50 protein-coding genes and 5 tRNA genes are annotated in these 57,466 nt (G+C 62.2%); 18 read left to right on the top strand and 37 right to left on the bottom strand.

Annotation, left to right across the window (positions count from 1 at the left end; genetic code table 11):
* Window positions 1-87 precede the first annotated feature (87 nt).
* The gene (locus H7B90_RS16705) at window positions 88-387 is read left to right on the top strand and encodes a hypothetical protein (protein WP_185137028.1); all 300 of its coding nucleotides are present in this window, start codon (window positions 88-90) and stop codon (window positions 385-387) included.
* Window positions 388-389: 2 nt separating this feature from the next.
* Here the strand turns inward: H7B90_RS16705 and gnd are convergent, their stop codons facing one another.
* Window positions 390-1,805: an NADP-dependent phosphogluconate dehydrogenase gene (gene gnd / locus H7B90_RS16700; RefSeq protein ID WP_185137027.1), complete on the bottom strand. Its 1,416-nt coding sequence runs from the start codon at window positions 1,803-1,805 to the stop codon at window positions 390-392.
* A 242-nt stretch (window positions 1,806-2,047) separates the two neighbouring features.
* Here gnd and H7B90_RS16695 point away from each other — a divergent pair, with 242 nt between their 5' ends.
* Entirely contained in the window at window positions 2,048-2,611 is a 564-nt protein-coding gene (locus tag H7B90_RS16695; RefSeq protein ID WP_185137026.1) for an LOG family protein, read from the top strand.
* 78 nt (window positions 2,612-2,689) lie between these two features.
* On the opposite strand, the gene H7B90_RS16690 is transcribed toward H7B90_RS16695, so the two are convergent.
* The gene (locus H7B90_RS16690) at window positions 2,690-3,337 is read right to left on the bottom strand and encodes an SGNH/GDSL hydrolase family protein (protein WP_185137025.1); all 648 of its coding nucleotides are present in this window, start codon (window positions 3,335-3,337) and stop codon (window positions 2,690-2,692) included.
* A gap of 126 nt (window positions 3,338-3,463) precedes the next feature.
* On the opposite strand from H7B90_RS16690, the gene H7B90_RS16685 reads away from it, so the two are divergent.
* From H7B90_RS16685 to H7B90_RS16670, 4 genes are all read left to right on the top strand, one after another.
* Complete coding sequence (locus H7B90_RS16685) at window positions 3,464-5,137, top strand: helix-turn-helix domain-containing protein (RefSeq protein WP_185137024.1); 1,674 nt, start codon at window positions 3,464-3,466, stop codon at window positions 5,135-5,137.
* Between the two features lie 157 nt (window positions 5,138-5,294).
* Window positions 5,295-6,326: an ABC transporter substrate-binding protein gene (locus tag H7B90_RS16680; RefSeq protein WP_185137023.1), complete on the top strand. Its 1,032-nt coding sequence runs from the start codon at window positions 5,295-5,297 to the stop codon at window positions 6,324-6,326.
* Window positions 6,323-7,330, top strand: coding sequence for a FecCD family ABC transporter permease (locus H7B90_RS16675; protein WP_311772742.1), 1,008 nt, complete (start codon window positions 6,323-6,325; stop codon window positions 7,328-7,330). The genes H7B90_RS16680 and H7B90_RS16675 overlap by 4 nt, the downstream gene beginning before the upstream one ends.
* Entirely contained in the window at window positions 7,327-8,331 is a 1,005-nt protein-coding gene (locus H7B90_RS16670) for a FecCD family ABC transporter permease (protein ID WP_185137022.1), read from the top strand. Before H7B90_RS16675 ends, H7B90_RS16670 begins: the two co-directional genes overlap by 4 nt.
* A gap of 77 nt (window positions 8,332-8,408) precedes the next feature.
* Here the strand turns inward: H7B90_RS16670 and H7B90_RS16665 are convergent, their stop codons facing one another.
* Window positions 8,409-9,005 (bottom strand): YkzI domain-containing protein, encoded by a 597-nt coding sequence (locus tag H7B90_RS16665; RefSeq protein ID WP_185137021.1) that lies wholly within the window; start codon window positions 9,003-9,005, stop codon window positions 8,409-8,411.
* A gap of 238 nt (window positions 9,006-9,243) precedes the next feature.
* Between H7B90_RS16665 and H7B90_RS16660 the strand changes: the two genes are divergently transcribed.
* A complete protein-coding gene (locus tag H7B90_RS16660) occupies window positions 9,244-9,897 on the top strand; it encodes a YktB family protein (RefSeq protein ID WP_185137020.1) in 654 nt (217 codons plus the stop codon).
* A 656-nt stretch (window positions 9,898-10,553) separates the two neighbouring features.
* Here H7B90_RS16660 and H7B90_RS16655 read toward each other — a convergent pair.
* Window positions 10,554-13,562 (bottom strand): efflux RND transporter permease subunit, encoded by a 3,009-nt coding sequence (locus tag H7B90_RS16655; RefSeq protein WP_185137019.1) that lies wholly within the window; start codon window positions 13,560-13,562, stop codon window positions 10,554-10,556.
* A gap of 282 nt (window positions 13,563-13,844) precedes the next feature.
* Window positions 13,845-15,023 (bottom strand): MFS transporter, encoded by a 1,179-nt coding sequence (locus tag H7B90_RS16650; RefSeq protein ID WP_185137018.1) that lies wholly within the window; start codon window positions 15,021-15,023, stop codon window positions 13,845-13,847.
* A gap of 254 nt (window positions 15,024-15,277) precedes the next feature.
* Here H7B90_RS16650 and H7B90_RS16645 point away from each other — a divergent pair, with 254 nt between their 5' ends.
* Both H7B90_RS16645 and H7B90_RS16640 read left to right on the top strand, forming a co-directional pair.
* On the top strand, window positions 15,278-16,747 hold the full coding sequence (locus H7B90_RS16645; RefSeq protein WP_185137017.1) for an aminotransferase class I/II-fold pyridoxal phosphate-dependent enzyme: 1,470 nt from the start codon (window positions 15,278-15,280) through the stop codon (window positions 16,745-16,747).
* Window positions 16,748-17,143: 396 nt separating this feature from the next.
* On the top strand, window positions 17,144-17,563 hold the full coding sequence (locus H7B90_RS16640) for a DUF1885 family protein (protein ID WP_185137016.1): 420 nt from the start codon (window positions 17,144-17,146) through the stop codon (window positions 17,561-17,563).
* A gap of 106 nt (window positions 17,564-17,669) precedes the next feature.
* Here H7B90_RS16640 and H7B90_RS16635 read toward each other — a convergent pair whose 3' ends face one another.
* The 3 genes from H7B90_RS16635 to H7B90_RS16625 form a co-directional block, all read right to left on the bottom strand.
* A complete protein-coding gene (locus tag H7B90_RS16635) occupies window positions 17,670-17,963 on the bottom strand; it encodes a DUF1292 domain-containing protein (protein WP_185137015.1) in 294 nt (97 codons plus the stop codon).
* 129 nt (window positions 17,964-18,092) lie between these two features.
* Window positions 18,093-18,671, bottom strand: a complete 579-nt coding sequence (locus H7B90_RS16630; RefSeq protein ID WP_185137014.1) for a stalk domain-containing protein — start codon at window positions 18,669-18,671, stop codon at window positions 18,093-18,095.
* A gap of 89 nt (window positions 18,672-18,760) precedes the next feature.
* Window positions 18,761-18,991 carry a hypothetical protein gene (locus H7B90_RS16625; protein ID WP_185137013.1) on the bottom strand — a complete coding sequence of 77 codons (231 nt, stop codon included), beginning with the start codon at window positions 18,989-18,991 and terminating at the stop codon, window positions 18,761-18,763.
* A 191-nt stretch (window positions 18,992-19,182) separates the two neighbouring features.
* On the opposite strand from H7B90_RS16625, the gene H7B90_RS16620 reads away from it, so the two are divergent.
* Entirely contained in the window at window positions 19,183-19,911 is a 729-nt protein-coding gene (locus H7B90_RS16620; protein WP_185137100.1) for an MBL fold metallo-hydrolase, read from the top strand.
* Between the two features lie 235 nt (window positions 19,912-20,146).
* Here the strand turns inward: H7B90_RS16620 and H7B90_RS16615 are convergent, their stop codons facing one another.
* Together H7B90_RS16615 and H7B90_RS16610 are read right to left on the bottom strand one after the other, a co-directional pair.
* Complete coding sequence (locus H7B90_RS16615; protein WP_185137012.1) at window positions 20,147-20,389, bottom strand: hypothetical protein; 243 nt, start codon at window positions 20,387-20,389, stop codon at window positions 20,147-20,149.
* Between the two features lie 87 nt (window positions 20,390-20,476).
* Window positions 20,477-20,656, bottom strand: a complete 180-nt coding sequence (locus H7B90_RS16610) for a hypothetical protein (RefSeq protein ID WP_185137011.1) — start codon at window positions 20,654-20,656, stop codon at window positions 20,477-20,479.
* A 178-nt stretch (window positions 20,657-20,834) separates the two neighbouring features.
* Between H7B90_RS16610 and H7B90_RS16605 the strand changes: the two genes are divergently transcribed.
* The 5 genes from H7B90_RS16605 (at window position 20,835) to H7B90_RS16585 (ending at window position 23,694) form a co-directional block, all read left to right on the top strand.
* Window positions 20,835-20,910, top strand: a tRNA-Val gene (locus tag H7B90_RS16605).
* Between the two features lie 131 nt (window positions 20,911-21,041).
* Window positions 21,042-21,554 (top strand): WGxxGxxG family protein, encoded by a 513-nt coding sequence (locus tag H7B90_RS16600; protein WP_311772741.1) that lies wholly within the window; start codon window positions 21,042-21,044, stop codon window positions 21,552-21,554.
* Between the two features lie 120 nt (window positions 21,555-21,674).
* Window positions 21,675-22,373, top strand: a complete 699-nt coding sequence (locus tag H7B90_RS16595) for a hypothetical protein (RefSeq protein WP_185137010.1) — start codon at window positions 21,675-21,677, stop codon at window positions 22,371-22,373.
* An 88-nt stretch (window positions 22,374-22,461) separates the two neighbouring features.
* Window positions 22,462-22,537, top strand: a tRNA-Val gene (locus H7B90_RS16590).
* 134 nt (window positions 22,538-22,671) lie between these two features.
* Window positions 22,672-23,694, top strand: coding sequence for an S-layer homology domain-containing protein (locus tag H7B90_RS16585; protein WP_185137009.1), 1,023 nt, complete (start codon window positions 22,672-22,674; stop codon window positions 23,692-23,694).
* Window positions 23,695-23,757: 63 nt separating this feature from the next.
* On the opposite strand, the gene H7B90_RS16580 is transcribed toward H7B90_RS16585, so the two are convergent.
* Window positions 23,758-24,480 carry a uracil-DNA glycosylase gene (locus tag H7B90_RS16580; RefSeq protein WP_185137008.1) on the bottom strand — a complete coding sequence of 241 codons (723 nt, stop codon included), beginning with the start codon at window positions 24,478-24,480 and terminating at the stop codon, window positions 23,758-23,760.
* A gap of 110 nt (window positions 24,481-24,590) precedes the next feature.
* Between H7B90_RS16580 and dat the strand changes: the two genes are divergently transcribed.
* Window positions 24,591-25,430, top strand: a complete 840-nt coding sequence (dat, locus tag H7B90_RS16575) for a D-amino-acid transaminase (protein ID WP_185137007.1) — start codon at window positions 24,591-24,593, stop codon at window positions 25,428-25,430.
* A gap of 137 nt (window positions 25,431-25,567) precedes the next feature.
* Here dat and H7B90_RS16570 read toward each other — a convergent pair whose 3' ends face one another.
* The 13 genes from H7B90_RS16570 to H7B90_RS16510 all read right to left on the bottom strand — a co-directional run bounded on the left by H7B90_RS16570 (window position 25,568) and on the right by H7B90_RS16510 (window position 36,574).
* A complete protein-coding gene (locus H7B90_RS16570; protein ID WP_185137006.1) occupies window positions 25,568-25,741 on the bottom strand; it encodes a hypothetical protein in 174 nt (57 codons plus the stop codon).
* A gap of 294 nt (window positions 25,742-26,035) precedes the next feature.
* Window positions 26,036-26,545 (bottom strand): metallophosphoesterase, encoded by a 510-nt coding sequence (locus tag H7B90_RS16565; protein ID WP_185137005.1) that lies wholly within the window; start codon window positions 26,543-26,545, stop codon window positions 26,036-26,038.
* 142 nt (window positions 26,546-26,687) lie between these two features.
* Window positions 26,688-26,776: transfer RNA gene (locus H7B90_RS16560), tRNA-Leu, on the bottom strand.
* A 30-nt stretch (window positions 26,777-26,806) separates the two neighbouring features.
* Window positions 26,807-26,883: transfer RNA gene (locus H7B90_RS16555), tRNA-Ile, on the bottom strand.
* A 25-nt stretch (window positions 26,884-26,908) separates the two neighbouring features.
* Window positions 26,909-26,985, bottom strand: a tRNA-Met gene (locus H7B90_RS16550).
* A gap of 138 nt (window positions 26,986-27,123) precedes the next feature.
* Window positions 27,124-27,303: a YycC family protein gene (locus tag H7B90_RS16545; protein ID WP_185137004.1), complete on the bottom strand. Its 180-nt coding sequence runs from the start codon at window positions 27,301-27,303 to the stop codon at window positions 27,124-27,126.
* Between the two features lie 97 nt (window positions 27,304-27,400).
* Entirely contained in the window at window positions 27,401-27,565 is a 165-nt protein-coding gene (locus tag H7B90_RS16540; protein WP_185137003.1) for a hypothetical protein, read from the bottom strand.
* Between the two features lie 152 nt (window positions 27,566-27,717).
* Complete coding sequence (locus tag H7B90_RS16535) at window positions 27,718-29,271, bottom strand: ABC transporter substrate-binding protein (RefSeq protein WP_246578831.1); 1,554 nt, start codon at window positions 29,269-29,271, stop codon at window positions 27,718-27,720.
* Window positions 29,272-29,394: 123 nt separating this feature from the next.
* A complete protein-coding gene (locus H7B90_RS16530; RefSeq protein WP_185137001.1) occupies window positions 29,395-30,927 on the bottom strand; it encodes an ABC transporter substrate-binding protein in 1,533 nt (510 codons plus the stop codon).
* On the bottom strand, window positions 30,924-31,811 hold the full coding sequence (locus H7B90_RS16525; protein WP_185137000.1) for an ABC transporter ATP-binding protein: 888 nt from the start codon (window positions 31,809-31,811) through the stop codon (window positions 30,924-30,926). Before H7B90_RS16525 ends, H7B90_RS16530 begins: the two co-directional genes overlap by 4 nt.
* A gap of 4 nt (window positions 31,812-31,815) precedes the next feature.
* Complete coding sequence (locus tag H7B90_RS16520) at window positions 31,816-34,704, bottom strand: ABC transporter permease (protein ID WP_185136999.1); 2,889 nt, start codon at window positions 34,702-34,704, stop codon at window positions 31,816-31,818.
* Window positions 34,705-34,707: 3 nt separating this feature from the next.
* Complete coding sequence (locus H7B90_RS16515) at window positions 34,708-35,838, bottom strand: efflux RND transporter periplasmic adaptor subunit (protein WP_185136998.1); 1,131 nt, start codon at window positions 35,836-35,838, stop codon at window positions 34,708-34,710.
* Window positions 35,804-36,574, bottom strand: a complete 771-nt coding sequence (locus H7B90_RS16510) for an ABC transporter ATP-binding protein (protein WP_185136997.1) — start codon at window positions 36,572-36,574, stop codon at window positions 35,804-35,806. The genes H7B90_RS16515 and H7B90_RS16510 overlap by 35 nt, the downstream gene beginning before the upstream one ends.
* 237 nt (window positions 36,575-36,811) lie before the next feature.
* Between H7B90_RS16510 and H7B90_RS16505 the strand changes: the two genes are divergently transcribed.
* Both H7B90_RS16505 and nagZ read left to right on the top strand, forming a co-directional pair.
* Complete coding sequence (locus H7B90_RS16505; RefSeq protein ID WP_185136996.1) at window positions 36,812-38,476, top strand: glutamine--tRNA ligase/YqeY domain fusion protein; 1,665 nt, start codon at window positions 36,812-36,814, stop codon at window positions 38,474-38,476.
* Between the two features lie 102 nt (window positions 38,477-38,578).
* Window positions 38,579-39,892: a beta-N-acetylhexosaminidase gene (gene nagZ / locus H7B90_RS16500; protein WP_221482066.1), complete on the top strand. Its 1,314-nt coding sequence runs from the start codon at window positions 38,579-38,581 to the stop codon at window positions 39,890-39,892.
* A gap of 490 nt (window positions 39,893-40,382) precedes the next feature.
* On the opposite strand, the gene H7B90_RS16495 is transcribed toward nagZ, so the two are convergent.
* The 13 genes from H7B90_RS16495 to H7B90_RS16435 form a co-directional block, all read right to left on the bottom strand.
* Window positions 40,383-42,158, bottom strand: a complete 1,776-nt coding sequence (locus tag H7B90_RS16495; RefSeq protein ID WP_246578919.1) for an S-layer homology domain-containing protein — start codon at window positions 42,156-42,158, stop codon at window positions 40,383-40,385.
* 76 nt (window positions 42,159-42,234) lie between these two features.
* Window positions 42,235-43,221, bottom strand: coding sequence for a nucleoside hydrolase (locus H7B90_RS16490; RefSeq protein ID WP_185136995.1), 987 nt, complete (start codon window positions 43,219-43,221; stop codon window positions 42,235-42,237).
* A 58-nt stretch (window positions 43,222-43,279) separates the two neighbouring features.
* Window positions 43,280-44,140, bottom strand: coding sequence for an ABC transporter permease (locus H7B90_RS16485; protein ID WP_185136994.1), 861 nt, complete (start codon window positions 44,138-44,140; stop codon window positions 43,280-43,282).
* Window positions 44,124-44,951, bottom strand: coding sequence for an ABC transporter permease (locus H7B90_RS16480; RefSeq protein ID WP_185136993.1), 828 nt, complete (start codon window positions 44,949-44,951; stop codon window positions 44,124-44,126). Before H7B90_RS16480 ends, H7B90_RS16485 begins: the two co-directional genes overlap by 17 nt.
* Entirely contained in the window at window positions 44,948-45,955 is a 1,008-nt protein-coding gene (locus tag H7B90_RS16475) for an ABC transporter ATP-binding protein (protein WP_185136992.1), read from the bottom strand. The genes H7B90_RS16480 and H7B90_RS16475 overlap by 4 nt, the downstream gene beginning before the upstream one ends.
* Window positions 45,956-46,691: 736 nt before the next feature.
* On the bottom strand, window positions 46,692-46,934 hold the full coding sequence (locus H7B90_RS16470; RefSeq protein WP_185136991.1) for a hypothetical protein: 243 nt from the start codon (window positions 46,932-46,934) through the stop codon (window positions 46,692-46,694).
* Window positions 46,935-47,115: 181 nt separating this feature from the next.
* The gene (pyrE, locus tag H7B90_RS16465) at window positions 47,116-47,775 is read right to left on the bottom strand and encodes an orotate phosphoribosyltransferase (protein WP_185136990.1); all 660 of its coding nucleotides are present in this window, start codon (window positions 47,773-47,775) and stop codon (window positions 47,116-47,118) included.
* A gap of 1 nt (window position 47,776) precedes the next feature.
* Entirely contained in the window at window positions 47,777-48,517 is a 741-nt protein-coding gene (gene pyrF / locus H7B90_RS16460; protein ID WP_185136989.1) for an orotidine-5'-phosphate decarboxylase, read from the bottom strand.
* A gap of 95 nt (window positions 48,518-48,612) precedes the next feature.
* Window positions 48,613-51,840, bottom strand: a complete 3,228-nt coding sequence (gene carB, locus H7B90_RS16455) for a carbamoyl-phosphate synthase large subunit (protein ID WP_185136988.1) — start codon at window positions 51,838-51,840, stop codon at window positions 48,613-48,615.
* A complete protein-coding gene (locus tag H7B90_RS16450; RefSeq protein ID WP_185136987.1) occupies window positions 51,827-52,972 on the bottom strand; it encodes a carbamoyl phosphate synthase small subunit in 1,146 nt (381 codons plus the stop codon). Before H7B90_RS16450 ends, carB begins: the two co-directional genes overlap by 14 nt.
* Window positions 52,973-53,035: 63 nt before the next feature.
* Window positions 53,036-54,337 (bottom strand): dihydroorotase, encoded by a 1,302-nt coding sequence (pyrC, locus tag H7B90_RS16445; protein WP_281421388.1) that lies wholly within the window; start codon window positions 54,335-54,337, stop codon window positions 53,036-53,038.
* 168 nt (window positions 54,338-54,505) lie between these two features.
* Window positions 54,506-55,054 (bottom strand): bifunctional pyr operon transcriptional regulator/uracil phosphoribosyltransferase PyrR, encoded by a 549-nt coding sequence (gene pyrR, locus H7B90_RS16440; protein ID WP_185136986.1) that lies wholly within the window; start codon window positions 55,052-55,054, stop codon window positions 54,506-54,508.
* 276 nt (window positions 55,055-55,330) lie between these two features.
* Window positions 55,331-56,584: an LL-diaminopimelate aminotransferase gene (locus H7B90_RS16435; protein WP_185136985.1), complete on the bottom strand. Its 1,254-nt coding sequence runs from the start codon at window positions 56,582-56,584 to the stop codon at window positions 55,331-55,333.
* Between the last annotated feature and the right edge of the window lie 882 nt (window positions 56,585-57,466).

The following is a 57,466-nucleotide window of genomic DNA, read 5'->3' as shown; positions in this document are numbered from 1 at the left end:
ACCAGGTATAAATCCGGGTCTTCTGCCGTAAGGATGGTAGTGAGTTCGGACATCCCGTCCACGAATAAAGCAAAGGTGATGCCTAGCATGGACTACGAGCCGACCCGGCGGACGGCTTCCGCCCAGGCCCAGCCCGATACGCTGCGCCGACTGCTCGACCCGGACCATCCTCTCCGCAGGGAGGACGTTATCTGGGCGCTTGACTATATCAAAAGCAAAATGGCCGAAGGAGCGCCCGAATGGACGGGGCTCGATCGGCCGCGGCTGCTTGCTCTCTTCGCCAATTACGCGGGGCTGGCGATGCACCTGCTCAAGCGTCCGGGCCTATGCGGCGAGGACGCCGAGCAGCTGCGCGCCATGCTGGTGAACGCGCTCCCCCGGGATTAGGATCAGGATTCCATCCAGTTGTGGTGGAACGTGCCTTCCTTGTCGAGGCGCTTGAACGTGTGGGCGCCGAAGTAGTCGCGTTGCGCTTGCAGCAGGTTGGCCGGCAGGCGCTCGGAGCGGTAGCTGTCGTAATACGCGAGCGCGCTCGCGAACGAAGGCACCGGAACGCCGTAGCGGACCGCCGTGGCGACGACTTCGCGCCATGCGTCTTGGTAGCTCTCGACGACGTTCTTGAAATACTCGTCGAGCAGCAGGTTGCGCAGGCCCGGATCGCGGTCGTACGCGTCCTTGATGTTCTGCAGGAAGCGGGCGCGGATGATGCAGCCGCCGCGGAAGATCATCGCGATGTTGCCGTACTGCAGGTCCCAGTTGTACTCCTCGGAAGCCGCGCGCATCTGCGCGAAGCCTTGCGCGTAGGAGCAGATCTTGCTCGCGAACAGCGCCTTGCGCACGCTCTCGATGAACGCCGCCTTGTCGCCTTGGAACGGAGCGGTCTTCGGGCCCTTCAGCACCTTGCTGGCGGCGACGCGCTCTTCCTTCATGGCGGACAGGAAGCGGGAGAAGACGGATTCGGTGATGATGGACAGCGGGACGCCCAGGTCGAGCGCGCTCTGGCTCGTCCACTTGCCGGTGCCCTTCTGGCCGGCGGCGTCGAGGATGACGTCGACCATCGGCTTGCCGGTCTCCGGATCCTTCTTGGAGAAGATATCCGTCGTGATCTCGATCAGGTAGCTGTCGAGCTCGCCCTTATTCCATTCGCCGAAAATCTCGTGCAGCTCGTCCGTGGAGACGCCGAGCACGTCCTTCAGCAGCTGGTAGGCTTCGCAGATCAGCTGCATGTCGCCGTACTCGATGCCGTTGTGAACCATCTTGACGTAGTGGCCGGCGCCGTCCGGACCGATGTACGTGCAGCAAGGGTCGCCGTTCACCTTCGCGGAGATGCCCGTCAGGATCGGCTCGACCAGCTTGTACGCTTCGAGCGGGCCGCCCGGCATGATGGAAGGGCCCTTGAGCGCGCCTTCTTCGCCGCCGGATACGCCCGTGCCGATGAAGTGGAAGCCCTGCTCCGTCAGCTCCTTGCTGCGGCGCTGCGTGTCCGGGAAGTAAGCGTTGCCGCCGTCGATGATGATGTCGCCCTTGTCCAGGTGCGGGGTCAGCGACTGGATCGTGGCGTCCGTGCCGGAGCCGGCTTGGACCATGATCAGGATCTTGCGGGGCTTCTCGAGCGAAGCGACGAACTCTTCGACGGAGTAGGTCGGAACGAGGTTCTTGCCCTTGCCGTCCGTGTTCATCAGATCGTCCGTCTTCTCGCGGGAACGGTTGTAGACGGCTACCGTGAATCCGCGGCTCTCAATGTTCAAGGCGAGGTTGCGTCCCATGACGGCCATGCCGACGACGCCGATGTTTGCTTTAGACATGATTCGCTCCATCCTTTTGGTACAAAATTTTCACAATATGCCTATTGTACTCTTTTTGCCCCCGGATGAAAACCTTCTTCATCGAAACTTCATGATTCGGTCCCGCCCTTCCTCGCGCCTGTCTTCGCCCCTCATCCCCGGTCCCGCGTTCGTCCCTAGCCTTCCGGCTCTCCCTTCCCCCCGGCGCCGGCGTCCGTTATAATCGTTATCGCAACGACACGAGAGAGGAACGTGATCCGACAGTGAGATCCATCGCCGTATTCTGCGGCTCGAGCGAAGGCGCTTCGAGCGTTTACAAGGAGAGCGCCCAGGCGCTCGGACGGGAGCTGGCGAGCCGCGGCATCGCCCTCGTGTACGGGGGAGCGTGCGTCGGCATTATGGGAGCGGTCGCGGACGCCGTGCTGGAAGCGGGCGGACAAGCGATCGGGGTGCTTCCGGGCTTCCTGCGCAGCCGGGAGATCTCCCACAAGGGGCTGACGGAGCTGATCATCGTCGAGACGATGCACGAGCGCAAGGCGAAGATGGCGGAGCTCGCCGACGGGTTCGTCGCGCTGCCGGGCGGGCCGGGCACGCTGGAGGAGTTTTTCGAGATTTTCACCTGGTCGCAGTTGGGACTCCACCGGAAGCCGTGCGGGCTGCTCAACGCGAACCGCTATTACGACTCGCTCGTCGAGATGTTCCGCCATATGGCCAAGGAACGGTTCATGAGCGAGGCATATCTCGAGTCCCTGCTCGTGAGGGATGAGCCCGCCGCCTTGCTGGACCGGTTCGCGACGTACGAAGCGCCGGGGATCAAGACTTATTGACGCGGTGAAAAAAAAGAGGCGGTCCCCTGAAGGATAAAAACCTTCGAGGAACCGCCTCTCGCGTCTTCCGGCCCTACTCTACCACCGGAAGCCGACGCTCTGCAGGAAAGCGCGGGCGAGCGTCACGTGTCCCGCCATGTTCGGGTGGACGCGATCCCACGCCAGCGCAGCCGGATACAGATGCTCCAGCACCTTATCGAACGCGGCCTGCGTATCGACGAACAGCGTGCCGTGGCGCTCCGCGATCTGGCGGACGATGTCGCCGTACCGGTCCATCGTCGCCCGCATCTTGTCCTGGCGGTTCGGCTCCAGGTAGAAGGGCGTCATCAGGACGATGCCCTTCACGTGCATCTTCGTCTTCGCCACAAGCTCGTCGAGCGTGGCTTCGTACTCTTCCGGATACACGTGGGATTCCTTGATGGTCGGCTGATCGAATTGGCGCCAGACGTCGTTCGTTCCGATCATGACCGACAGCCAGTCGGGCTTCAGGTCGAGCACGTCGGTCTGCCAGCGCGCGGCCAAATCCCGCACCGTGTTGCCGCTGATCCCCATATTGGCGATCCGGATCGCCAGTTCCGGATAACACGTCGTCAGCAAGCCGTCGACGATGGAGACGTACCCTCTGCCGTACGGATCGAACAGTCCTTCGCCGACCGGCCGCTTGCGGTCGCAATCCGTGATCGAGTCCCCGATCATGACGAGCTTGTCGTTTTTCTCCAGCTTCATCCGTTCATTCTCCCCTTCCCCTGCGTCGCTTCATAGGGCAACAATTCCATTATAGCGATTAAGTAAGCGCGTTCAACCTTTACGAATGCGGGCTTCCCCCTTACAATCAATTGAGAATAATTCTCGATGGCATCCGCCGAAAAGGAAGTGGACCCGATGGCGACCGAACCGACGGACGTCCAAGCGCTGAGCGCCTGCATCTATCGATTAAGCGCCCTGCATGCATGGTCGCGGTTCCCGGAAGAGATCCGGCACCGCGATACGCTTCATACGATCCTTATCGTGCTCGCGGGCCGAGGCATCGCGAACATCGACGGCTACCGCTGCGAGCTGGGGGCCGGAAAGGCGTATCTCATTCCCCCGTCCGCGTTCTACCAATTCCACCCGGACCCGGAGGAGCCCGTCGATTGCCGGCTGCTCGAATTCGCCGTCTGGCGGGAGCAGGAAGGACGAATCGCCCGCCCCGCCGTCTTGGGCCCGGCTGCCGGATTGACGATCGCCCACCTGCCTCCGATTCTGTCTCTGCTCGAAGAGATGGAGACGAAGCTGGCGGGCGAAGGCTTCGACCGGATGAGGGCCGACATCGCGTTCCAGGAGCTGCTCGTCTCCTTGTTCGAGCAATGGACGATCGACTCGAAGCCGGCCCCCGAGAGGACGATTCGAACGATCGTCGAGTACATGGAACGCAACTACAGCCGTCCGCTGACCCGCGACCTTCTCGCCCGAATGGCCGGCATGAGCGCGGATTATTTCAATCGCGCGTTCAAGAAGACGACGGGACGGACGCCGATGGACTATCTGACCGACATTCGGATCCGGCACGCGGAGAAGGCGCTCGCGCTGTCGGACGACGGCTATCGTTCCATCGCCCAGAGCGTCGGGTTTAACGACGAGTTCTACTTCAGCCGCAAGTTCAAGAAGGCGACCGGCCTGTCCCCTTCCGCCTACGCCGGGACCCGGAAGGGCAGCCGAAAAATCGCGGCGCTGCAGCATCATCTGACCGGGCATCTGCTCGCTCTCGGCATCGCTCCGCACGGCGCCCTGATCAACGGCTATTATCCGCTGGGGGAGCCGCTCAAGGAGACGCGGGCCGTCGGGAGTTATTATCCCGAGCTGGACAAGCTGGTCGGCGCGCGCCCGGACTTGATTCTGACCTACGACTATTGGGACGAGGAGACGGAGCCCAAGGCGAAGCTGTTCGACAAGATCGCGCCGACGGTGACGATTCCGTTCTACGACGATTGGCGGGAGCAGCTCGGCCGGATCGCCAAGGCGACGGGCAAGGAGCGGGAAGCCTCGCTCTGGCTCGAGCGGTACGAGCGCAAAGCTCTTCGGGTCCGGTCGCGAATCCGGGACCGGGTCGGAGACGATTCGCTGCTCGTCGTCGGCCTCGGCAACGGGCGAATGTGCGTCTTCGGCCGCCGGACCGTCGGCGCCGTCGCCTACGGAGACTTGGGCATCCGCGCGCCGGAGGGGATCGGGGACATCGAGGAGTACGCCGAGATCGAGCCCGAAGACTTGTTCGCTTACGATGCGGACCGTCTTCTGTTCGTCAGCTTCCGCAACGACGGCTCCGCCGAGACGAAGGCCGCGATCGCGGGGCTATTGCGGCGGCTGCGCGAAGATCCCAGGTGGCCGCGGCTGAGAGCGGCGCGGAGCGGCCGCGTTTATTCGCTGCTGGACGACCAGCATCTTTATACGCTCTATACCTCCTATTCCCACGAGCTGCTGCTGGACAAGCTGCCGGAGCTTTTCGAAGGGGTAAGAAAGCCGCCGGGCGGGAATCGCGAATGGAGATAACCGGCATTCCGAGGGGAGATCGCGACGGAACGACTTCGGAGGAAAGGTCGGAATTGTCCAAAGAACGGTCGCTTACGGCCATGGGCAAAGCGGCGCGTTCCCCTATAATCAGTTATTGAGAATGAATCTCAATTACAAGAACGAAGGGAATTGAACCATGCGCCGACTTGCCTTACGCCAACGAATGATCCGTCCTCTGCCGATCGCTCTCCTTGCGCTTCTCCTCGTCCTAGCCGGCTGCGGCCGCGACGAAGCCTCGACTTCCGGCGGCTCGCCCGCCGCGGCATCCGATGCCCGACCCGAAGCCGAAGTCTCCTCTTCCTCTTCCTCCTCCGGTTCCGTCTCCGACCCGGAAGTCCGCATCGTCAAACACGCCATGGGCGAGACGAAGCTCGCGGGGACGCCGAAGCGGATCGTCTCCCTGTACCAAGGCGCGAACGACGTCTCCGTCGCCCTCGGGATCAAGCCCGTCGGCATCGTCGAATCGTGGATCCAGAAGCCCGTGTACGACTACTTGAAGAAGGATCTGGGCGACGTGCCGCAGCTCGGGACGGAGGATCAGCCGAATCTCGAAGCCGTCTACGAGCTCAAGCCGGACGTGATCTTCGCGACGAAGCTTCGCCATGAGAAGATTTACGACCAGCTCTCCAAGATCGCGCCGACGGTTATGATCGATCAGGTGTACGACTGGAAGGACACGGTCCGTCTCTTCGGCGAGACGCTGAACGCGACGGACAAGACGGACGCTCTCATGGCGGAATGGAACAAGCGGGTCGCGGACTTCAAGGCGAAGATGCGAGACCGCCTTCCGATCGAAGCGACGGTCGCGAATTTCCGGGCCGACCATGTCCGAATCTACTACAACGGCTACGCCAACGACATTCTGAAGGAAGTCGGCTTCGGCCAGCCCGCTTCGCAGAGGGATCAGACGGTCTGGGGAGTGCAGCTCACCTCCAAGGAAGCGATCCCCGATCTGAATGCCGACGTCATCTTCCGGTTCGACTGGGAAGACGAGAACGGCGGCGCGGAGAAAATGTACGGGGAATGGTCGAAGCACCCGCTCTGGCAGACGCTGGACGCGGTGAAGAACGATCAAGTCTATCGGGTCGACGACGTGGCCTGGAACTTCGCCGGAGGTTATCTGTCGGCCCTTGACATGTTGGACGAATTGAGCTCGTTCTACCCGTGAGCGGCCTGCCGAACCGCTATCGGCTGCCCGTCCTCTGCGGCTCGCTCGCGCTGGCGATGGTCGCCTTCGGCGCGAGCCTTCTGCTGGGACGGACGCCCGTCGGCTGGAGCGATCTGACGAACGCTTTATCCGATTACGATCCGGGCGTCGCCGAGCAGGTCATCGTTCGCACCGAACGGTTGTCCCGAGGCCTCATCGCGGTCGTCGTCGGCGCCAGCCTGTCCGTCGCCGGCGCCTTGATGCAGGCGTTATCCCGCAATCCGCTGGCATCGACCGACCTGTTCGGCATCAACGCCGGAGCCGTCTTCTTCGTGGTCCTGGCGGCATCGCTCCTGGGCTTGGACTCGCTGACCGGACTGATGGGCTTCGCCTTCGCCGGCGCGACGATCGCGGCCGCGGCCGTCTACGGCTTCGGTTCGCTCGGACGGGGCGGCTTGACGCCGATGAAGCTCGTCTTCGCCGGAGCGGCCGTCGCGGCGCTGTTCGTCTCGGCTACGCAGGCCGTTCTCGTGCTGAACTCGGCCGGCATCCAGGACGTGCTGTTCTGGCTGGCCGGTTCGGTCGGCGGAAGATCGCTGGACAGCTTGGCCATGGCGCTGCCGCTCCTGCTCGGCGCCGGGGCGGCGGCGCTGCTGCTCGGCCGGCAGATTAACGTATACGCATCCGGAGAAGAGGCCGCGCGCGGTCTCGGCCAGAATACGACGGCTATCAAAGCCGCGATGGGAGCGCTGGTCGTCCTTCTCGCGGGAAGCTCGGTCTCGGTCGTCGGCGCCGTCGGGTTCGTCGGTCTTGTCGTCCCCCATCTCGCCCGCTCCGTCGCGGGGCAGGACTACCGCTGGATTCTCCCGTTCTCCGCCGTATGGGGAGCGGCGCTGCTGCTGCTCGCGGACGCGGCCTCCCGGCTCGTCCTCATGCCCGGAGAGGTTCCGATCGGCGTGCTGACCGCGTTCATGGGCGTTCCGTTCTTCATCCATCTCGCCAGAAAAGGAGCGAACCGGCCATGAGAATCGCGAGCCGCCGACGCGCTTCGCGCAATCTGTTGCGGCTCGCCGTCGCCGCGCTCCTCGCCGCCGCGTTCGGGGCGGGTCTCGGACGGACGCTCGTCGCTCCCTGGGACGTCTGGTTCGCGGTTCTCGGCGCCGGCTCCGGGGAACGCGACTTCGTCGTGCTGACGCTGCGGCTGCCCCGCGTTCTGGCCGCCCTGCTCGCGGGAGCGGCTCTCGGGATGGCCGGTGCCATTCTGCAAGGCGTCATCCGCAATCCGCTCGCGTCCCCGGAAGTCGTCGGCATCACGGGGGGCGCGGCGGCGGCGGCCGTCGCGTTCCTCTCCTTCGCGGCGGGAACGGTCGGCCTGGCCTGGATGCCGCTTGCGGCGATACTCGGCGCGTTCGTCGTCTCCATGATCGTCTACGCGCTCTCCTGGCGAAGCGGCGTCACGCCGCAGCGGCTCGTCTTTATCGGCATCGGCCTGTCGGCGGCGGCAAGCTCGGCGACGGTCTTCATGATCGTCGCAAGCCCTATCGTCACCGCCAGCGAAGCCTACATCTGGCTGACGGGCAGCGTGTACGGGGCGACGTGGAGCGATTCCGCTACCGTCGGTCTCGCCATCCTTGGCGGGCTTCCGGTCGCCTTATACTTGGCCGGAAGCGCGGACGCGCAATCGCTGGGCGACGATGCCGCGATCGGCCTCGGCGTCCGCGTGCAGCGCCACCGCTTCTGTCTGCTGCTGATCGCCGTCCTGTTCGCGGGTGTCGCCGTCTCCGCCGCCGGCACCGTCGGCTTCGTCGGGCTCGTCGCCCCCCATCTCGCCCGATTGCTCGTCGGAGGACGGTTCCGCAACGTTCTGCTCGGTTCGGCGATGACGGGAGCGCTGCTAGTCTTCGCCGCGGATCTTATCGCGAGGGTCGGCTTTTACCCCGTTGACGTCCCGGTCGGCGTGTTCACCGCCGGCGTCGGCGCTCCGTTTTTCCTCTACCTGTTCTACAGGAACCGCGACCGCCTCTGAGCCGACTCAAAAAGGCGCCCCGAAGGGCGCCTTGACGGCGTATGACCGATGCTAGAATCTTGCGATGCGAACCCGGGCTACAGCTCCAACAGCAGCATCTCGACGCGCATGCCTTCCAGACGCTTCTTGCTCGCCTCGGCTTCCTCGGTACGTCCGTTCTGCAGCGCCTCGTGGAGAACCGCGAGCTCGTAATCGATTTCAAGACGGAGGACACCCGCGCGATGCTCGGCTCGCTTCGATCTGAAGGCCTGCACCATGTCTTCTACCGTAATCTGGGGACGCTTCTGGAATATGATCCGATGTTCCATGCCCGACACCTCCACGAGACGTATAATTTCGCCAAACATGATGTTCTCGATGAGCACCTGACGATCCCGGAATCTCTTGACGACGGCGTGGCCCCGCGAATCGTTGATAAGCTTCTCGATCCATTGCGCCAGCTTCTCGTCCTTGACGACGTAATCTCCGATCATCTTGTAGCGGCTCTGCGTTCGCTGGAACTTCAGCTTCAGCAGCTTGCGGCCGGTCCGGACGGAGATCAGGAACTGCTGCTCGCTCTCGTTCCAGTACAGGGAGTACCCTTCGGAGATGAGCTCCCGGATCAAATTCTGAATCTGCCTGCGATCGAAGCGAAGCTCCAAGTTGCAGTATTCAACCTCATGGCTCCGGTTCACGGCCATCCCCCCTCCTGCCGCTTACGCACGGTTCGAGTTGTTGACCGAATGTTCTGACTTTTTGTTCTTACCTTTATCTTATACTCCATCTTATGTTCTGGCAACTTGGTTTCTTGACTATTTTCCAGTATAGTGAGGGAAAGCTTTGACGAATGTACCCCTTGTTAGAAGGAAGGCCCAGCCCGGGCCTATCCGTTAAAGGGGGAAGAACGATATCTTCACGAGGTGAACTTCAAGGATGCCAACCGTCGCCAACACCGAATTCACTGGATTCGCCGGATTCGCGGATACCGACTTCGACGCCATGAGCGTTCCCGGTCTCGAGGGCCGGATGGAAGCGATCATCGGACAAGTCCGTCCGAAGCTCCACGCGCTCGGAGACGCCCTGACTCCCGTCGTCGCCCGGCTGACCGGCGAGACCGCGTTCCCCCACGTCGCCAAGCACGCGCGCCGTTCGGTGAACCCGCCGGACGACACCTGGGTCGCCTGGTCTCCGAGCGCCCGCGGCTACAAGGCGTTCCCGCACTTCCAGATCGGGCTGTGGTCCACGCACTTGTTCATCCAATTCGCCATCATCTACGAATGCCCGAACAAAACCGCCTTCGCCGATCGCGCGACCCGCGAGCTCGCGTCGATTCGCTCCGCCGTGCCGCCGCATTACGTCTGGTCCAAGGACCACATGGTGCCGACCGGGTCGGTTCACGGCGACTTGACGGACGAGGAGCTGGGGGAGCTGTTCCGCCGCCTCGGCGCCGTTAAGGCCGCCGAGCTGACGTGCGGCATTCACGTCCGCCGCGGGGATCCGCTGCTCGCGAGCGGCGATGCGCTGCTTCGCGAGGCGGAGGCCGTGTTCGAGACGCTGCTGCCGCTGTACAAGATGGCGCAGGCATAAGGAGCGCGGATGCGCTTGTTGCGGCGCGGCGAGCGGCGGGCGGCAGGCTGGGCGGCGCGGATGTGCGCTGCGCTTCGTGGCTGCTGGCCGTGCCGTGCCGGGAGGGCTGGGCCTTTTGTTGGCCCGTCTGTCGCGCCGCCCAGGCCCAACAAGACGGGTTTTTCCGCTTGTCGGCCCTTCTGTCGCACCGCCCCGGCTCAACAAGACGGTTTTTTCCGCTTGTTGGCCCTTCAGTCGCGCCTCCCGGGCCCAATAAGACGGTTTTTTCCGCTTGTTGGCCCTTCTGGCGCGCCTCCCGGCCCAACAAGACGGTTTTTTCCGCTTGTTGATGGCGAGCGCGTGCCGGCGAACAACGGAAGCCGATTCTCAGAGCGAGAAGAACGAACCGAGGTCGCTTGGCAACTCATCGTTACCCGAGTTTACCCGGCATTTGACCTATTTGAATCACCGCTCCTCCCTCCCAGGCGGACGCGATTAAACAACAACGGCTCCAGCGATAGGCTGGAGCCGTTGTTGTTTGGGGCGGAAAAGAAGCGCGGGACACGAGAAAGCGCGGCATGCCCTCTGCAACTTCCATTTTGGAGGTTACAGCTCGCTCCCTCTTGGCCCGACAAGCATGGAGCCCGGAGCAAATCTCCCGCTCTCTCATCCGCCCGTTACGCCGCGACCGAGCGCTGAGCTTCCCTCCGCTGGCGGCGGGACTTGCGGAAGAACAGCAGCTCATAGATGCAAGGCACGATGACGAGCGTCAGCAAGGTCGAGACGACCAAGCCGCCGATGACGACGATCGCGAGGCTCTGCGAGACGATGCTGCCGCTCTCCGTCGAGCCGAACACGAGCGGGAGCATGGCGCATACGGTCGCCACCGCCGTCATCAGAATCGGACGCATCCGCGTGCCGGCCGCTTCCAGCAGCGCCTCGCGGATCGTCATCCGCTCCTCGTTCTGCTTGACGCGGTCGATGAGCACGATCGCGTTCGTCACAACGATGCCGATGAGCATGACGACCCCGAAGATCGCCGTGAAGTCCGGCGTAACGCCAGATATAATCAGCCCGAGCACCGCCCCGATCGGCACGAACAGAATCGAAGCGAGAATGGCGATCGGCGCCCGAAGCGTCTTGAACGTGACGACCATGATCAGGTACACGATGGCGATCGAGACGATCATCATGACGAACAGGTCCGCGAAATCCGCCGATTGGTCGGCCGACGCGCCGCCGACGTACAGCTTCACGCCTTCCGGCGTCTGAACGTCCTTCATCGCCTTCGAGATCTCGCTGCCTACGATGGACAGCTGGCTCGGCTCCACGGTGGCGGATACGCGAACGTAGCTCTTGCCGTCCTTGTGATAGAACTTCGTCGGCTTCTCCGCCTTGACCCACTGGGCGACGCTCGACACCGGCTTCGGCCCCGCGTCGGTCATGACCGTTAGGCTCGACAGGTCGCTCGCGGTCTTCGGCTGAAGCACCGGCTGCACAACGACGCTCAGCGTCTGGCCTTGCGAATTCAGCGTGCCGATCGGAACCGGATTCAGCATGCCTTGCAATTGCGTCGCGATGTCCGATGCCTTCGCCTGCGAAGCGTCCACTTCGAGCGTGTAGACCGTCTTCTTCTCTTCCTGGTTGCTCTCGACTTTGAGCACGTCCTGGATCGGCTTGATCTTCGCCATCACTTCCTCGGCGGTCGCCGTCAATCGCTCCGGATCGTCGCCGGACACGTCGACGTATACTTGTGTGGAATTGCCGTCGCCGAAGAACGAGCCGGGACCGGCGGCCAATTCGGCGCCCGGGAATTGCGGGCGTTCGGCCTTGACGGCGTCGATGATCTTGTCGGCGTCGGCGCCTTTTTTCATCTGAACCGTGTAGGTGACGAGCGTCGGCGACTTGACGCTTCCGTACTTGGCCGCGTCCGCGCTGTTGCCCATGTCCATCATGACCCAGTCCGCGCCCTCCTGCTTAAGCAGCACGGCCTCCAGCTTCTTCCCGTTCTCGAACACTTCCTCGACCGGCGTGTCCGGCTTGTATTCGAGCGAGACGCTGATGCTGGACGCGCTGGAAGAGTCGATAGCGCCCTTCGGCATGGTCATATAAGTCGCCAGGGAACCGGCCAGCAGGACGAACGCGACGAGAATCGGCACCCACTTGTGGCGAAGGTTCCAATGCAGGAACGACGCGAACCGCTCGGACGGCTTGTGCTCCTTGATGCTCGAGGTCTTGAGCACGCCCGCGCTCATGAGCGGAATGACGGTCAAGGCGACGAGCAGCGACGACAGCAGCGAATAGGTGACCGTCAGGGCGAACGGCAGCAGGAACGATTGCAGCGATCCGCGCAGAAGCCCCATCGGCAGGAACACGGCCACCGTCGTCAGCGTCGAAGCGGTGATCGCCCGCGACACTTCCTTCGTGGCGTCGACGACGAGCTCGACCGAGAACTTTTCCTTTTGCAGCCTGCGGAAAATGTTCTCAATGACGACGATGCTGTCGTCCACGAGCCGGCCGACGGCGACGGCGACGCCGCCGAGCGTCAGAATGTTGAGCGTGATGCCCGACAGATCCAGCAGGTATAGCGTCAGGCCCAGCGAGAGCGGGATCGACACGATGGTGACGAGCGTCGCCCGGACGTTGCGCATGAACAGCAGGATGACGATCGTCGCGAACAGGGCGCCCATCAGCACTTCCCGGAGCATGCTGTTGACGGAGTCCACGATCTGCTCGGACGTGCTCATCAAGAGCTTAAGCGACGCGTCCTTGTTCTCTTCGTTCAGCTTCTCGATCGCTTCCTCCACGCCCTTGCCGACGCCGACCGCGTTGGCGTTCGCCGCCTTCGAGATGACGAGCGTCAGCGCGTCCTTGCCGTCGATGCGGCTGATGCTCTCCTGGTCGTTCAGCAGCTTCACCTCGGCGACTTCGCCCAGCGCGACCCCCGCGGCGACCGGCAGCTTCTTGAGCGATTCGACGTCCGTAAGACCCGATGCCGCCACGTTCAAGTTGACGATCGCTCCGTCCAGGGACGTCTGTCCGACGGAGGCGGAGGCGTCGCGGCCTTGCAGCACGCCGTACAGCGCTTGAAGCGGCACGCCCTTGGCGGCCAGCTTGGCCGGATCGGCGGCGACGCTGACGCTCGGCTTCGATTTGCCGGCCAGCTGCACTTCGCCCGCTCCGTCGATCGAACGGAACGCGTCGATCGCCTGCCGCTCGACCTGTTCCTTGCGGGCGTCGGACGTCCCCTCCTGGAACGTCAGCGATACGAACGAGATCGGAATCATCGAAGTATTGAATTGGACGACATATGGAGGAGACACTCTCTCCGGAAGAGCCACCGCGTTCACCGCGCGCTCGACCTCGGCCTTCGCTTCCTTCATGCTCGTCTTCGAATCGAAGTTCAGATTCACTTGGGAGAAGCCGTCCCCCGAGGTGGAGAACGTGTTCGTCTTCCCCTTCACTCCCGCGACGGCCTGCTCCAGCGGGTTCGTCACCAGGCTCTCCATCGTCGCGGCGTCGTAGCCCTGGCCGATGACGCTCACCGTCACCTGCGGGTTATCGGCCTCCGGCAGGAACTCCATCGGCAGCTTCCAATAACTGAAGATGCCGAGACCCAGCACCATCACGACGAGGATGGCGATGGCCGCTTTGTTGCGGAACGCTCCTTGAATAATCGTCTTCAACTCGATCTTTCCCCTTCCGCTCCACGGGTTTCGTTTGTCTATGCATTCCTAATGTTACCGAGGAGCGTCGGGGGCGAGAAACGGCTGCGGACCGTTTTTGAACCCCGACTTAGGACCGAGGCCGATTCGGGCGCGGGTCTCGGTTCGGGACGAGAGCTGTCGGCCAAAAAAAAGCGGCGGAGCCGGGAGGAGAACCCTCCGAAGCTCCGCCGCGCGCGCGACGCTGCCGTTAAACCGATCGGCGTGAACGTCTTCTTCCAGGAAGATCATGTCTCCGGGCCGTCATCCCTGCACGCGGCCGAAGGCGCGGTCCGCGCTGCGGAACCGGGCGAGCAGGCCGAGCGCGGCAAGCGACAGCGCGCCGGACACGATGAACGGCAGCGCGTCGTACACGCCGAGCAGGAGCGATCCGAGCAGCGGGCCGACGATCCGGCCGAGGCTGTCCATCGAGGAGCTGAGCCCCGAAGCGACTCCTTGCTCCACCGTCGTTTTCTGCGTGATCAGGGAAGTGACGCACGGCCGGATGAGCGAGTTGCCGATGCCGAAGATGCACAGATAGACGGTGGCGGTCACCCAGTGATTCGCCGTCAGCAACAGGAAGAAGCCGGCCGCCGAGATGACGAGGCCCGCGGCGATGTAGCCGCCCTCCTGCCCCTTCTTGACCCGCCGCCGCACGACGCCGCCCTGCACGAGAGCGCCGGCCAGCCCGCAGAAGAAGAACATGTAGCCGACGTTGCGCGGAGTGGCGTCGAACCGCTCCATTCCGTACAGCTGCATCGTCGCTTCCAGAATGGCGAGCGAGAACGTGACGAAGAACGCCAGGACGTACAGGTTCTTGAGCGGCCCCTGGAACGCCGTCCAGCGCGATACCTTCGGCCGGGCGGCGACTTCGGCGCGCTTCTCGGGAGGCAGCGACTCGGACAGCTTCAGCCAGGCGGCGAAAAACGTGACGAGGGCGAGCCCCGCGGCCGCGAAGAACGGAGCCGCGAGCGAGATCCGGCTCAGCTCCCCGCCGACGAACGGCCCGAACGTGAAGCCGAGGCCGATGCTCATGCCGACGACGGCCATGCCCTTCGTTCTCTCTTCGTTCGTGGTAATGTCCGCGACGTAGGCGACGATGCACGCGGTTACCGCGCCGGAGAACAACCCGCCCAGCAGCCGCGAGACGTACATCAGCACGAGATTGTCGACCGCAAGGCCGAACAGCAGGAAGCTGAGGCAGAAGCCGAGCACGCCGATCATGATGACCGGCCGTCTCCCGATGCGTCCGGACAAGCTGCCCCAGAAGGGCGATAAAAGAAAGGAAACGAGAGAATATAAGCTCAGCATCAACCCCGTATGGAGCTTGGCCGATCCCGGATCGATGTCGGTGACCGCTTGGGGCAATACCGGAATGATGATGCCGAATCCGATAAAAGTCGTAATAAGCATGAGCGCGACGATAACCAGCTTGCTTCGCACGGCGATTACTCTCCTCTGGAGCCTAATGTGTGTCCGTTCCATAAAATATGGTAGCACAGTCGACAGCGGGTTCCAAATCTCGATTCATGACGTTTTGGTGACATCGGGGCCGCCCTGCGGGAGAACCGGCATCCCGCCGCGTTCCGCCGCAGCCCGCCTTCGGCCGGGCCAGTTGCAATCCCCCCCATTTTTGCTATACTCATGCTTGTTCAGTCAACCGTAGGTTTACGGCATGGAAAGGCAGGCGCTAATCATTGGATCATTCCCGCACTCCCCTGTTCGACGCCCTGTTGCGTCACGCGGAGCAGAATCCGGTTCAATTCCACATTCCCGGCCATAAGAAGGGCGCGGGAATGGACCCGACGTTCCGAGAATTCGTCGGGCAGAACGTCCTTGACATCGACTTGATCAACATCGCTCCTCTCGACGACCTGCATCAGCCGGTCGGGGTGATCCTGGAAGCGCAGCGGCTGGCGGCCGACGCCTTCGGCGCGGACGCGACCTTCTTCTCCGTCCAGGGCACCAGCAGCGCCATCATGACGATGATCCTTACGGTATGCGGTCAAGGCGACAAAATCATCGTTCCGCGGAACGTCCATAAATCGATCCTGTCCGCCATTATTTTCTCGGGAGCCCGTCCGGTCTTCCTGTCTCCGGTGCGGGATCGCAATCTCGGCATCGACCACGGCATCACGACCCGCTCCGTGCGGCGCGCGCTCGAGCGGCACCCGGACGCGGCCGCCGTGCTCGTCATCAACCCGACCTACTTCGGCGTCTGCGCGAACCTGAAGGAGATCGTCGACCTCGTCCACGAATACGACATCCCGGTTCTCGTCGACGAAGCGCACGGCGCCTTGATCCACTTCTCCGACCAGCTTCCGATGTCGGCCATGCAGGCCGGGGCGGACATGGCGGCCACGAGCCTTCACAAGCTGGGCGGCTCGATGACCCAGAGCTCGATTCTCAACATCCGTTCGGGACTCGTCAACATTCAGCGCGCCCAGACGATCTTCAGCATGCTGACGACGACTTCGACGTCCTATCCGCTGCTCGCTTCGCTCGACACGGCGCGGCGCAATCTGGCGCTGCACGGCCGCGAGCTCGCGGCGAGGGCGGTCGACCTGGCCCAGCGGGCCCGCGAGGCGATCAACCGCATCGAGGGGCTGTACTGCTTCGGCGAGGACCTGCTCGGCGAAGAGGCGACCCACGACTACGACCCGACGAAGCTCACGATACACGTCCGCCACCTGGGGATGACGGGCTACGACGCGGAGAACTGGCTGCGCGAGCATTACAAGCTCGAAGTCGAATTGAGCGACATGTACAACATTCTCTGCCTCGTCACCCCGGGCGACAACGAAGAGACCGTGGGCATTCTCGTCGACGCGCTGACGCGGATGGCCGACGAATTCCTTCATACGAGGGAAGTGAAGGAGCTCGTGGTCAAAATTCCGGAGATCCCGCACCTGTCCCTGACGCCGCGGGACGCGTTCTACGGCGAGACGGAGATCGTGCCGCTCGAGGAATCGGCCGGCCGGATCATCGCTGAGTTCATCTACGTCTATCCGCCGGGCATTCCGATTCTGCTCCCCGGGGAAGTCATCTCCCAGGACAACATCGACTACATCGTCGACCATCTGGACGTCGGCCTGCCGGTCAAGGGACCCGAGGACCGCAGCGTCCGCCAGATCAAGGTGATCGTCGAAGAGACGGCGATCTCCTGACATCCCGTCTTCCCGTCCGCTCTTCGTCTCGTCCTCCCTACCGTTCCCGCCGTCCGTTCTCACCGACGCGCGAACTCGGCAAGCCCCCGCCTCCGGCTACCGGCCGGACCGCGGGGGCTCTTTGATGCCATCGTGTTAGACTCCGTCGCTCGGCTCCTCCTCGGACTGCCCAGTCGGGTCCGTCGATTCCCTCCCCGCTGCCGCGCCACGCATCGCCGCACTCCTTGCACCCGCCATCTCTGCCGCTCCGCCGCCGCACTCTTCGCCTCTACCGCTACTCTGCTGCTGCGGATCCCTTCTCCTCTGCCGATTCCGCCCCGGGAGGACCCGCGGAACTCGTTGCCAACGCCCCCCGGAAATGCTATCATTTGCCTTGGGAGAGGGGGTGGCAACCGATTGAGTCAAAGCGCTTACATCTCGCTTGTCCAAGGATCCTCCGCGGATCGGGTTACGCTTGACGACGTGAAGGAACGTCTCCGCCATTACCGGGAACAGACCTCTCTGACCGGTCGCCAGCTGGATTGGGATTACGCCGAAGCGGCGTTCCCCTACACCGTCGAGAGCAAGCCCGGCGAAGAAGACCGCTGGTTCTACCTCAAGGGCAAATCGCCGCTATACCGCTTCATCCTGTTCGGGACGGGCGTCCGATCCGACGGGGAGCGCGACATCCCGTACGTCCAAGTCGTTCTGCCGGACGGAGCCACGCACGGCGACAAGTCCAAAGCCAACGAGTATTGCAAGTGGCTCGGGAAGCAATGGCAGGCCGAAGTGAAGATGTTCAACGGCCGGACGATCTACTACAATCCTCGCAAATAGTCCCGTTCCGCAGCGAACGGCGAAGGGCTGCCCCGATTCCGCCCGGCGGATTCGTATGGCAGCCCTTCGGTTGGTCCGCGGTCTCGGCCGGCGGCGCGAACGCAAGTCAGTCCGCTTCCTGCGCGACCAATTCCTCGTAGACCTTCATGACGCGTTCCCATTCTTCGTCGTCTTCGATATTCACAAGGACTTCGTCTTCCCCGTCTTCTTCGATGCGGAAGATGACTCCGTCGTCTTCGGGATCGTTGCGGTCGAGCAGCACCGCGTACGCTTGGTCGCCGCTCTCGAAAGTATACACAAGCACCATCTCGTGTTCGTTGCCCTCTTCGTCCGTTACGACGAATACGGCTTCTTCATCGTGCTCGTGGTTGCAATTCTCGTCATGAACATGATCGCTCATGGTGAACCTCCGTTCGGTCGGTTAAATTTGCCTTCTCCCGTATCGTAACATTTCGCCGACATCCGGTCAAACGAAGCGCCCCGCCCGTAGGACGGGCGGAGCGCCGGCTCGAAGGCCGCCCGCTGCAGGTTACTTGGAGACGATCGTCTTCTCGGAGACGACCTGCAAGGGCGAATTGTCGGAAGGCTTCATCCAGAAGCGAATCGTGTACTTGCCGCTGTATTTGAACTCGTAGGAGAGGTCTTCGGACGTGAACCAGAAGTTGTCCTTGTCGGTCGGGAAATCCGCGTCCTTGCTCGTCCGTCCGTCGATCCAGGTCTCGTCGCCGTACGGGTCGGCGATCGTCACCTTGAAGCTGGAGATGCTCGTCTGCAGATTGTCGATCTGGGCGAAGACGCGGAAGCTGTTCTTGCCCTTCTGGACCGAACCGAACGGCTTGTTGCCCGTCATCAGGAACATATGAACGTTCGGCTTGTATATCGTCACCTTCTTGGCGCTGTCGTCCCAGGAGACGAACCCTTGCACGACGTCGCCCAGCGAACGGACGCCGACGTAGGCCTTCCCGTCCACGATCGTTCCGGCGTCGTCCAATTCCTGCTTGTTCAGGATGATCTTGACCTTCTGCGATACCGTATCCGCCGCGAAGATGGCCGATCCGCCTACGAGAGTAAGCGCCACGGTCAATACGACAAGCTTGCGGATCTTCATTCGGCATTACCTCCGTCATCCGACTGATTCCTGTTCGTAAATGGTTATACCAGCCACGGAAGGAAAAGTTGCGGACAGGAGGAAAAAAACTAGCCCAGCGCCTTGACCGCGGCCTTCGGAAGCGTCAGGACGCACGGAACCCCGTTGCCCACGGCCCCGGGCTCGGACATTCTCGCCAAATAAGCCAGCCCCCGGGCGCAAGGCGTCTTGCACACCGCGCACACGTCGGAAGTGACGATCTTCATCTGAGGCCGCTGGCTGTCCGAGGAGATCGTCTTTTTCTTCCCCGCCTTGGAGGACTTGCCCGCCGGTTTGTTCATCTCTCATACCCCGCAATCGATTGGCTTCCATTCGCGATAAGGTATGCGGGAAGGACGGAAGAAGTGATTCAACCGCCAGCCGCTTGAGGGACGGTTATTCCGCGGCTTTTGCATCGAGGCAAAATATGGTACATTAGTAGGAGCTTTCTGTGTCGAACGAGCCGGGACTGACGAGCGGGCGGAGGTTGTCGATGGAGATCCAGATGATAGGAACGGGCAGCGCATTCGCGAAGGCCTTCTACAACAACAATGCTCTAATCTATGCCGAAGGCAAGACCCTGCTGATCGATTGCGGAACGACGGCTCCCGTCGCCCTGCACCGCATGGGGATAAGCTTGACCGAGATCGACGCCATACTGATCACCCATATCCACGCCGACCACGTCGGCGGCCTCGAGGAGCTTGCCTACCGGTACAAGTTCGTTCATAAGATTCGCCCGCTGTTCTACATAGCGGATACGCTTGTCGATACTCTGTGGGAAAATTCCCTCAAGGGGGGGCTTGAGCAGGACGGCATCCTCTCCTTGAACGAATACTTCGACGTCCGCCCGCTCCGAGAAGGCGCGGCGACGGAATTGCTCCCCGGCTTGACCGCGGAGCTGCTGCCGACCCGTCATATTCCGAAGAAGCTCAGCTATTCCGTTCTGCTGAACGGCACCTTCTTCTATACGGCGGATATGGTGTTCGACGGCGAGCTTCTGCGGCGCCTCGTCGACGAGCGCGGCGTCCGGACGATCTTCCATGACTGCCAGCTTCAAGCGCCGGGCGTCGTGCACGCCTGTCTCCCCGAGCTGCTCACGCTGCCCGACGACCTGCAGGAGAAGATCCGGCTCATGCATTACGGCGACGACCAGCCCGAATACGTCGGGCGCACGGGGAAGATGAGCTTCGTGGAGCAGCAGAAGCGGTATGTTCTATAGCGCGGCGGGTTGGCCAAATCGGCCCGGATCCTATATAATAGAAGGAACGACATCGAAAGGCGGCTGTAACCGTTGGTCACCACCTATATTATCGCAGGCATCATCGCCGTCGTTATTATCTTGCTGTGCGTTTGGGTAACGGGCAAGGCATATTCCCGCAAGTGGGAAGAATAGAAGAAGCTCCGTCGGACGACGGAGCTTCTTCTATAGGAAGGGGGCGCGAACGCGGACGGCGTTACCATCCCCGCGACAGGTCGGAACCGATCTCCGACGTGCGGCGGGAATAGACGTCCCCAACGACGCCCCCCGTTCCGGTTCCGACGCCGCGTCCGTAGACGTTGGCCGTCACCGTTCGATCTTCGAGGACGGGCTCGGCTTGGCCGCAGCCGCCGATCGCAGCCGTGGCCGCGACGACGAGAGCCCAAGCCGCGAACGCGGCAAGCGCCCGGGGGCGGAGTTTCGACAGGGGAGAATGCATGGGCACCTTTTCCTTTGAATGGTCGAATCGGCATGCAGTTCCAGTGTCCCCCGCTTCCCCGGAATTATTCCGAGCTTCTTCCGTACGCTAATGCTGGTTCTTCTTCCCTCCCCCTTGCTCCTCCCAATTCGCGTCGACGCGCCATACGAACCTTTTGTCGTGCTCCATCGTGTCCTTGCGGACCAGATTCGCCACCGCCGCCATGACGAATCCGATGAGCGCGAACAAGCCGATCAGCCACAGCACTAGCCAAGCGCCTTCGTCCATCGAAGTCTCCTCCCGCTCGAACGCTATTGTTCATGTTTACGCCCTCCGCCCGCCAAACATCCCTCCATCGAAGCGTCCTGCCCAAAAAAATTTGGCGTCAAATGTGCAAAAAGGAATTCGCGTAACGGGTTGACTTCTCGTCCGCGGCTTGGTATTATTCTAAATGTCTTCGCGACATGATCTGATAGCTCAGCTGGGAGAGCACTACCTTGACAGGGTAGGGGTCACAGGTTCGATCCCTGTTCAGATCACCATATCCGCTAACGACAGGAGCCCAATCACCCGATTGGGCTCTTTTTACATTTCGCCGGGCGAATTTTTTGAATCGAGGGGTGGGACATTAAGCTCGCCAAGCAAAATTCAGACGAAGAGAGGGACGAATCAGGTGAAAAAAGTAGCGCTGCTTTTCTTGATGATATCCTGCATCGCGCTCGTCATGTCGTTGACCGCCTTCGCCAACACGACGACCCACGGCATGACAGGCACGAGCACGACCGGGACGGGCACGACCGGCACCGGCACGTCGACTTACGGAACGACCGGAACGGGTACCTCGACCTACGGCACTACCGGCACGTACGGCACCTACGGTGCGACCGGTACCGGCACGTACGGCGCGCCTGGCGCCGGAACGTACGGCACGACGGGCAACGGCGCGTACGGCGCTTACGGAACGGGCACGACCGGCACCGGCATGACCACCTACAGCACGACCGGCACCGGCGCCACGAACTACGGCACGAACGGTTACGTCGGCACGAACACCCGTACGAATGCGGTTCGCGCCAACAACTACAGACCTTACGCGACGAACAGAGGCTCCAACTGGGGATGGCTCGGCCTGCTTGGGCTGATCGGCTTGGCCGGCCTTCGCAGCCGCGACCGCGAACGCACCTGATCGTCTCCGCGAAGATCGCTCATCCTGCCTGCTTGGCGGCGGTGGGCGATCTTTTTGCGCGCGAGCGTATACTTCCTTCTCCGGATACCCACAATGGTGGTTGAAGGAGTGAGAATGGCCATGAGACGAACAGTCAACCCTAATTTCTTCAAACGCCTGGCCGCCGCCGCCGGAATCGTCGTCGCTTCGATCGGCTTCGCCCTCTCTTCCGCCCCGGCTGCACAAGCCGCTCTCGCGGAGGAGCATCCCCACCGCCATGGGCAGCCAAGCTGGTTCGCCGCCGACGAAGACGGCAAGCCCGGCAACGCCCCCCTGCTCTCGCTGCTGAAGCTCGACGCGAACACGCTGGAGAGCTGCCTAAGGGCCGGCAAGTCGCTGGCGGAGATCGCCGAGGAGCAGGGCGTCAAGAAGCAGCAGGTCATCGACTTGCTGGTCGCCCAACAGCGCAAGAAAATCGACGAGGCGGTCAAAGCCGGCAAAGTGTCGAAGCAGCAGGCCGACGAGTGGAAAAACGGGCTTCCGGAGAGGACCCGCAAAATGGTCGAGAGCAAGTTCGGCCGCGAACACGGTCACGGCCGCGGGAAAATGGGATTCCGCGGGGGCAAATACTTGGAGGAGACGGCGCAAGTTCTCGGCATTAGCCAGAGAGCTCTTCTCGAGGAGCTGAAGAAGGGCAAATCGATCGCCCAGATCGGCAAGGAGAAGGGAATCGCCGAAGAGACTCTCGTCTCCAAGCTTCTCGAGCTCGAAAAAGCGAGAATCCAAGACCGCATCCACCGCGTGTGGGGCAAAGCCAATCAGGTGAAGCAAAACGGATAACAGCCGCTTCAAAAAAAATCGATCGCACCCCTTTACAACCCTCTCTCCATCCGCTATAATAGGTCAAGTCGATAGGAAATGACGACATGATCTGATAGCTCAGCTGGGAGAGCACTACCTTGACAGGGTAGGGGTCACAGGTTCGATCCCTGTTCAGATCACCATAACCTCTCCAATCCACCCCGCCGGGAACGGCGGGGGTTTGATTTTTTGCAACCTTTTCCGCGGCTGGCGCGTCTTGGGGGTATCCGACTTGTCAGCGAGACTGACGAGACGATATCCAAGGAGGATGATTACGATGAGACGTACGACCAAATCCATAGCCGCCCTGCTGATTGTCGCCAGCTCTTGCGTGGCGATCAGCGGCTCCGCCTTCGCCTTCAACGACATCAAGAACGATCCCGGAGCGGCGCACATTCTCGACCTCAAGAAGCGCGGCATCATCCAAGGCGTCGGCAACGACTTGTTCAAGCCGGGGGCGAAGGTGAACGGAGCGACCGCGGTCACGCTGATCGTCAAGGGGCTCAAACTCAACATCGACGATATCCGGTTCTTCAAGAAGCCGGAAGCGAGCGACTTCTTCACCAAGGTCAAGAACGATGCGCCTTATGCCGGCGAATTCATAATCGCCCAGTTGAACGGGCTCGACATTCCGCGGGACATCGACCCTTCGAAGAACGTCACCCGCGAGCAGTTCGCCCATTGGCTGTTCAAGGGCATCCTGGCCAAGGGCGACTTCGCCTTCACCGAACAATTCATCCAGTATACGGACGCGGACGCCGCTACGCCCGCCTACTCGGACAGCATCCAGAAGCTGCTGGTGTCGGGAATCGCGGATCTGGACAAGAAGGGCGCCTTCCGCCCGCAGGATGTAATCACTCGCAGCGAAGCGGCCGTTCTGGTCGACAAGGCCATCGAATTCGTCGAGAAGACGCCGCCGATCGTCGAGGTCCCGGAGAATCCCGAGAGCACGATTCTGACCGACGTCAAGCTGGCTTCGGCCGCGTTCGCCGACGGCGTCTCCAAGGTGACGGTGTCGGCCACCGCGCCGCATCCGGGCTACGGCATCGAGATCTCGAGCATCTCCTTCTCCGGAGGCCAAGCGACGATCAACTACCGGGTCGTCATGCCCGACCCGGCCGCCCTGTACCCGCAGGTGATCGCCGACGTTCATGCCGACGCCTATATCCCGTCTTCCTATAAAGCGGTGCTCGGCAAGGTAGAGCCCTCTCTTCCGGCGAAGAGCGAAGGCGACGCAGCTTCCGGCTCTTCTTCCGGGGCGGCCGCCGGAGGCTCGACCGGCTTCCCGATCAACGAATAACCCTTCTGACGCGCGAAGGCCCGCCGCCGGCTGTTCATCAGCCGGCGACGGGCCTCTTCTTGTTCAACGACGCCCGCGTTCTCCCGCCGCCGCCGTCTCTCCGAAGACGTCGAGTTCCGGAACGCACCAATCGATCTCCGGCTGGCCGATCGACCTCAGGAAGGCGTTCGCCCGCGAGAACGGACGGCTTCCGAAGAAGCCGTTGTGCGCGGACAGCGGACTCGGGTGGGCCGACGCGATCACCAGATGCTTCTTCTTGTCGATGAAGGCCGCCTTCTCCTGGGCGTTCCTGCCCCATAGAATAAACGCCAGAGGCCTCTCTCGCTCGTTCAGAGCGGCGATAACGGCCGTCGTGAACGTCTCCCACCCCAGCTTCCGGTGAGAGTTGGGAAGCCCTTCCCGCACGGTCAGAACGGCGTTCAGAAGCAGCACGCCCTGCCTCGCCCAATGCTCCAGATAGCCGTGGTTCGGAATCGGGCACCCGAGATCGTCCTTCAGCTCCTTGTAGATGTTCTGAAGCGAAGGCGGCGTCCGCACGCCCGGCAGGACGGAGAAGCTGAGCCCGTGCGCCTGGCCGGCCCCATGATAGGGGTCTTGTCCGAGAATGACGACGTTCGCGTCTTCGTAGGAAGTCAGGTGCAGCGCTTCGAAAATATGGTTCATATCCGGGTAAATCGTTCTCTCCCGGTATTCGGCCGCGAGTTGCTGGCGCAATCGCTGATAATAGGGCTGGGCCATCTCCCGTTCGAGAATGGGTCCCCAGCCGTTCTTGAAGATGGCTGGCATGGCGTAACCTCCGCGGATGAATAAAGGTTTACAAATTCCGATATAGGTATCATTATAACAATCAGGCATCGCCTGTTCCTAGCGCAATTCCATGAAGGAGGAATTCATCCGTGTCATCCGTCTACTGGTTTGAAGACCGATTCGTCGCCAAAGAGGAGGTTCTCGTCTCTCCGGACGACCGCGGCTATTATTTCGGCGACGGCGTCTATGAAGTGTTCCGCGTCTACGGGGGCAAGCTGTTCGAGCCCGGCGCGCATTTCGAGCGGCTCGCGCGGACGGCGGACGGCATTCGCCTTCCTCTTCCCTATAGCATCGAACGGATCGGGCGGAAGCTCGAGGAGCTGGTCGAAGCCAACGCCCTCCGCGAAGGAACCGTCTACCTTCAGATTACCCGGGGTTCGGCCCCGCGAAGCCACCCCTTCCCGCCGGACGCGAAGCCCGTCGCTCTCGCCTACTGCACCGAAGTGCCCCGTCCCGTCGCGGCGATGGAGGCCGGCATCGCGCTCGCGGCCGTTCCCGACATCCGCTGGCTGCACTGCGATTACAAGACGCTTAACCTGCTGCCCAACGTGCTGGCCAAGCAGCAGGCGCTCGACGCGGGCGCGAGCGACGCCGTCCTGCACCGCGACGGCATCGTGACGGAATGCAGCGCCTCGAACGTCATGATCGTTCGCGGCGGCACCGTCATCACCCACCCGGCGAACAATCTTATCCTGCACGGCGTCACCCGCGGGGTCGTGCTGCGTCTGGCCCGCGCGGCGGAGATCGCCGTCGAGGAGCGCCCCTTCACGCTCGAGGAGCTGTACGGCGCCGACGAAGCGTTCATCACGGGGACGACGGTCGAAGTCACTCCCGTCGTCGCCGTGGATGGACGAGCCGTCGGAGGCGGGGCGCCCGGCCCCGTCACCCGGCGGCTGCAGCGGGAGTTCGCCGCGGCGATCGGGCTCTGACCGCTCGATCGCGTAGAGGAGCTGGCTCGCCAGCTTCGCTAAGGCGCAGGAAGGGCCGCCCGGATCGATAGCCGCCGCGGATCGGAGGCGAATCGCCGGGCGGCCCTTGACTTCGCGGGTCGCTTGCTCACTTCACATCAATCATCCGTCTCGATGCTGAAGACGACGAAGCGGTTCAGATTGTCGCGCTCTTTCTCCGCTTTCTCGATAACCCTGTATTCCTCGGTTTTGGGGTCCTGAATGACAAAGTAGGAACGGTCGTTGTCGCGGTACAGCCTCTTGGCCAAGTCGATGGCGTATTGTTTCGTCATGTCATCCCCTCTTCTCCTCGTGCGGAACTCAAGAAATCCAAGGATAGAAGTTCAACGCGCGACCCGTTTTTTCCTGCTTCGCCCGCTCGTCCCTCCGCCATTCCCCCCGCTCCAAATGTTGGAAAACCAATCCGGCTTCGAGCTTACGCCCGAAGCTTATGCTCCAGAGCTTCCTTTTCAAAGCTTCCGTTTCAAAACTTCAGCCCAACGCCTCTGTCCCATAGCCTTTCTTCCATAGCCTTTGTTCCATAGCCTCTGTCCCATAGCTTCCGTTCCATAACCTCTGTTCCAGCGCTACTGCTCCTCGTCCGCCGCCACCGAGTCCCGAATCTGTTCGAACGGAACGGGTTTGTACTCCCAGTGCTCCACGCTGACGTTGAAGTAGCTCTTCCCCTCGTACTTCTGCCCGTGTATATGGCCGTGAACGTTGACGTAAGGCATATGCTTGTTCATGTACATCGGCTCATGGGATAGGAAGAAGAAGCCCTGGTACACGATCGGATGCTCGCTGACCTCGTCGAAGCCGGCGTCCAGCCACCAGCCTCGCGACCGGCCGCGGTCGTGGTTGCCGAGAATAAGCACCTTGTAGCCATGAAGCCGCTCCACGATCGCCCTCGTCTTGTCTCGGTTCAGGAACGAGAAGTCTCCCAGGTGGAACACCTTGTCCTCCTTGGCGACGACGGAGTTCCAGCTCTCGATCATGGCGGCGTTCATCTCCTCGACGCCGGAGAACGGTCTCGATTCGAAGTCGATAATGTTCTTGTGGCCGAAGTGGTGATCCGATGTAAAAAAGGTTCGCGACACGGTCTATCTCCTCCTCTGTCCCCGCTTGTCTCGCGGAACGCTTGTCTCCAACATAACCGGTCTTGCCGGTAAACGAAAGCGCCCCGCTTCTGTGGGAAGCGAGGCGCGTTGGAATTTGATGATTAGGTCAAGGTAAAGCTTGTGGTGCCGAGGACGGGAATCGAACCCGTACGGTGGTCACCCACCGCAGGATTTTAAGTCCTGTGCGTCTGCCAGTTCCGCCACCCCGGCTTGGTCGTTCGACACTAGCTTGTCCTCATGTGGTGGGCCCTGAGGGACTCGAACCCCCGACCAATCGGTTATGAGCCGACAGCTCTAACCAACTGAGCTAAGGGCCCTCGTTAGGTCTCACGAGGAGAAGATTGGTTGCGGGGGCAGGATTTGAACCTGCGGCCTTCGGGTTATGAGCCCGACGAGCTACCGGGCTGCTCCACCCCGCGTCGTTGTTCACGTGTCGTTCAATGGCGACAAGAATTAATATACAATAAAGACTAGCCATACGTCAAGGAAAAATATCGAAATTCATGCAAGCATTTTGACGCGGAACGATATTCGCCCGGCTACGGCGAAGCGTCGAACTAGCTCCGCTCTCCCGTCTCTCCGTCCGGCTTCGGCGCGGACTCCGCTTCCGCCTTCGCCATCTCCGCCAGCTTCTGCAGCAGAATATGCTGGGGCATATGCATCAGGTGCTCCAGCGGCACGTTCAGGTGCTTGGCCAGCTTGACGGCCGTATCGGCCGATAAAGGCATTCTTCTCATGGTCATCCGCTCCTTCTACAACGACCTTACCACAAGGAAGCGGCGATGCCAAGGCCCGCGGCTCTCGGAATAGCCGCCGCCGGACCTTGGCATCGCTTTACGGAATATATCGTACGCCGTACTTGCCTTTGCGGGAACGGTACACTTCGATCTCGTGCGGCATGTCGATTCCGAACAGCCAACCGTCGTGCTCCATTCGTCTGACGAGACAGCCCGCTTGAAATTTGCTGTCGTATAGCCTGGACCAATACACCCATTTCATCGCGATGTCCCTCCGGATCGTGGGTTTACGGTCCTTAGGATTTACGCTCGCCGCCCCGATTAATCGCGCTCCCGGCGTTGGGAATTATTCCGGGAACGCTTGCGCTTGCCGGCGAACGGCCGCGGGAGACGGCCGTCACGTCTGGAGGACCGTCAGCCGACGATTTCGCCGGATGCCCGCATGAGCGCCCGCTTCTGCGGAGACATGTCGCCGGCATCCATGTACGGAGACATGTCGAATTCGCCCTTCGGATTCGTCTTGATCTTCTGCAGCATGTCCGTCCCCTTCGTCTGCCACTCTTGCAGGGCTTCCTTGACGGACAGCTTGCCTTCGATCGCCTTCTGGAACGTGATGTCCGCCAATTGGCTGACATAGCTCAAGTTCGGCCGCTCGCGGTTGAGCTTGTCGTCGGCTTCGTTAAATTCGTACGGCATCGGCTTGAGCGCGTAGAAGGCCTGGATATTGAACGAAGCGCCGCCCGGCGGCTGAATGAACTCCTGCAGCGCGCTCAGCTCGTAATTGCTGCGAGCCTTGAACTTCGCCGTGTCTTTGCTGTTCATGAACTTGATGAACTCCCACGCGTCTTTCGGATTTTGCGCTTTGGCGTTAATGCCGGTCAGTTGGCCCAGATACATGCTCGAGCCGACGTTCGGCATCTCCGACAGAACCGGGTACGTGACGACGTCCCAATCGATCTTCTCGTAGCCCTTCATCTTATCCACGTTCTGATTGAACGTGTTCAGATCGTTGACCAGGTTGTAGCTTCCGATGACCATCGCCACCTTGTTCGAGAAGAACGGCCGGTCTTGGTACGGATTATACCTGTAGCTGCCGTCCGCCGGCTGCTCCTGCTGCGTATCTTCCGGATGCGGGATGACATGGTCTACATAGAGCTGTACGGGGTCCTTCCAGACCTTCTCCCATTGCGGGGTGTCGACCGTCATCTTCTCCGCTTTGTCGTCGTACATTTTGAGCTTCAGCGGGGTAGCGATGCTGGCGATGTTCCAGAAGTTGAGCCCGCCTCCCCAATCGGTGAACGACAGCCCGTAGACCGCGTCTTTGCCGGTTCCCGTCTTGAGCCTTCGGGCCAGATTATAGACGTCGTCCCACGTCATGTTGTCCTTGGGAAGCTCGACCCCGGCTTTTTGGAACAGCTTCTTGTTGTAGAACAGAGCCGACGACGAGAAGGTCGGAGTGAGCGCGTACAGCTGGCCGTTGCCTTGCTCCCGGATGCTCTCGATCAGATTGGGCACATAGGCTTCCAGGTCGATCTTGTCTTCCTTGATGAGCGGCTCGAGGGACTGGAGCAGGTTCTCCTGGGCGAGCTGTCCGAGCATGCCGTTGTCGAGCATGACGACGTCGACTGGGTTCTGTCCGGTCAGCAGCTCCTTCATTTTCGCGAGCGGATCGGGCTGCTCCCGCTTCTTGCTCTCCTCGTACGACTCGAACATCTGGTCCGAATAATCGATGGAATAGACGAGTTCGATGTCGATATTCTTGTGCCCCAGCTCGAACATGTCGGTATACTGCTGACGGAACCACGACTCGTTGTCCTTGCTTCCGTACAGCATTCCGATTCGCAGAGTCCGGCGGTTGTTCGGATCGTCCGGATCCTCCTTGCTGCACGCCGCGGCGAGCGGGACCAGCATCGACAGCGCGACGAGCGCGGACAGGGAACGGACGTTTCGTTTATGGGTGAGACGCAACAGAAATTTCCTCCTTAGGCCAGAACGAACGCCGCTGCGTTCAGCATGGGTGTCTGCCCGAGCGGCGTCGCGTACCATTATGGGTTATGAAAAAGAATAAATATCAAGCGGCTAAACTCCCGGTTAGTCCAGCGGCCTTACGACGCCGCCTCCGCCCCCGCCGCCGTAGACGTCGTCGAACACGCCTTGCATCTCGCCCTTCGGGTTCAGCTTGATCTTCTGCAGCAGATCGTTGCCCTTCGTCTCGAATTCCGCCAACGCTTCCTTGACCGTCTTCTGGCCTTGGATTACCTTGTTGTACTGGATCTCGGCCAACTGCGAGATGTAGCGCAGGTTCGGGCGCTCTTGCTCCAGCTTCTGCTCGGCGTAGCTGTTCGAGTTGTACATCGGCTTGATCGAAGTGAACGCGTCGATGTTGTAGCTCATGCCGTCCTTCACTTTGACGAACTCCTTCAGAGTCGGCATCTCGTAGCTGCTGCGGGACCGGAGTTTGCCCCATTCCTTGCCGTTCATGAACTTGACGAATTCCCAGGCGTCGTCCGGGTTCTGCGCCTTCGCGTTGATCGTCGCGAGCGAGCTGAGGTAAATATAATTGCTGACGCCCGGGGCTTCCGCGAACGTCGGAACCGGCAGAACGTCCCAATCGAGCTGCTCCATGCCTTTGAACTTCTGATAGTTCTTGTTGTACGTCTCGATGTCGTTGATCATGTTGTAATTGCCGATGACCATCGCGACCTTGCCGTTGAAGAACGGCTGCTGAATATAGGGATTATACCGGTTCTGGTCTTCTTCCGACATCTGAACCTGCAGATCCTCGTTGCTCGGGAAGACGTGATCCTTGTACAGCTGGGTGATCGTCGTCCAGACCTTCTCCCACTGCGGGGTGTTGACGGTCATCTTCTCGGCTTTGGCATCGTACATCTTGAGCTGCAGCGGCGCCATGTAGTTCTGGACGTCGTAATAGCCGTTGCTGTAGCCCCATTGGTTAAACGTGAAGCCGAACTTCGCGTCCTTGCCCTCTCCGGTCTTCAGCCGGCGCGCCAGGTTGAACAGATCGTCCCACGTCAGCGGCGCGGTCGGAACGTCGACGCCGGCTTTGGCGAACGCCTTCTTGTTATAGAACAAGGCGGAAGGCGTATAGGTCGGGGCGAGCGCGTACAGCTGGTTGTCGCCCTGCTCCTTGATTCCTTCGATGACGGCCGGAACGTAATCGTTGACGTCGATCTTGTCTTCCTTGAGCAGCGGGTCGAGCTGCTTGAGCAGGTTCTCCTGCACGAGATTGCCGAGCATCGCCGTGTCTTGCAGGATCATGACGTCGACGGGGTTCGCCCCGGTCATAATCGCCTTCACCTTCTCGATCGGGTCGGGCTGCGGCTGATCCGGCTTCTGTTCCTCGAACTGGTTCTCGGTGTAGTCGATCGCCGGAACGATCTCGATATCGATGTTGTTGTGCGAGAACTCGAACAGGTCGGTGAATTGCTGGCGCAGGTACTGCTCTTCCTGCGCGCTGCCGTACATGACCCCGACGCGAAGCGTGCGGCGGTTGTTCGGGTCTTCCTCGTTCTTGCCGCTGCAAGCGGCGAGCGTCGGAACGAGAATCGTTACGGCCATGGCGGCCGTCGTCCATTTGCGGACCTGGGTGATACGGGTTGTCATGCGGTTTCCCCCTCCAAAGGTTTCGGTGCCCGAATCAAAATCTTCTCTCCGTCGAATTCCATGCTCGCCTTGTCTTTGATCTCGAGCGCCTGCAGGAACTCCTTCGGAATTTGCAGTCTTCCCACCCGGTCGACGACGACGTAGGCTTCGTGAACCTCGTCCAGCGCGCTTCCGCCGTGCAGCGAAGGGGCGTGGTCGAGATTCGGGTTCCTCTTGATGAATTCGGTGCTCGTCAGGCCGTCCCGGATGGCGACGACGCGGTCCACCTTGCCGGCCAGCGACAAGTCGTGGGTGACGATGACGACCGTCAGGCCGAGCTCCCGGTTGAACCGGCGGAAAATATCCATGATGATGTCCGACGTCCGGGAATCGACGGACCCGGTCGGTTCGTCCGCGAGCAGCATCTTCGGCTTGTTCGCGAGCGAGATCGCGATGGCGACCCGCTGCTGCTCGCCCCCCGACAGCTGCGTCAGCTTGTTGTGCATCCGCTCCTTCAGGCCGACCCACTCGAGCAGCTGCTTCGCGTAAGGGCGGTCCACCTTGCCCGAGAACATCATCGGCATCTCGACATTCTCGAGCGCGGTCAGGAACGGCAGCAGGTTGCGGGCGTTGTTCTGCCAGATGAATCCGACCGTGTCCCGCTTGTACTTGACGAGGTCGTCGTCGGTTACCTTGAGCAGATCCCAAGGGCCGACGCGAACCTGACCGGCGGACGGGCGGTCGAGACCGCCCAGGATGTTCAGCAGCGTCGACTTGCCGCTGCCGCTGTTGCCGATGATGGCCATCATCTCTCCGTCGTTCACCGTCAGGTTCAATCCCTGGAGCGCCACGACTTCCAGATCGTCCGTCTTGTAAATCTTCACGAGTCCTTCGCAATGGATCATGGCGTTAACGCTCCTCTCCCAGCTTGACGGCTTGATGCACCTTCAGGCGGCGGATGTGCGACACGAGAAGGATGACGCCGATCAGCATCATGACTCCGACGACGATGTAGAGCTTCACGGAATCCGCGTTGTCGAACACGACGCGGAACGGAGGCACCTGGCCGGCGGCGTTGTCGGTCGTCTGCAGGAACGGCAGGAACAGCACGCTCGTCAGCTTGCCGATGCCGATGCCGAGACCGATCGACAGCCCCGCCGTGAACACCTGCTCCAGCAGAAGCATGCCGGTCAGCTGCTTGCGGGACAGCCCCATCGCCCGCAGGACGCCGATCTGCACGATCCGTCCCGACAGGTTGAAGAACCAGAACAGGATGTAGCCGGCGAGCGACACGACGGCCGAGACGAGGAAGCCCAAGCTCAGAATGCCGAACACGCCGCCGCGGGCCGGGTGCTTGCTCTGCACGATCAGCTCGTTGCGCGCGTCGCTGATCGACGCGATCTCGATGCCCTTCTTCTGCAGCGCGGGAATGATGTCCGGCGTCTTGGCGTCCGGCTTCATCTTCAGCCAGACGTCGTATTGCATAAGCGGGGCCTCATCGTAAATATAATCGAGATTGGCGACGATGAACGGCGACTCGTCGGGATATTGCGCCGGCCAGTACGGAAGCACGGCCGCCACGACGAACGTGACCGGCTCCTCGGAGAGCATCGCCTGAACCTGGTCTCCCGGCTTCAGGTTGAATTTCTTCGCCAGATTGGAGGAGACGAGGGCGAATTCCGGCGCCTTGCCCATGACGGCCAAATACTTGTACGGGTTGGCCGGGTACAGATCGTCCCGGAACCAGGCGACGCGGGCGAAGTCGACGTTGTCGATGCCGACGATCGTTCCCTGCCCCGCCGTCTTGCCGGAGATCGTGACGCTCGCCTTCGTCTGGAGGACGCGGGCGGCGTGCTCGACGCCCGGCAGCGTGCGGAACACCTCGAACGGCGGTTCGTTGTAGTTGATCTTCGTCGGTGTCGGACGGTTCGGTTGGCCTCCGCCTTGGCCCCCGCCCCCTTGGCCTCCGCCGCCTTGACCTTGACCGCCTCCGCCTTGGCCCTGTCCGCCTCCGGAGCCCGAGGGAGCCGTCACTTCCGGGCTGCCCTCCCACACCGTCTGCACGATGACGTCGGCTCCGTACTTGTACAGGATCCGCTCTTCCGAATTGAGCCCGATCGTCCGGGCTGCGGACGAGTTGTACACGCCAAGGCCGAGCGTCAGAACGAGCAGGATCATCAGCGGGTAGTACGAGCGGGACGAACGGGACAGCTGCGTCAAGGTCAGATACAGCGGTACCGGCAGAATCGCCTTCCACAGCTTATTGAGCAGCTTCAGAATAAGCGGGAACAGCCGCAGGAACAGCAGCCCGGCCGCGAAGATCGACAGCGCCGGCACGAAGAACAGGAACGGCTGCACGTTCAGCTGGTCGGTCGTCATGCCGGTCTTGAACGACACCATCTGCCGTTCGTTGAACAGATACCACCCGTAGGCGGCTACGCCGAGCAGGACGACGTCCAGGAACCAGCGCTGCCAGACCGGCCTTTGGTCCGTTCGAGCCATCTTCCGCTTGTAGTCGACGATCGACGTGCGGGTGAAGACGAGCGCCGGGATAACGGCCGCCCCGATGGCGACAAGCACGGCGACGACGCCGGCGATAATGCCGTCGGTACTGAAGCCGACCGGAATCGCCTTCCGGTTGACGAACTCGAGGAAGCCGTTCGCCGAACCGATGCTCTTGGCCATGAACCAGCCGATGAACGGACCGGTGAGCAGGGACACGATGCCGAGCAGTACGCCTTCCAGCAGGAAAATCATGAAGATCTGCCGCGTGCCGGCTCCCCGGCTCCGCATGACCGCGATGTCGGAGCGCTGCTTCTCCAGCGCCTGGCGGGCGTTCATCGTGATGAAGTAGAACACCATCGCGATCATCGGCGCCGCCAGCGTGAACAGCATCGTCTGCAGCTGGATGCTCTGGCTGCGGAATTCGCCGAGCATGCTCGCGAAGGAGATCTCCACCCGCGTATCCTTCAGAAGCTGATACGCCTCGATGTCGATCCGGTTCAGCGTCTTGCCGAGCGGCGTCAGCTGGCTCGTCTGGATCTCGCGAAGATCGTAGGCGGTATACCAGCTCGCCGTCTGCAGCGGAATCTTCATCTGGCCGATCAGATCGTCCAGCATCGCCGGCTCGGCGATGAACAGCGTGTTCATGAGGCTGTCGAGCCCCTGGTACCAGTACGCGCTCGCTTCGTCCTTCGGCTTGAACGAGCCGACGATCTCGACGCGAAGCGTCAGGTTCAGCCCTCCGTATATCGGGTACAGAAGGACGTCGCCTACGTGCAGGTCGTTGCGGAACATCGCTTCTTCCATCATGACGGCCTGAATCGTGCCGTCGGGGGCGACGCGGTCCGCGTACATCTTCCCGCCGGCCAGCTCGACCTGGTCGGCGAGCCCGCCGAACGAAGCGAGCGCCATCTTGCGGGATCGGCTCGCGTCGACCTTGTTCGGATCTTCCGGCGTCACTTCCGCGCTGCGGATCGTCAGGCTGCGCTGGGAAGCGTCCGCCGGGAAGCCGATCTTGGCCGGGACCTCTTCGGAGATGTACTTGTTGACGTTGTCGAAGGCGGTCCGGTCCGTCTTGCCGTCGGTCGACTGGTAGCGGATCAGCAGCGATCCGGCCGGCAGGCCTTCGCTGTTGTCCTTGAGCGATTGCGCGACGACGCGCTTCAGGGCGCCGTCCGCGTACATCGGAATGCTGGTGGTGAACGCCACCGCCACGAGCAGGCCGGCCAGCGTGCTGATCGTGAGCCAGCGGGTGTTCCACATCTTGCGGAATAGAAATCGGATCAGCGCGCTCATCGATTATCTACCTACGACTTTCTGCCCCGGGGTCAGTCCCTGCAACACTTCGGCGTCGGTGGACGTCTGCTGGCCGACCTCGATGTCGACCTCGCGCTTGCTGCCGTCCGCTTCCACGACTTGCACGTAGGTGCGGGCCCCGATCGTGCGCAGCGCGGAGAGCGGAATGACGACCGCGTTCTCCTTCCGGTTCACGATGACCTTGACGGTAAGCGGCGTGCCGCGGACGGCCGTCTTCGGAAGCTGCGGCACGTCGACGAGCAGATACTGCTCGGGACGCTCGATCTTCTGGCCGCCGTTGCCTTGTCCGCCGCCGTTCCCGTTGCCGTTGTTGTTGTCCGTCTGCGGCTGCGGGAGCGACCGGACCTTGCCCTTGACCTTGCCGGCGCTGTTGATGTCGACTTCCACCTCCATGCCGACCGCGACCTTCTCCAGGTCGTCCTTGGAGAGGTTCCCGGTGACGACCAGCTTCGTCGGATCGGCGATAATGCAGATCGGATCGTACTCCTTGACCGATGCGCCCTCTTGGACGCTTACGCTTACGACCGTGCCGCCGAACGGAGCCGTCAGCACCGCGTCGGCGATGTCCTGCTGCAGATCGACGATGTCCTGGCGCTGCTTCTCGAAGTTGATCTGCTTCTGCTCGAAGTCGATCGGATCCATCGTGTCCTTGTCGCGCAGCGTCTGCTTCATCTCCAGCTCCAGCTGGCGGAACGCGAGCTGCTGGCTGCGGAGCGTGTCCTTCATGTCCTCCACGTCGAGCTCCGCGATCGGCTGCCCGGCCTTCACGACGTCTCCGACTTGTATGTATAATTTCTTAATAAACTTGCCTTCCAGCCTCTTCGTCGTATAATACAGCGTCTTCTCCTGGGTCGACATGATCTTGCCCGAACCGGATACCGTCGTCTCCAGCGTCTTCGTCGACACTTCGTATTCCGGCTTCTTGGAGATCTGGGGCAATTGAATGGACGACAGATCCGCTTCTTCCGGCTCGTCGGGCAACAATCCGCAGCCGCTCACCGCGACGGACAGCGCGACGACCGCCAGCACCCCCGCCGTACGGGCGCGCCCCCCGTTCCCCGGGCTCCTTCCTTCTCTCTTAGACGAAAACGCCGTCCACCATCTCATAGACATGGTCCGCTACCTCCATAATCGTTGTATCGTGTGTCGTCATGCAGATCGAGATGTTCTCGGTCGCGACGATCTCGCGAAAGACCGCCATCACCTGAGCCGCCATCTGGGAGTCCAGCTCCGCCGTCGGCTCGTCGGCGAGAATGAGGCTCGGCCGGTGGGAGATCGCCTTGGCGATAGCCACGCGCTGCTGCTCCCCGCCCGACAGCTCGAACGGCCGGTGATGCATCCGCTTCGCCAGGCCGACCATCTCCAGGCACTCCGTCGCCCGGGCCTTCCACTGCGACCGGGGAACGCCCGCCATTCGCATCGTCAGCTCCACGTTCTCGTACGCGGACAGCAAGGGCATCAAGGCATATGCTTGGAAAATAAATCCGATATCCTTGCGCCGGATCTTCGTCCGGCGGTTATCGTCCCATTCGTGGAACGGCTGGCCCCGGAAATAAATCTGGCCTTGCGTAGGGACGTCCAAGCCTCCCATCAGGTTCATCAGCGTCGTCTTGCCGGAGCCCGATCGTCCCTTCAGCATGACCAGCTGCTGAGGCTTGAGCTCCAGGTCGATTCCCTTGAGCACCCGCAGCTTCTGGCTTCCGACGTCGAACGAACGCTCCACGCCCCGGACGACCAGCAGCGGCTCCATGCTCGCGGGGGAGCCCGCCGGGCCGCCGTCTCTCTCTTCGGCCTCCGGCTGGCCGCCCGGCTTCTCTTTAGATTTGCTTCGCTGCTTCCAAGCGAGCATCCGAATTCCCTCCCTCTGCCAATTGCCTTCCCCAATTATAACGATGCATTCCGGCAAAAAGTTACGCCTTTAGCATTTTTTTATGAGAATCCTGAGAAGGCTTAGGGCCCGTTTTTTCGACATCGCCCGACATCGCCTTCTCCGACCCCCGTTTTTTTTCCTTTCCTCTTTATAAGGAGGGCCCGTTTTGTGTATGATGAAGAAATAACATGATATACGCGAGAAAGGTTGGTCGGATTGGAGAGCAAATCGGCATCATCTAACAACTTCATCAAGACTATCGTGGCGGAAGACCTCGCCGCCGGCCGGGTGACCGAAGTCGTGACCCGCTTCCCGCCGGAGCCGAACGGCTACCTGCATATCGGGCACGCCAAGTCGATCTGCCTCAACTTCGAGCTGGCGGACGAATTCAAGGGGCGGACGAACCTGAGGTTCGACGACACGAACCCGGTCAAGGAAGACGTCGAATACGTCGAATCGATCAAGCGGGACGTGCAGTGGCTCGGGTTCGAATGGGACGGCCTGTTCTTCGCTTCCGATTATTTCGGCCAAATGTACGACAAGGCCCTCCTGCTTATCCGCAAGGGGCTCGCCTACGTCGACGACCAGAGCGTCGACCAGATCCGCGAGAACCGCGGCACGCTCACGGAGCCGGGCGTCGAGAGCCCGTACCGGAACCGCTCCGTCGAGGAGAATCTCGACCTGTTCGAGCGGATGCGCAAAGGCGAGTTCGCGAACGGCGAGAAGGTGCTGCGCGCCAAGATCGACATGGCTTCGCCGAACGTCAACCTGCGCGACCCGGTCATCTACCGGATCGTACACGCGCATCACCATAACACCGGAGACGCCTGGTGCATCTATCCGATGTACGCCTTCGCGCATCCGCTCGAGGACGCGATCGAAGGCGTCACCCACTCGATCTGCACCCTCGAGTTCGAGGATCAGCGCCCGTTCTACGATTGGGTCGTCGAGCACTGCGAGACGGAAGCGAAGCCGCGCCAATACGAGTTCAACCGGCTGAACCTGACGAACACCGTCATGAGCAAGCGGAAGCTGAAGCAGCTCGTCGACGAGAAGGTCGTGGACGGCTGGGACGATCCGCGCATGCCGACCATCTCCGGCCTTCGCCGCAAGGGCTATACGCCGGAGGCGATCCGCGCGTTCTGCCGCGAGATCGGCGTGGCGAAGAGCTACGGCGTCGTCGACGAGCGCATGCTGGAGCACTTCATCCGGGAAGACTTGAAGCTGAAGGCTCCGAGAACGATGGCCGTCCTTCGCCCGCTGAAGGTCGTCATCACGAACTATCCGGAAGGCGAGACGGAGTGGCTCGAAGCGGAGAACAATTCGGAGAACGAAGAGATGGGAACCCGCCGGATCCCGTTCTCCCGCGAGATCTACATCGAACAGGACGACTTCATGGAGGTGCCGCCTCCGAAGTACTTCCGCCTGTTCCCGGGCAACGAAGTTCGGCTGAAGCACGCCTACTTCATCAAGTGCGAGGAAGTCGTGAAGAACGACGCGGGCGAGGTCGTGGAGCTGCGCTGCACGTACGATCCCGAGACGAAGAGCGGATCGGGCTTCTCCGGGCGCAAGGTCAAGGGCACGATCCATTGGGTCGAAGCCTCGCAGGCGGTGCCCGCGACGTTCCGGCTGTACGAGCCGCTCATCCGCGACGAAGACGAGGGCGAGGATTCGTCGTTCCTCGAGCGCATCAATCCGAACTCGCTCGAGACGCTGGAAGGGTTCGTCGAGCCGGGCATGAAGGATGCGGCCGGGCAGGACAAGTTCCAGTTTTTCCGTCACGGCTACTTCAACGTCGACCCGAAGGACAGCGCCCCGGGACGGCCGGTGTTCAACCGCATCGTATCGCTGAAGAGCTCGTTCGAAGTCGGCAAGGCCTGAACTTTTATCCGGCTATCGACGTCTATATCATCGGCTCCTCTCCATTTACGGGGTGGAGCCTTGCTTTTACGCCCCGTGCATACCGGAAAGGAGAGAAAAAAGTTGAACTATCGCCCGATCGCCGGGCTCGGCCTGGCGCTGACCCTTCTTCTGTCCGGGTGCGCCCGTTCGGAATCGCCGCCCGTCTCATCCCCATCGCCGTCCCAACCGGCTTCTTCGCCGGCAGAGCCGAGCGTGACGCCCACCCAGCCGGCTTCTCCCGGCGCATCCTCGCCGGCTTCGCCGTCCCCTTCCGGCTCCAAGGAGCCTTCCGCGCCGACGGATCCCGTGAAGACCCGCATGGAGAAGATGACGCTCGAGGAGAAGGTCGGCCAGCTTATTCTCGCCGGCCTCGAAGGCAAGGAGCTCGACGCCGAGGCCAAGCGAATGATCCGGGATGACAAGGTCGGCGGCGTCATTCTATACTCGAACAACGTCTCCGACTTGAAGGGAACGGTCGCCCTCGTCAACGCGATCAAGCGGACGAACGCCGCGAATCCCGCCCCGATCTTCGTCAGCGTCGACCAGGAAGGAGGACGCGTCAGCCGCCTGCCTTCGGAATACGTCAAGTTCCCGGCCAACGCCGCCGTCGGCGCGACCGGGGACGCCGACCTGGCCGAAGCGATGGGCCAGCTGTTGGGACGGGCGCTGACGTCGTCCGGCTTCAACATGGACTTCGCCCCCGTGCTCGACGTGAACAGCAACCCCGACAATCCCGTCATCGGGGACCGCTCCTTCGGCAGCTCCGCCGATCTCGTGTCGAAGCTGGGGCTGGCGGAGCTGACGGGCCTGCGAAGCGAAGGCGTCATTCCCGTCGTCAAGCACTTCCCCGGCCACGGCGACACGTCGGTCGACTCCCACCTCGACCTGCCCGTCGTCGACAAGACGCCGGAGCAGCTGGCGAAGCTCGAATGGGTTCCGTTCCAGGCCGCCGTGAAGAACCATGCCGAGGCGGTCATGGTCGCCCACATTCTGTATCCCAAGATCGATCCCGACAAGCCGGGCTCCCTGTCGAAGCGCATCGTCGGGGACATCCTCCGCGGCGACATGGGCTACGACGGCGTCGTCATCACCGACGACCTGGGGATGGGCGCGATCGCCAAGCATTACCCGCTGGCGGAAGCTTCGGTCATGGCCATCGAGGCGGGCGCCGACATTCTTCTCGTCGGCCACGGATACGACAACGAGCGCACCGCCTTCGAATCGGTTCTGAAGAGCGTCAAGAGCGGGAAGATCTCCGAGGAACGCCTCGACGAGAGCGTCTACCGGATTCTGAGCTTGAAGAGCAAATACGAATTGCAAGACGCCAAATCGCCGGTTCCCGACCTGAAGGAACTGAACGCGGACATCCGGGATTGGCGCGAGAAAATCGGATAAACCCAAAAATCGCTCCTTGCGGGGCGGCCGCCTCGGCGCCGCCTCCCTCAAGGAGCGATTCTTTTTTTTCGATTGACCGATTGTGGAGATCATGCCGGGTTGAGCTTCTCTATTGGGCCTGGTTACCGTTTCGATTGGGGGGAGGAGGCTAACGAACCGAGGAGACGCTATTTCGGCCAAAATCGTGGATTTTGGATTCTAACGAATCGTATAGACGCTATTTCGTGCTGGAAGCCCGTTTTTCCCCCGGTTGGCCCTAAATAAGATCGCTGGGGTTCGTTAGGGGTTTCAAATTGGGCTTTTGACGCGAAATAGCGTCTCCTGAGTTCGTTAGAGAGATCGGGGCCTATGAACCGGAACCCTGTGATTCCATTCCGTTTCCGATTCCGGCTGCACCCATGTACGCGACTTCCATGTCTCCATATCCAAAAAATGCAGTTGGCGAAATAGTCTTTCGCCGTTTTTCTACGTCCGAGCGATTCGTATAACCTTATTCGAACTCGAAAGCCGAATACTTCGCCGCGTTCCGCATGGCGGGCCAGACGTCCGGCGTCTCGGCCCCGATGTACCAGTAGGCGAGACCCGCGACCCCGCGGTCGGCCGCCGCCAGGTTCTTGAGCGTCAGCGAGCGGCTGTCTTCGGTCCAGATCCGGTAGGAGGAGCCGCCCCGGGAGTAGGAGTACACGTACTGCCCGATCGTCTCGTTCCAGGAGCGGGTCCCGGACACGAGCGAGCGGATGACGTCCGTCTGCTCGATTAGGGACAGCTCCGCGGAGGAGACGGCGGGCGACACCGTCCACTTGCGGGTATACAGCGGCAGCGCGACGATCGTCTTCGAGGCCGGCACCGCGGCGAGCAGCTTGTCGACGCCTCTCGCAAGCCATGGCAGCGAGGAGACGGAGCCAGCGACGGGGTCGGTCGACCAATGCTCGTCGTAAGCCATCAGCACGATGTAGTCGGCTTGCTTCCCGAGCGCGGAGTAGTCGAACGCCGCCGTCCAGTCGTCGCCCTGGTCCGGGGAGACGTTCACCGAGAGAACGCGTCCGTTCGCGTGCAGCTTGGCCGCGAGCTCCGTCACGAACGCCGTCAGGCCGGAGCGGTCCTCGGGCAGCACGTTCTCGAAGTCCAGGTTCAAGCCGTCCAGCCCGTCGTCCAGGACTAAGGCGGCGAGCCGGTCCGCGACCGCCTTCCGGTTCGACGCGCTGCCGAGCAGCTGGTGGGTGACCTCCGCATCCGAACGGTTCCCGACCATCCCCCACACCCGCTTGCCGTGCGCGGATGCCCACCGGACGAGAGCCGGGTCCGTCGAATCGGAGACGGTGCGGGCCGATTCGAGGAAGTAATCCCGCGGAACGAGAGTGTCGACGGTCGAGCGGGCGATGCTGGCGATGAACTGCGACGTCGTCTGCCCGTATTGCCAGCCGAGCTGCAGGCCGGTCGCCGGCGCGGCCTCGAATTGGGCGGCCCAGCCGTCGCGGGAGGCGATCCGGTTGAGCACCGCGGCGGCCTCCGCCCGGGTCAGCGTGTCCAGCGGCCGGAAGCGGCCGTTGTCCCCTTGCATCAGGCCCGCCCTCGCGGCAGTTTGGATCGAAGCTTCCGCCCAATCGTCGATCCGATCGGCGTCTTCGTAGTCGGGGGCGTTCGCGCCCGAAGCGGAAGCCCGCTCGCCGTCCAGCCGCAGCGCGCGAACGAGAATCGTCGCCGCCTGTTCGCGCGTGACCGGCGAGCCGCCCCCGAACGAGGCCGCGGAGACGCCGCGCACGATGCCGAGCTGCGACGCCGCTTCCACCGCGGAATACGACCACGCCTTCGCCGGGACGTCCGGATAGGACGGGATGGCGGCGTCGACCGGCTCGAGCCCGAACAGCCGGACGACGAGAGCCGCAAATTCGGCTCTCGTCACCGCCCGCTCCGGCGAGAACGTCCGCTCTCCCGTTCCGCTTACGATCCCTCTCCCGTGCAACGCGACGATGTCCGCCAGAGCGAAGCTGCCCGAGATATCGTCGAACGGCAAGAAAGCCGATTGGACGGACGTCTTGGCGGCGGCGACGGAGTCGGTCGAAGCGTCGGACGCGGAAGAGACGGCGGAGGCCGCATATGTAACCGAAGCGGCGGAGGAAGCAGCAGAGAGAGTAGATTCTGCGTTCGCGAACGGAGCGGCGGCCGAAGCCGATCCCGCGGCCGCCTCGACCGAGACCGGGATGGAGATCGAGAGCGCGGCCGCCAGTGCCGCGAGCTTCGGCCGCAGCCTTCGATAAGGATTCAAGGCAGGCACCTCATTTCCGATGAGAAGAGAATTCTATTCTTCTATCCTATCAGAGAAGAGGGCCCCGCTTGGATCCTCAAATGTTGGCAAACTCGCGATAATCCCCGCGGAGCATCGCCGTCAGCATCCGGTAGAACAGCCGGTAGTCCGCTTCGAGGCACACCTCCGCGTTCGGAGCCGCGCCCGTCCAGGCCGGCGTATTCTCCGGAGCGGGCCGCGTGTCGACCGCGCTGAAGCCGCGGTTCGCCTCGCTCTGGCACTCGATCTCCACCCGGTAGCGGCCGGATCGGAGCATCAGCTCCGGTCGGATGCACATCGCGATCGTGACGGAATCGGGGTGGGTGACGCCTTCCAAGCCGTTCGCCCTATTGAATTCGAGCGCCTTCCGGTTCACCTGGTGATAGAATCGCGCGATCGGCGTATCGATGGCCCGCAGCGCCTCGAGATCCTTCCCGCCGACGAGCGCGTAGCGGCAGCAGACGTCCCAGCCGACCATCGTGATCGGGAAGCCGCCCTCGAAGACGATGCGCGCCGCCTCCGGGTCGACGTAGAAGTTGAACTCCGCCGTCGGCGTAATGTTGCCCCGGAAGTGGCAGGAACCGCCCATGACCCACAGCCGTTTGATTTTCCCCGCGATGGACGGGTCCAGCATATAGGCGACCGCGAGATTCGTCAGCGGCCCGTGGGCGACGATCTCCAGCTCCCCCGGATAGTCGTTGACCAGCCGGACGATCGCGTTCGCCGCGTGCTCCGCTTCGGCGCGGACGGACGGCGGCGGGAAGCCGGAATCGCCCATCCCGTCGGGACCGTGGACGTAGGCGGCTTGCACGAGCGGGCGCAGAAGCGGCCTGTCGCAGCCGGCATAGACCGGCACTTGACCGCTTCTCCCCGCCTTCTCCACCGTCGTCAGCGCGTTGACCGTGCACTGCGCGAGCGGAATGTTGCCCATGACGGTCGTAATGGCTTCCACCTTCACTCCCGGCCAGAGCAGGCCGAACAGCAAGGAAGTGACGTCGTCTCCCGCGGTGTCGGTATCGATAATCAATCGTTTGGTCGTCTGCAACAATGATCATGGCTCCTTCTCGAAGTGTCGTCTCTTCTCCATTATAAAGGAACGGGCGCTAGCCGCGCATCGAGACGGCGTTGCCGGAAGCGTAGCGCCGAAGCCCGGCCCGGAACAGCCACGCTCCCGCCAGGCACGTGCCGGCCGCCATTCCGGCCGCGCCGAGGACGAAGCCGGGCTCCAGGTTCCGGAGCAGCCCGATCGGCAAGTAGCTGATGAAGCCGGCCGGAACGATTGAGAACAGCGCGATCCGCGCCATGCCCCGGAAGATGTCGGCGGGGTACGTCGTCAAGGAGACGAAGCTGTTGAACGCCTGCTGGGCGATTCCTTCCGAATTGCCGAGGAAGAAGGCGCAGCAGCCCGCGATAAGCATGACTCCCATGAACAGCAGGCCGCTGATCGCCAGGCCCATAGCGAACTTCCCGAGTCCGGCGAGCGTATGCTCTCCCGCCCAGGCATAGATGACGACGCCGAACAGGAAGTCGCCGGCGGCCGTCACCGACATGCGGCTCGCGAGCGCGTTCAGCAGCACCGGCTTCGGCTGGGAGAGATAGACGTCGAGCTGGCCCGACGAGACGATCTGCGCCACGCGGTGGAAGTTGCCGAACAGCACGTTCGCCCAGCCGAAGCCTCCCGCCCCGACCGCCCACAGCATCATGACGTCACCGAGCTCCCAGCCGTGCACGACGGGGAAGCGGCCGAAGAACAGGCTCCAGAAAAACAGCCAGATCAAATTGTTGACGAACATCATGCCCGCCAGCAGCAGGAAGCTGAGCCGGTATTCCATCGCGGCCGCCAGGTTGACCTTCCAGGTCGTCAGCAGAAACCGGACGACGCCGATTCCCTTCGCGAAGGGGCTTCTCTTCCCCGCGTCCCGCGAGGCATCCGCTCCCGCGAACGTCTTATCCTCCGTTGACATGCAGCTTCCTCGCCCCTCTCCTGTACTGGTAGGCCACGAGCGCGCCCAGCGCGGCGATCCACGCCGCCTGGATGGCCGCGCTCGCCAGCAGAGACGACCCGTCCGGATGGACCGCGGCCTTCGCCGGCAAATAGAGCGACGCCTGGAACGGCAGCCACGCGCAGACGCGCTGCAGCCATTCCGGCATCAGATCGACCGGCAGCAGCATGCCGCCGATCGTGAATTGCAGCTTCTGCAGCACGAATTGCAGACCGCTCGTCTCTTCCACCCAGAACGCGCAGAGCGCGATCGCCGCGTTCAGCAGGAACGCCACCGTGATCGCCCCGAAGCTGAGGGAGAACAGGCCGAGCCAGCCGAAGCCGAAGTCCGGGGCGCCGACGGACGGCCAGGCGATCAAGCTGCCGACGGCGAGATGAAGGACGAAGCGGACCGCCGCTTCCGCCAGATAGGAGGAATAGTGGTACCCGACGTAAGACATAGGACGCAGCAGCCGGACGGCGATGTCTCCGTTCTTCACTTCCTCCTCGACCTTCGCCGCAAGAGGCGAGCCCGCCATCGTGAGCGCTTCGGTGAATACGAGATACCAGACGATCTGCTTGATCGTGAAGCCGCCGATGACGGCTTCGCGGTCCCCTTCGTAAGCGGCCGTCCACAGCTGGACGAAGACGAACAGAATCAGGAGCAGGAAGGAGCACCGCAGCGCGAAGTCCGCGCGGTACGCGAGCTGCTGCCGGATCGTGATCCGCGCCACCGCCGCCGCCTTACGCCGGCCGGCCGCCAACCGGGGGAGGAGCCTCCCGCCGCCGCTCATGCTCCCTCCTCCTTTTCCCCGCGCCTGCCGTAAATATGCTTGATCGTCTCCTCCAGCGGAGGGTCCTCGACCGTGATGTCCTCGATCCGCACCCGGCCGATCCAGCCGCCCAGCACGTCCTCGACGGCCGTCCGCCCGAGATCGACCTCGATCGTGAAGGTGCGCCCCTCCTTCCGGACCGCGTTCGTTCCTTCCGGCAGCGGCAGCTCGGATTCGCGCAGCTCGGAAGCCGTCGTCAGCCGGATCGTCTTGCGGTTCAGGACGTCCCGCTTCATCCGCTCGACCGGCTCGTCGAGCAGGAGTCCGCCGTGATGAATGACGACGACCCGGGAGCACAGCTCCTCGACGTCGGTCGGGTCGTGGGACGTCAGCACGACGGTCGTCCCTTCGCTGCGGTTGCTCTCGCGGATCAGCTCGCGGATGCGCTGCTTGACGACGACGTCGAGCCCGATCGTCGGTTCGTCGAGGAACAGCAGGCTGGGCCGGTGCAGGAAGACGGCGGCGATCTCGCAGCGCATCCTCTCCCCGAGCGACAGCTTGCGGACGGGGGTGCGCAGGTACGGGCCGAGCTCGAAGCGTTCGATCAGTTCCCGGCTGCGGCGGGCGTAATCCTCTCTCTTCAGCTCGTATACCCGGCCGATCAGCTCGAACGTATCGACGGGAGGCAAGTGGTACCACAGCTGCGACTTCTGTCCGAACACGGTGCCGATCCGGTACGCAAGCTCGCTTCTCTGCTTCCAAGGCGACAGGCCGAGCACCTCCGCCTCCCCGAACGACGGGTGGAGGATGCCCGTCAGCATCTTGATCGTCGTCGACTTGCCGGCCCCGTTCGGCCCGAGGAACGCGACCGTCTCCCCTTGCCCGACGGTCAGGTCGATTCCCCGCACCGCCGGCTTCTCCTCCCATTCCGGCCGCAGCAGGGAGCGCACGCTCCCCCGCAGTCCCGGTTCCTTCCGCTTCACCTTGAACGTCTTGCCCAGCCCTCTCGTCCGCAGCGCCAGCATGCCGGCCCCTCCCCTTCTCTCGACTGCGGGGCGGACGGCCGATGCGCCGACGACAAAAAAAGACCTTCGGCCAGTCCCCGCCCCGATGGCGGAACTTGCCGAAGGTCTTTTATCCCTACGGTGTAGCGCGGCCTATCGGCCGCTTGCCGGTCTCGCTCGGTTCGCCCGCCCGGGGAACGCCCCGGACGTCGGATCCCTAGAGACCCTTCCGTTTGATGTAACATATTACCAGCGAATCGCCGGCGTGGCAACCCCTTTTTTACGGCTTTACGGCTCGCCCACTCTCGTACGGACTTGTTCGCAGGCTCGGACTCGCCATCTTTGCGGAGATCATGCTGCGTAGAGCTTCTATATAGGCGATAGGCGGCTGGTTCCAGCATCGCTGGAAAAGGCGGCTAACGAATCGGGGAGACGCTATTTCGCCCAAAATCGCGGATTTTCGACTCTAACGAATCGTATGGACGCTATTTCGCGCTGAAAGCCCCTTTTTCCCCCGTTTAGCCTTAAATCAGATCGCTGGGGCTCGTTAGAGTTTCAAAATGGGCTTCGGACGCTAAATAGCGTCGCCTGAGTTCGTTGGAGCAAAAGGGGCCGGCCAATGAACCGGAACCATGTGATTCCGATGGCAACGATGAACTCGACTTCCGAATCTCCCTATTCCGAGAAGCCCGTAAGCGAGAGGGTCTGTCTGCCGTTTTTTCCGCGGATACGCTCTTCGGGAGCCGCTCATGCTCCGTCATGCGGTATAGAGGAGATCCTCCATAATCGTCAGAAGCCGGTGACGCATCCGCTTCAGCTTCTCGATCGACCGGTCCATCATGAGCTCCGCCCCGGGAAGCTTCTTCATCGCGGCCAGCGCCCGATGCGTCTCGTCCAGCTCCACGATCTCCTCGCTGAACGCCTTCTTCCGGTCGTAGATCCTGACCTTGGATAACAAGTCCGCCGTATTCGCCCACAGCTGTTCGAAGTCCGGTCTCATCGCGCTTCATCCTTTCCAATCGAGGTTCAAGGTAGTTCTTTATTACCCCTCCGATCGGATGCTTGAAACCGAACCATCCCCGATCCGGGCGGTCCGGGTCGGGGATTGGGCGTAAGGCTATCGATGGCGAAAAGGGGAAGGGATGAACCCTGCGAACTCCGAGGGCTCCCTCGGGTTAAGCTTAAACGCCGAATGCGGAAGGGTTCTCGCGCCACGATTGGAGAAGCGCGACGTCCTCCTCGCGGATCGCGCCCGTCTCCACGGCGGCCGAGATGAGCGCCGTATAGTTGGACAGCGTGTCCAGCGGAATGCTCTCCGCCGCGAACGCCTCCGTCGCCTTCGGGAACTGGTACGTGAAGATCGCGACGACGCCCTGCACCTCGCAGCCGGCTTCGCGGACGGCGACGGCGGCCTTCAGCGAGCTGCCGCCCGTGGAGATGAGGTCCTCGATCAGCACGACCTTCTGGCCGGGCTTGAAGTGCCCTTCGATCTGGTTCGTCTTGCCGTGGCCCTTGGCCTTGTCGCGCACGTACAGCATCGGCAGCCCGAGCTTCTGGGCGACCCAGGCGGCGTGCGGGATGCCGCCCGTGGCGATGCCGGCGACCGCTTCGCAGTCCGGATACTTGTCGCGGATGACGGCCGCGAAGCCTTCCGCGATCAAGTCGCGGATGTCCGGGTACGACATCGTCAGCCGGTTGTCGCAGTAGATCGGGGACTTCAGGCCGCTCGTCCACGTGAACGGCTCGTGCGGGCGCAGCGCGACGGCGCCGATGCTGAGCAGCCCTTTGGCGATGGCTTGCGGAAGCTGATCAAGCTGAACGTTGGCATTGGCGTTAGACATGTTATGAGCTCATCTCCTCGAAAATGGTGTGAAGGGCTTCGGCCGGGTCCGGGGCTCCGGTGATCGGACGGCCGATGACCAGGAAGTCGGTGCCGCCGCGAACGGCGTCGAGCGGCGTCGTGATGCGCGACTGGTCGCCGGCGTCCGCGCCGCGCGGGCGAATGCCCGGCGTCACGGTGAGGAACGCCGCGCCGCACGCCGCCTTGATCGCGGCGACTTCGAGCGGCGAAGCGACGACGCCGTCGAGCCCGGCTTGCTTCGCGAGCCGCGAATAGCGGACGACCGCCTCTTCCACGGTGCCGGCGATGCCGATCTCGTCGTTCAGCGTCGCCTGGTTCGTGCTCGTCAGCTGGGTGACGCCGATGACGAGCGGCTTCTCTCCCGCGGCGTCCCCGGCTTCGATCGCGTCCCGCACCCCTTGCACGGCCGCGCTCATCATCGCGGCGCCTCCGGCCGCGTGCACGTTGAACATGTCCACGCCGAGGCGGGCGATGCTGCGCGCGCCGCCGCGGACGGTGTTCGGGATGTCGTGCATCTTCACGTCCAGGAACACCTTGAAGCCGCGGGCCTTCAGCTCGCGCACGACGGATGGGCCGGCCGCGTAGTACAGCTCCATGCCGACCTTCGCCCAGCAGCCGGTTCCTTCGAGCCGCCCGGCGAGGCGCAGCGCCTCCTCCGCGTCGGGCTTGTCCAGCGCCACCATCACTTTGGCGGCGGCCTCGCTCCGTGTCAATCGGTTCATGATAAGACCTTGCTCCCTTCCCGGTTGGGCTTGTTCATACAGAAGCCCGATCCTCCGCGCCTGTCTGGCGGCGCGGGGACCGGGCGATTACGCGATTAAGCCTGGCCTTGCAGGACCGGCATCGGCTCGCTCGAGAAGCGCAGCGCCTGCAGCATGTGCAGCAGCGCGCTGACCGTATCGAGGGAGGTCAAGCAGACGACGCCGTTCTCGACCGCTTCGCGGCGGATGCGGAAGCCGTCGCGCTCCGGCGTCTTGCCCTTCGTCAGCGTGTTGACGACGAATTGCGCTTGGCCGGTGCGGATCAGGTCGAGGATGTTCGGCGAGCTCTCGCTCAGCTTGTTGACGCGTTTGACGCGCATGCCCGCCTTCTCCAGCGCGTCGGCCGTGCCGCCCGTGGCGAGCAGCTTGTAGCCGAGATTGTAGAAGCCGCGGAGAATCTCGATCGCTTCTTCCTTGTCCTTGTCGGCGATCGTGGCGATGATCGATCCCGATTGCGGGATTTTCATGCCGGAGCCGATCAGTCCCTTGAACAGAGCCTTCGCGAAGTGGCGGTCGCGGCCCATCACTTCGCCGGTCGACTTCATCTCCGGCGTCAGCGTCGGGTCGACGCGGCGCAGCTTGGCGAAGGAGAACACCGGCACCTTGACGGAGACGTATTCGTCTTCCGGCCAGAGGCCTTCCTTGTAGCCCAGGTCCGCCAGCTTGACGCCGAGGATCGCCTGGGTCGCCAGGTTCGCCATCGGCACGTTGGTGACCTTCGACAGGAACGGCACCGTCCGCGAGGAGCGCGGGTTGACTTCGATGACGTACACCTGCTCCTGCCAGACGACGAACTGGATGTTGACCAGACCGACCGTCTTCAGCTCCTTCGCGATGCGGGTCGTGATGTCGATCGCCTGGCGCTTGACGTCCTCGGACAGCGATTGCGGCGGGTAGACCGCGATCGAGTCGCCGGAGTGAACGCCCGCGCGTTCGACGTGCTCCATGATGCCCGGGATGAGAACCGTCTCCCCGTCGCAGATGGCGTCGACTTCGATCTCCTTGCCGAGCATGTAGCGGTCGATCAGGACCGGATGCTCCGGATTGATCTTCACGGCCACCTTCATGTAGCTAAGAAGCTCTTCGTCGGAGTAGACGATCTCCATCGCGCGTCCGCCGAGGACGTACGAAGGACGGACGAGAACCGGATAGCCGAGCTCGCGGGCGGTGCCGACCGCTTCCTCGACCGACGTGACGGTGCTGCCCTTCGGCTGCGGGATGTTCAGCTTGCGCAGCAGCGCTTCGAACTTCTTGCGGTCTTCCGCTTCGTCGATGCTGGCGAGCGACGTGCCGAGAATGCGCACCCCGGCCTTGGCGAGCGGACCCGCCAGGTTGATCGCCGTCTGGCCGCCGAACTGGACGATGACGCCGATCGGCTGCTCCTGCTCGATGACGTTCATGACGTCTTCGAAGAAGAGAGGCTCGAAGTAGAGGCGGTCCGACGTGTTGAAGTCGGTCGACACCGTCTCGGGGTTGTTGTTGATGATGACCGCTTCGTAGCCCGCGTTGCGCAGCGCCCAGACGGCGTGAACGGTCGAGTAGTCGAACTCGATGCCCTGGCCGATCCGGATCGGGCCGGAGCCGAGCACGACGACCTTCTGCTTGTCGCTCGGCAGCACTTCGTTCTCGGTCTCGTAGGTCGAGTAGTAGTAAGGCGTCGACGCTTCGAACTCGGCGGCGCAGGTGTCGACCATCTTGTAGACCGGCTTGATGCCGAGCTGCAGGCGGTACGCGCGGACGTCCGCTTCGGCGATATGCTGCGCGCTCGCCCCTTGGCCTTCGCGGCGAAGCTCGGCGATCGCGCGGTCGGTGAAGCCCATCCGCTTCGCCTTCAGCAGCGTCTCCTGGGTGAGCCCCGGCTCGCGGCGCACGACGTCCTCGAACGCGACGATGCGCTCGATCTTGTCGAGGAACCACCAGTCGATCTTCGTCGTGTCCTGGATGAATTGCAGCGTCCAGCCGCGGCGGAACGCCTCGGCGATCAGGAACAGGCGCTCGTCGTCCGCCTTCGCGAGGCGGGCCTTCAGCGTCTCGTCGTCGATCTCGCCCGCTCCCTTGAGCAGGATGCGATGCGTGCCGATCTCGAGCGAGCGGACCGCCTTGTGGATCGATTCCTCGAACGTGCGGCCGATCGCCATGACTTCGCCGGTCGCCTTCATCTGCGTGCCGAGCTTGCGGTTCGCATCGGTGAATTTATCGAACGGCCAGCGCGGGATCTTGCTGACGATGTAGTCCAGCGTCGGCTCGAAGCAGGCGTACGTCTGGCCCGTAACCGGGTTGACGATCTCGTCGAGCGTGTAGCCGACCGCGATCTTCGCGGCCATCTTCGCGATCGGGTAGCCCGTCGCCTTGGACGCCAGCGCCGAAGAGCGGCTGACGCGCGGGTTGACTTCGATGACGTAGTATTGATAGCTGTGCGGGTCGAGCGCGAACTGCACGTTGCAGCCGCCTTCGATGTTCAGGGCGCGAATGATCTTCAGCGACGCGGAGCGCAGCATCTGGTATTCGCGGTCGGACAGCGTCTGGCTCGGCGCGACGACGATGCTGTCGCCCGTGTGGACGCCGACCGGGTCGAAGTTCTCCATGTTGCACACGACGATGCAGTTGTCGTTCGCGTCGCGCATGACTTCGTATTCGACTTCCTTCATGCCGGCGATCGACTTCTCGATCAGGCACTGGCCGATCGGGGAGTAGCGGATGCCGTTGGCGACCGTCTCGCGCAGCTCCTCCTCGTTCCCGACGATGCCGCCGCCCGTGCCGCCCAGCGTGTAGGCCGGACGGACGATGACCGGGTAGCCGATCTGGTTCGCGAATTCGACGGCCGCTTCGACGGTCGTGACGATCTCGCTCTCCGGCACCGGCTGCTCCAGCTCGCGCATCAGCTCGCGGAACAGGTCGCGGTCCTCGGCGCGTTCGATCGCGGTCAACTGCGTGCCGAGCAGCTTCACGCCTTCCTGCTCCAGCACGCCGGCACGCGCCAGCTCGACGGCCATGTTGAGGCCGGTCTGGCCGCCCAGCGTCGGCAGGAGGCCGTCCGGACGCTCCTGGCGGATGATCTGCGAGACGAATTCCAGGTTGATCGGCTCGATGTATACCTTGTCGGCCATGTTCGTGTCGGTCATGATCGTGGCCGGGTTGCTGTTGATGAGGACGACTTCGAGTCCTTCTTCCTTCAACGCTTGGCAAGCTTGCGTGCCCGCGTAGTCGAATTCCGCCGCTTGTCCGATGACGATCGGACCGGAGCCGATAACGAGAATTTTCTTGAGGTCTTTATTTCTGGGCATACTGCAGCTCTCCTCTCAGCGTCTGGGCCAATTGCGCTTGGCGCGGCCGTTCGGGGTTGTTGCGCTTGTGCTCGCGGATCATATCCAGGAAGCGGTCGAACAGGTAGCTGTTGTCGAACGGTCCCGGCGCCGCTTCGGGATGGTATTGAACGGTGAAGGCCGGATATTTCTTATGCTTGAGGCCTTCGATCGTCTTGTCGTTGTTGTTGATGTGCGTCACTTCGAGCTCCGTGCCTTGGATCGACTCGTCCTTGACCGTGTAGCCGTGGTTCTGCGAAGTGATGTAGCACCGGCCGGATTCGAGCTCCTTGACGGGATGGTTGCCGCCGCGGTGGCCGAACTTCAGCTTCTCCGTGTCCGCGCCGCAAGCGAGGGCGAACAGCTGGTGGCCGAGACAGATGCCGAAAATCGGGAATTCGCCGAGCAGCTCGCGGATCGTCTTCACCGCGTGGGGGACGTCCTTCGGGTCGCCCGGGCCGTTGGACAGCTGGATGCCGTCCGGGCTTAAGCGGCGAATCTCTTCGGCCGTCGTGTCGTGCGGGACGACGACGACGTCGCAGCCGCGCTCGGTCAGCTCGCGCAGAATGCCGCTCTTCGCGCCGTAGTCGATCAAGACGATGCGCTCGCGGTTGCCTGGGCTCGAGAACAGCGTCTTCGTCGAAGTGCGCGCCACCTGGTCGCGCAGCAGCGAGGAAGCGTCCAGCCGCTCCTTCAGCTCCTCGAGGCGTTCGTTGCCCGTCGTCAGAATCCCCTTCATCGTGCCGTGCCGGCGGAGAATCCGGGTGAGCATGCGGGTGTCGATGTCGCTGATGCCGACGATGCCGTACTCCTTGAGCAGGCTGCCCAGCGTGTACTGCGCGCGCCAGTTGCTCGGAATCTCTTCATGGCGGCGTACGACGAAGCCGTGTATATAAGGCCGGATCGACTCGAAGTCGTCGCGGTTAATGCCGTAGTTGCCGATCAGGGGGAAGGTCATCGTTACGATCTGCCCGCAGTACGAAGGGTCGGACAACACTTCCTGGTAGCCGGTGATGCCGGTGTTGAACACCACTTCTCCCGTCTGGGCGCCTTCGGCGCCGAATCCTTGACCCGTGAACAGAGTGCCGTCTTCCAGCAACAGTCTTGCTTGCATCCCGATTCCTCCTATTATGTGTGCTCGGCAGAACCTATCGTAAGCCGTTGGCGTCTATGCTGCTCAGTTGATGCCGTTCTCTTCGGTCCAGACGACCTTGCCGTCCACCATCGTCAGCGTCGGCCACCCGTACAGCTTCCATCCCGCGAACGGAGTGTTCCGGCCTTGGGAGAGGAACGTCTCGGGGTTCACTTCGCGCTCGTTCTCCAGGTCGATCAGGATGAGATCGGCCGGAGCGCCGGGCTCGAGCTTGCCCGTCGGAAGCCCGAACACGCGGGCCGGGTCGCTCGTCATGCGTCGCAGCAGGAAGCTTAGCGTCCAACGTCCCGTCTTGACGAACTTCGTGTAGAGCAGCGGGAACGCCGTCTCGAAGCCGACGATTCCGAACGGGGCGCGCTCCAGGCCTCTCGCCTTCTCTTCCGCGCTGTGCGGGGCGTGGTCGGTCACGATGATGTCGATCGTGCCTTCCTCGAGCGCCTGGATGCAGGCTTCCACGTCTCGCGGCGTCCGGAGCGGCGGGTTCATCTTCCAATTCGCGTCCGTCGTGCCCGGGATGTCCTCGTCGGACAGCACCAAGTGGTGCGGACACACTTCCGCGGTGACGTTCACGCCGACCGACTTGCCGAGCTTGATCAACCGGACCGACTGCTCCGTACTGACGTGGCAGACGTGGTAGTGAACGCCCGTCGCTTCCGATAGCAGGATGTCGCGGCCGACGTGGATCGCTTCGGACTCGTTCGGAATGCCCTTCAGCCCGTGCTTGCGGGAGAACGCGCCTTCGGTGACGGCCGCCCCTTCCACCAGCGAATCGTCTTCGCAGTGCGCGATGACCGGCATGCCGAGCGACTTCGCGAGCGCCATGGCGTTCTTCATCATCTGCGCGTTCTGGACGCCGACGCCGTCGTCGGTGAAGCCGATCGCTCCGGCTTCCTTGAGCGCCGCGAAGTCCGTCAGCTCGCGACCGAGCTCGTTCTTCGTGATCGCCGCGTACGGCAGCACCTTGACGACGCCTTCGGCCTCCGCTTTATCCAGCACGTACTTCACCGTCTCCGGCGTGTCGGTGACCGGCCGGGTGTTCGGCATGCAGGCGATCGTCGTGAAGCCGCCCTTCGCCGCCGAGCGGGTGCCGCTGGCGATCGTCTCCTTATATTCGAATCCGGGCTCCCTCAGATGAACGTGCATGTCGATGAAGCCCGGCGAGAGCAGCTTGCCCGTCGCGTCGATCACTTCGCAGCCTGCGGTATCCGGTACCGTATCGCCGTCCGCCCACTGCGCCACCTTGCCGTCTTGAACCTTCAGATGCTTGCGGACGATCTCGTCCTTGTCTCCGTCCACGAACAGGGCGTTCAGAATCCACGTTGTCAAAATGATGGTTCCTCCTCGTCTTCGTCGCGTTCTGTTCAAGCACCGGACGTCGTGCATCTTTATTCACTATATTGTATATGCACAAAGCCGATTTGTCACTACGCCGATAAAATATTCATGTATCGTGAATAAAAATTCACAGCTTTTCCATGATACGCGCCCGTTCTCTCAGGCTTCGGAACCGTGGGGGTGACTGAGGATGACCCCGTCGGTCCGGTCGATCTCCGCCAGCCTCACTTCGATCTTCTCCTGGCGCGAGGTCGGCACGTTCTTGCCGACGTAATCGGGCCGGATCGGCAGCTCCCGGTGGCCCCGGTCGACGAGCACCGCCAGCTGGATCGATTGCGGCCGCCCGCAGTCCATCAAGGCGTCGAGCGCCGCGCGGATCGTGCGTCCCGTGTACAGGACGTCGTCGAACAGAATGACTCGCTTGTCCTGAATCGGGAACGGCAGCTCTCCGGCCTGCCGCGCCGAGACGGCCTCTTGCGGGCGATCGTCCCGGTAACGCGTAATGTCCAGCTCGCCTACCGCGATCTCTTGGCCTTCGATGTCGCGAATCCGCTCGGCCACCCGGCGGGCCAGGTAGATGCCCCGGGTCCGGATGCCGACCAGCACGCAGCCTTCGATGCCTTTGTTCTTCTCGGCGATCTCGTGCGCGATTCGCGTCAGCGCCCGCCTGATCGCCGCCTCGTCCATGATGATCCGGGTATCCTGCACACAAAAAACCTCCCTGCGTCAGAGGCAAGGAGGTTGGCTTCAGATCTCATCCGAGGGCACGACCCGGCCGACCCTCGAGCGAACGAGGATAGGGCAGGAGAGAACCGAGCCGTCGGTTGACTATTCGCGCGCCGCCTTGCCAGTCTCACGGGACTGATTTAAAGGGACCGATTTATCATTTGGAATTATCGCATTTTCGACACGGTCTGTCAAGGCGCAACGAAGCCCCGCTCCGGAAAAATTCCGGGCGCGGGGCTTCGTCCTGCAGCCGGGGGATTAGAATTCGAATTCGACGTCGGACAGGCGGCGCTTGATCTCGTCGATGACGCGGATCTCCTCGGCCTCGCCGCTGGCGATGAACGTCACCGAGAAGCGCACGAAGCGGCCGGCGTCGTCCCACGGCACGGTGGAGATCAGCTTCTCGCGGATCAGGAACTGCGAGAACGCCTCGCCGGACTCGAACCGCTGTCCGCCCTTGATGCCCTTGGGCGCTTCGACGTACAGGAAGAAGGAGCCCTTCGGCTTCTCGGCCTTGAAGCCGAGTTCGTTCAGCGCGCCGACGAGGAGGTCGTGGCGGCGGGAATACTTGGCCGAGATCTTCTCCGTGATGGACGGATTCGCCAAGCCGTACGCGGCCGCCTTCTGGATGGCGATGAACTGGCCGGAATCGTTGTTGTCCTTGACGTCGCCGAACGCCTTGACGATCAGCGGGTTGCCGGCGATGAAGCCGATCCGCCAGCCGGTCATGTTGTAGGACTTGGACAGGGAGTGCAGCTCCACGCCGACGTCCTTCGCTCCCGGCACAGACAGGAAGCTGAGCGGCTTCACGCCGTCGAACGTCAGAGCCGCGTACGGAGCGTCGTGAACGACGACGACGTTGTACTTCTTCGCCCAAGCGACGACCTTCGCGAAGAACTCGGCCGTCGCCGCCGCTCCGGTCGGGTTGTTCGGGTAGTTCAGGTAGAGCAGCTTGGCGCGGTTGGCGATGTCTTCCGGAATGGCGTCCAGGTCCGGCAGGAAGTTGTTTTCCTTCGTCAGCTTGACGTTATACACTTCGCCGCCGAGGTACTTCGTGTGCGTGCCCATGACCGGGTAGCCCGGAACCGTCATGATCGTCACGTCGCCCGGGTTGATGAACACGCTGGGCAGCATGGCGAGGGCCGGCTTCGTGCCGATCGTGTGCAGCACTTCCGTCGCGGCGTCGATGCCGTCCACGGAGAACACTTCCTTCAAGTACTTGGCCGCGGCTTCCTTGAATTCGGGAATGCCGTTGTCGGCGTAGCCGCGGTTCTCCGGCTTGGCCGCTTCTTCGGCCAGCTTCGCGACGACGCCGGCGTCCGCCATCTCGTCCGGCTCGCCGACGCCCATGTCGATCAGCTCGACGTCCGGATGGGCTTGCTTGGCCGCCGCTTTGGCGCGTTTGATTTTCTCGAATTTATAGATGTTCGTATCTTTGCCGTAATTGGCGCCGCCGATGCGGTCCGCGAACTGCTGCTGGATGTACGTCTCTTGGTACTGCTCTACGCTCATGGATCTACACTCCTTATGGGGTTCGGATTCGATTGCGTTGTTCGTCCTTCCCGCCGCGTCTTCCTTTGCACGATTCCGACAAAAGAACGCACGGGTCTACGCTATTAAATATGCCGCAGCGACGCCCCGTCCGCCATGGACTATTCCGCCGAACATTTGCAGGATTTGCAACGGCCCGTCCGGGCGGGAGGCGCCTGCTTCGGCCCGGGGCGGCTAGAGCGTTTTCAGCTTCTTTATGGTGCCCTCGGCGCCCTCGTCGGCAACGGTTATGCGAGGCGTTCGAGGTTCTTAACGCGCCTTTGGTGCTTGCAGCTTCGGATCCCCGTCGTCTCCCCCCAAACTTCATGCCCCCAAAAAACGACGAAAGACCATTTCGCTAACAAACTTCTTGGGAGATGCGACACGGAGGTCTCGTTCATGATGTGCAATCGGATGACAGGTTTCCGGTTCATAAGCCCCTTTTGCTCCAACGAACTCAGGAGACGCTATTTAGCGTCAAAAGCTCTTTTTTTGAAACTCTTACGAACCCCAGCGATCTTATTTAGGGCCAAACGGGGGAAAAAGGGGCTTACGGCACGAAATAACATCTGTACGATTCGTTAGAATCGGAAATCCGCTATTTTGGACGAAAGAGCGTCTCCTCGGTTCGTTAGCCGCCTCCCCCAATCGAAATGGGAACCATGCAAAATCAAGAAGCTCTGCGCGACGCCATCTCCGCAAAGATAAGGATCTCTGGATGGTGCAGGATCTGAATGCAGGCGATTGAATGAGCGTGATTTTTCGAATCAAGTCGTCGAAATAACCCCAAATAGAAGAAATCTGTATGACTTTTCACATTAAAATAAAGCAACGCACCATCACAAGAGCAGCGGTGCTATGTCA

It is taken from the genome of Cohnella xylanilytica, assembly GCF_014212175.1.
Taxonomy (GTDB): domain Bacteria; phylum Bacillota; class Bacilli; order Paenibacillales; family Paenibacillaceae; genus Cohnella; species Cohnella xylanilytica.
The sequence above is the reverse complement of the archived record's forward strand: the minus strand, read 5'-3'. Positions and strand labels throughout refer to the sequence as shown.

What these genes read in the sequence shown, in the direction of transcription:
- H7B90_RS16705 (WP_185137028.1), top strand. Translation starts at nt 88, where the DNA reads ATGGACTACGAGCCGACCCGGCGGACGGCTTCCGCCCAGGCCCAGCCC.
- gnd (WP_185137027.1), bottom strand. Translation starts at nt 1,805, where the DNA reads ATGTCTAAAGCAAACATCGGCGTCGTCGGCATGGCCGTCATGGGACGC.
- H7B90_RS16690 (WP_185137025.1), bottom strand. Translation starts at nt 3,337, where the DNA reads ATGAAGCTGGAGAAAAACGACAAGCTCGTCATGATCGGGGACTCGATC.
- H7B90_RS16685 (WP_185137024.1), top strand. Translation starts at nt 3,464, where the DNA reads ATGGCATCCGCCGAAAAGGAAGTGGACCCGATGGCGACCGAACCGACG.
- H7B90_RS16680 (WP_185137023.1), top strand. Translation starts at nt 5,295, where the DNA reads ATGCGCCGACTTGCCTTACGCCAACGAATGATCCGTCCTCTGCCGATC.
- H7B90_RS16670 (WP_185137022.1), top strand. Translation starts at nt 7,327, where the DNA reads ATGAGAATCGCGAGCCGCCGACGCGCTTCGCGCAATCTGTTGCGGCTC.
- H7B90_RS16660 (WP_185137020.1), top strand. Translation starts at nt 9,244, where the DNA reads ATGCCAACCGTCGCCAACACCGAATTCACTGGATTCGCCGGATTCGCG.
- H7B90_RS16635 (WP_185137015.1), bottom strand. Translation starts at nt 17,963, where the DNA reads ATGAGCGATCATGTTCATGACGAGAATTGCAACCACGAGCACGATGAA.
- H7B90_RS16630 (WP_185137014.1), bottom strand. Translation starts at nt 18,671, where the DNA reads ATGAAGATCCGCAAGCTTGTCGTATTGACCGTGGCGCTTACTCTCGTA.
- H7B90_RS16625 (WP_185137013.1), bottom strand. Translation starts at nt 18,991, where the DNA reads ATGAACAAACCGGCGGGCAAGTCCTCCAAGGCGGGGAAGAAAAAGACG.
- H7B90_RS16620 (WP_185137100.1), top strand. Translation starts at nt 19,183, where the DNA reads ATGGAGATCCAGATGATAGGAACGGGCAGCGCATTCGCGAAGGCCTTC.
- H7B90_RS16615 (WP_185137012.1), bottom strand. Translation starts at nt 20,389, where the DNA reads ATGCATTCTCCCCTGTCGAAACTCCGCCCCCGGGCGCTTGCCGCGTTC.
- H7B90_RS16610 (WP_185137011.1), bottom strand. Translation starts at nt 20,656, where the DNA reads ATGGACGAAGGCGCTTGGCTAGTGCTGTGGCTGATCGGCTTGTTCGCG.
- H7B90_RS16595 (WP_185137010.1), top strand. Translation starts at nt 21,675, where the DNA reads ATGAGACGAACAGTCAACCCTAATTTCTTCAAACGCCTGGCCGCCGCC.
- H7B90_RS16585 (WP_185137009.1), top strand. Translation starts at nt 22,672, where the DNA reads ATGAGACGTACGACCAAATCCATAGCCGCCCTGCTGATTGTCGCCAGC.
- H7B90_RS16580 (WP_185137008.1), bottom strand. Translation starts at nt 24,480, where the DNA reads ATGCCAGCCATCTTCAAGAACGGCTGGGGACCCATTCTCGAACGGGAG.
- H7B90_RS16570 (WP_185137006.1), bottom strand. Translation starts at nt 25,741, where the DNA reads ATGACGAAACAATACGCCATCGACTTGGCCAAGAGGCTGTACCGCGAC.
- H7B90_RS16545 (WP_185137004.1), bottom strand. Translation starts at nt 27,303, where the DNA reads ATGAGAAGAATGCCTTTATCGGCCGATACGGCCGTCAAGCTGGCCAAG.
- H7B90_RS16540 (WP_185137003.1), bottom strand. Translation starts at nt 27,565, where the DNA reads ATGAAATGGGTGTATTGGTCCAGGCTATACGACAGCAAATTTCAAGCG.
- H7B90_RS16530 (WP_185137001.1), bottom strand. Translation starts at nt 30,927, where the DNA reads ATGACAACCCGTATCACCCAGGTCCGCAAATGGACGACGGCCGCCATG.
- H7B90_RS16525 (WP_185137000.1), bottom strand. Translation starts at nt 31,811, where the DNA reads ATGATCCATTGCGAAGGACTCGTGAAGATTTACAAGACGGACGATCTG.
- H7B90_RS16520 (WP_185136999.1), bottom strand. Translation starts at nt 34,704, where the DNA reads ATGAGCGCGCTGATCCGATTTCTATTCCGCAAGATGTGGAACACCCGC.
- H7B90_RS16515 (WP_185136998.1), bottom strand. Translation starts at nt 35,838, where the DNA reads ATGTCTATGAGATGGTGGACGGCGTTTTCGTCTAAGAGAGAAGGAAGG.
- H7B90_RS16510 (WP_185136997.1), bottom strand. Translation starts at nt 36,574, where the DNA reads ATGCTCGCTTGGAAGCAGCGAAGCAAATCTAAAGAGAAGCCGGGCGGC.
- H7B90_RS16485 (WP_185136994.1), bottom strand. Translation starts at nt 44,140, where the DNA reads ATGTCAACGGAGGATAAGACGTTCGCGGGAGCGGATGCCTCGCGGGAC.
- H7B90_RS16480 (WP_185136993.1), bottom strand. Translation starts at nt 44,951, where the DNA reads ATGAGCGGCGGCGGGAGGCTCCTCCCCCGGTTGGCGGCCGGCCGGCGT.
- H7B90_RS16475 (WP_185136992.1), bottom strand. Translation starts at nt 45,955, where the DNA reads ATGCTGGCGCTGCGGACGAGAGGGCTGGGCAAGACGTTCAAGGTGAAG.
- H7B90_RS16470 (WP_185136991.1), bottom strand. Translation starts at nt 46,934, where the DNA reads ATGAGACCGGACTTCGAACAGCTGTGGGCGAATACGGCGGACTTGTTA.
- pyrE (WP_185136990.1), bottom strand. Translation starts at nt 47,775, where the DNA reads ATGTCTAACGCCAATGCCAACGTTCAGCTTGATCAGCTTCCGCAAGCC.
- pyrF (WP_185136989.1), bottom strand. Translation starts at nt 48,517, where the DNA reads ATGAACCGATTGACACGGAGCGAGGCCGCCGCCAAAGTGATGGTGGCG.
- carB (WP_185136988.1), bottom strand. Translation starts at nt 51,840, where the DNA reads ATGCCCAGAAATAAAGACCTCAAGAAAATTCTCGTTATCGGCTCCGGT.
- H7B90_RS16450 (WP_185136987.1), bottom strand. Translation starts at nt 52,972, where the DNA reads ATGCAAGCAAGACTGTTGCTGGAAGACGGCACTCTGTTCACGGGTCAA.
- H7B90_RS16435 (WP_185136985.1), bottom strand. Translation starts at nt 56,584, where the DNA reads ATGAGCGTAGAGCAGTACCAAGAGACGTACATCCAGCAGCAGTTCGCG.